The sequence below is a fragment of the Streptomyces sp. NBC_00178 genome (assembly GCF_036206005.1).
Classification (GTDB): domain Bacteria; phylum Actinomycetota; class Actinomycetes; order Streptomycetales; family Streptomycetaceae; genus Streptomyces.
Window position 1 is genome coordinate 3,161,547 of the sequence record NZ_CP108143.1, and the last position, 56,963, is coordinate 3,218,509.

The 56,963-nt window shown below is 71.1% G+C and carries 50 protein-coding genes, 2 tRNA genes and 2 pseudogenes (2 of these 54 cut by a window edge); 20 read left to right on the top strand and 34 right to left on the bottom strand.

The window, feature by feature from the left end:
- The 3 genes in view from OHT61_RS13540 to OHT61_RS13550 are tightly spaced (each overlapping or abutting the next) and all read right to left on the bottom strand, a layout consistent with a single transcriptional unit that may run on beyond the window.
- Window positions 1–632, bottom strand: the 5' portion of a protein-coding gene (locus OHT61_RS13540) for an SDR family oxidoreductase (protein WP_329038194.1). It extends 250 nt beyond the left edge of the window; 632 of the gene's 882 nt are visible here — the first part of the coding sequence; its start codon is at window positions 630–632; its stop codon lies off the left edge, out of view.
- A complete protein-coding gene (locus tag OHT61_RS13545; RefSeq protein WP_329038197.1) occupies window positions 629–1,603 on the bottom strand; it encodes an alpha/beta fold hydrolase in 975 nt (324 codons plus the stop codon). Before OHT61_RS13545 ends, OHT61_RS13540 begins: the two co-directional genes overlap by 4 nt.
- Window positions 1,600–3,120 (bottom strand): flavin-containing monooxygenase, encoded by a 1,521-nt coding sequence (locus tag OHT61_RS13550; RefSeq protein ID WP_329038200.1) that lies wholly within the window; start codon window positions 3,118–3,120, stop codon window positions 1,600–1,602. The genes OHT61_RS13545 and OHT61_RS13550 overlap by 4 nt, the downstream gene beginning before the upstream one ends.
- Window positions 3,121–3,289: 169 nt before the next feature.
- Between OHT61_RS13550 and OHT61_RS13555 the strand changes: the two genes are divergently transcribed.
- Complete coding sequence (locus tag OHT61_RS13555; RefSeq protein ID WP_329043242.1) at window positions 3,290–3,910, top strand: MerR family transcriptional regulator; 621 nt, start codon at window positions 3,290–3,292, stop codon at window positions 3,908–3,910.
- Between the two features lie 33 nt (window positions 3,911–3,943).
- Here OHT61_RS13555 and OHT61_RS13560 read toward each other — a convergent pair whose 3' ends face one another.
- A complete protein-coding gene (locus OHT61_RS13560; protein WP_329038202.1) occupies window positions 3,944–4,759 on the bottom strand; it encodes an exodeoxyribonuclease III in 816 nt (271 codons plus the stop codon).
- A 49-nt stretch (window positions 4,760–4,808) separates the two neighbouring features.
- Here OHT61_RS13560 and OHT61_RS13565 point away from each other — a divergent pair, with 49 nt between their 5' ends.
- Window positions 4,809–5,306: a GNAT family N-acetyltransferase gene (locus OHT61_RS13565; protein ID WP_329038204.1), complete on the top strand. Its 498-nt coding sequence runs from the start codon at window positions 4,809–4,811 to the stop codon at window positions 5,304–5,306.
- On the opposite strand, the gene OHT61_RS13570 is transcribed toward OHT61_RS13565, so the two are convergent.
- The 9 genes from OHT61_RS13570 to galU all read right to left on the bottom strand — a co-directional run bounded on the left by OHT61_RS13570 (window position 5,294) and on the right by galU (window position 12,753).
- On the bottom strand, window positions 5,294–6,088 hold the full coding sequence (locus OHT61_RS13570) for an SAM-dependent methyltransferase (RefSeq protein ID WP_329038206.1): 795 nt from the start codon (window positions 6,086–6,088) through the stop codon (window positions 5,294–5,296). The genes OHT61_RS13565 and OHT61_RS13570 overlap by 13 nt on opposite strands.
- A gap of 155 nt (window positions 6,089–6,243) precedes the next feature.
- Window positions 6,244–7,161 (bottom strand): DUF6891 domain-containing protein, encoded by a 918-nt coding sequence (locus OHT61_RS13575; protein ID WP_329038209.1) that lies wholly within the window; start codon window positions 7,159–7,161, stop codon window positions 6,244–6,246.
- 165 nt (window positions 7,162–7,326) lie between these two features.
- Window positions 7,327–7,400: transfer RNA gene (locus OHT61_RS13580), tRNA-Ala, on the bottom strand.
- A gap of 85 nt (window positions 7,401–7,485) precedes the next feature.
- Window positions 7,486–8,571, bottom strand: coding sequence for a divisome protein SepX/GlpR (sepX, locus tag OHT61_RS13585; protein WP_329038211.1), 1,086 nt, complete (start codon window positions 8,569–8,571; stop codon window positions 7,486–7,488).
- Window positions 8,572–8,738: 167 nt separating this feature from the next.
- Window positions 8,739–9,371, bottom strand: coding sequence for a GNAT family N-acetyltransferase (locus OHT61_RS13590; RefSeq protein ID WP_329038212.1), 633 nt, complete (start codon window positions 9,369–9,371; stop codon window positions 8,739–8,741).
- A gap of 17 nt (window positions 9,372–9,388) precedes the next feature.
- The gene (locus OHT61_RS13595; RefSeq protein WP_329038214.1) at window positions 9,389–9,913 is read right to left on the bottom strand and encodes a MogA/MoaB family molybdenum cofactor biosynthesis protein; all 525 of its coding nucleotides are present in this window, start codon (window positions 9,911–9,913) and stop codon (window positions 9,389–9,391) included.
- Window positions 9,910–10,410, bottom strand: coding sequence for a cyclic pyranopterin monophosphate synthase MoaC (gene moaC, locus OHT61_RS13600; RefSeq protein ID WP_329038216.1), 501 nt, complete (start codon window positions 10,408–10,410; stop codon window positions 9,910–9,912). Before moaC ends, OHT61_RS13595 begins: the two co-directional genes overlap by 4 nt.
- 125 nt (window positions 10,411–10,535) lie before the next feature.
- Entirely contained in the window at window positions 10,536–11,846 is a 1,311-nt protein-coding gene (gene glp, locus OHT61_RS13605; RefSeq protein WP_329038218.1) for a molybdotransferase-like divisome protein Glp, read from the bottom strand.
- 4 nt (window positions 11,847–11,850) lie between these two features.
- Entirely contained in the window at window positions 11,851–12,753 is a 903-nt protein-coding gene (galU, locus tag OHT61_RS13610) for a UTP--glucose-1-phosphate uridylyltransferase GalU (protein WP_329038221.1), read from the bottom strand.
- A gap of 106 nt (window positions 12,754–12,859) precedes the next feature.
- Between galU and OHT61_RS13615 the strand changes: the two genes are divergently transcribed.
- A complete protein-coding gene (locus OHT61_RS13615) occupies window positions 12,860–13,441 on the top strand; it encodes a 5-formyltetrahydrofolate cyclo-ligase (protein WP_329038223.1) in 582 nt (193 codons plus the stop codon).
- Here the strand turns inward: OHT61_RS13615 and OHT61_RS13620 are convergent.
- Entirely contained in the window at window positions 13,438–16,191 is a 2,754-nt protein-coding gene (locus OHT61_RS13620; RefSeq protein ID WP_329038225.1) for a penicillin acylase family protein, read from the bottom strand. The genes OHT61_RS13615 and OHT61_RS13620 overlap by 4 nt on opposite strands.
- A gap of 243 nt (window positions 16,192–16,434) precedes the next feature.
- Between OHT61_RS13620 and OHT61_RS13625 the strand changes: the two genes are divergently transcribed.
- The 5 genes from OHT61_RS13625 to OHT61_RS13645 all read left to right on the top strand — a co-directional run bounded on the left by OHT61_RS13625 (window position 16,435) and on the right by OHT61_RS13645 (window position 22,193).
- Complete coding sequence (locus OHT61_RS13625) at window positions 16,435–18,021, top strand: potassium/proton antiporter (protein ID WP_443049613.1); 1,587 nt, start codon at window positions 16,435–16,437, stop codon at window positions 18,019–18,021.
- Between the two features lie 324 nt (window positions 18,022–18,345).
- Window positions 18,346–19,626 (top strand): MFS transporter, encoded by a 1,281-nt coding sequence (locus OHT61_RS13630; protein WP_329038230.1) that lies wholly within the window; start codon window positions 18,346–18,348, stop codon window positions 19,624–19,626.
- A gap of 66 nt (window positions 19,627–19,692) precedes the next feature.
- A complete protein-coding gene (locus tag OHT61_RS13635; protein WP_329038233.1) occupies window positions 19,693–20,049 on the top strand; it encodes an FmdB family zinc ribbon protein in 357 nt (118 codons plus the stop codon).
- Window positions 20,050–20,150: 101 nt separating this feature from the next.
- Window positions 20,151–20,999 (top strand): S-methyl-5'-thioadenosine phosphorylase, encoded by an 849-nt coding sequence (locus tag OHT61_RS13640; protein ID WP_329038235.1) that lies wholly within the window; start codon window positions 20,151–20,153, stop codon window positions 20,997–20,999.
- A gap of 630 nt (window positions 21,000–21,629) precedes the next feature.
- Window positions 21,630–22,193 carry an RcpC/CpaB family pilus assembly protein gene (locus tag OHT61_RS13645; RefSeq protein ID WP_329038237.1) on the top strand — a complete coding sequence of 188 codons (564 nt, stop codon included), beginning with the start codon at window positions 21,630–21,632 and terminating at the stop codon, window positions 22,191–22,193.
- Window positions 22,194–22,365: 172 nt separating this feature from the next.
- On the opposite strand, the gene OHT61_RS13650 is transcribed toward OHT61_RS13645, so the two are convergent.
- From OHT61_RS13650 to OHT61_RS13675, 6 genes are read right to left on the bottom strand one after another with little or no spacing between them, the layout of a single operon-like run.
- Window positions 22,366–22,593, bottom strand: a complete 228-nt coding sequence (locus OHT61_RS13650) for a hypothetical protein (protein WP_329038239.1) — start codon at window positions 22,591–22,593, stop codon at window positions 22,366–22,368.
- A gap of 22 nt (window positions 22,594–22,615) precedes the next feature.
- A complete protein-coding gene (locus tag OHT61_RS13655) occupies window positions 22,616–23,017 on the bottom strand; it encodes a hypothetical protein (RefSeq protein WP_329038241.1) in 402 nt (133 codons plus the stop codon).
- Window positions 23,014–23,703, bottom strand: a complete 690-nt coding sequence (locus tag OHT61_RS13660; protein WP_329038242.1) for a QcrA and Rieske domain-containing protein — start codon at window positions 23,701–23,703, stop codon at window positions 23,014–23,016. Before OHT61_RS13660 ends, OHT61_RS13655 begins: the two co-directional genes overlap by 4 nt.
- Window positions 23,700–24,302 (bottom strand): 4Fe-4S dicluster domain-containing protein, encoded by a 603-nt coding sequence (locus OHT61_RS13665; RefSeq protein WP_329038244.1) that lies wholly within the window; start codon window positions 24,300–24,302, stop codon window positions 23,700–23,702. Before OHT61_RS13665 ends, OHT61_RS13660 begins: the two co-directional genes overlap by 4 nt.
- A 7-nt stretch (window positions 24,303–24,309) precedes the next feature.
- Window positions 24,310–26,634, bottom strand: a complete 2,325-nt coding sequence (locus tag OHT61_RS13670) for a molybdopterin oxidoreductase family protein (protein ID WP_329038246.1) — start codon at window positions 26,632–26,634, stop codon at window positions 24,310–24,312.
- Entirely contained in the window at window positions 26,631–27,791 is a 1,161-nt protein-coding gene (locus tag OHT61_RS13675; protein ID WP_443049430.1) for an MFS transporter, read from the bottom strand. The genes OHT61_RS13670 and OHT61_RS13675 overlap by 4 nt, the downstream gene beginning before the upstream one ends.
- Window positions 27,792–28,087: 296 nt before the next feature.
- Here OHT61_RS13675 and OHT61_RS13680 point away from each other — a divergent pair, with 296 nt between their 5' ends.
- From OHT61_RS13680 to OHT61_RS13690, 3 genes are all read left to right on the top strand, one after another.
- The gene (locus tag OHT61_RS13680) at window positions 28,088–29,173 is read left to right on the top strand and encodes a P1 family peptidase (RefSeq protein WP_329038247.1); all 1,086 of its coding nucleotides are present in this window, start codon (window positions 28,088–28,090) and stop codon (window positions 29,171–29,173) included.
- 123 nt (window positions 29,174–29,296) lie between these two features.
- Window positions 29,297–30,049, top strand: coding sequence for a DUF6227 family protein (locus tag OHT61_RS13685; RefSeq protein WP_329038248.1), 753 nt, complete (start codon window positions 29,297–29,299; stop codon window positions 30,047–30,049).
- Between the two features lie 264 nt (window positions 30,050–30,313).
- Entirely contained in the window at window positions 30,314–31,321 is a 1,008-nt protein-coding gene (locus OHT61_RS13690) for a helix-turn-helix transcriptional regulator (protein WP_329038250.1), read from the top strand.
- A gap of 116 nt (window positions 31,322–31,437) precedes the next feature.
- Here the strand turns inward: OHT61_RS13690 and OHT61_RS13695 are convergent, their stop codons facing one another.
- Window positions 31,438–32,439 carry a sigma-70 family RNA polymerase sigma factor gene (locus OHT61_RS13695; protein WP_329038252.1) on the bottom strand — a complete coding sequence of 334 codons (1,002 nt, stop codon included), beginning with the start codon at window positions 32,437–32,439 and terminating at the stop codon, window positions 31,438–31,440.
- Between the two features lie 147 nt (window positions 32,440–32,586).
- On the opposite strand from OHT61_RS13695, the gene OHT61_RS13700 reads away from it, so the two are divergent.
- Entirely contained in the window at window positions 32,587–33,168 is a 582-nt protein-coding gene (locus OHT61_RS13700; RefSeq protein WP_329038254.1) for a GNAT family N-acetyltransferase, read from the top strand.
- Here the strand turns inward: OHT61_RS13700 and OHT61_RS13705 are convergent.
- A complete protein-coding gene (locus OHT61_RS13705; RefSeq protein ID WP_329038257.1) occupies window positions 33,116–33,898 on the bottom strand; it encodes a dioxygenase family protein in 783 nt (260 codons plus the stop codon). The two genes, OHT61_RS13700 and OHT61_RS13705, sit on opposite strands and share 53 nt — an antisense overlap.
- A gap of 181 nt (window positions 33,899–34,079) precedes the next feature.
- Between OHT61_RS13705 and OHT61_RS13710 the strand changes: the two genes are divergently transcribed.
- The gene (locus OHT61_RS13710) at window positions 34,080–34,592 is read left to right on the top strand and encodes a MarR family winged helix-turn-helix transcriptional regulator (protein ID WP_329038259.1); all 513 of its coding nucleotides are present in this window, start codon (window positions 34,080–34,082) and stop codon (window positions 34,590–34,592) included.
- A gap of 69 nt (window positions 34,593–34,661) precedes the next feature.
- On the opposite strand, the gene OHT61_RS13715 is transcribed toward OHT61_RS13710, so the two are convergent.
- Together OHT61_RS13715 and OHT61_RS13720 are read right to left on the bottom strand one after the other, a co-directional pair.
- On the bottom strand, window positions 34,662–36,191 hold the full coding sequence (locus OHT61_RS13715; protein WP_329038260.1) for an MFS transporter: 1,530 nt from the start codon (window positions 36,189–36,191) through the stop codon (window positions 34,662–34,664).
- A gap of 233 nt (window positions 36,192–36,424) precedes the next feature.
- The gene (locus OHT61_RS13720) at window positions 36,425–37,087 is read right to left on the bottom strand and encodes a TetR/AcrR family transcriptional regulator (RefSeq protein WP_329038262.1); all 663 of its coding nucleotides are present in this window, start codon (window positions 37,085–37,087) and stop codon (window positions 36,425–36,427) included.
- A 273-nt stretch (window positions 37,088–37,360) separates the two neighbouring features.
- On the opposite strand from OHT61_RS13720, the gene OHT61_RS13725 reads away from it, so the two are divergent.
- A complete protein-coding gene (locus OHT61_RS13725) occupies window positions 37,361–38,638 on the top strand; it encodes a M6 family metalloprotease domain-containing protein (RefSeq protein ID WP_329038264.1) in 1,278 nt (425 codons plus the stop codon).
- A gap of 141 nt (window positions 38,639–38,779) precedes the next feature.
- Here OHT61_RS13725 and OHT61_RS13730 read toward each other — a convergent pair whose 3' ends face one another.
- A complete protein-coding gene (locus OHT61_RS13730) occupies window positions 38,780–40,540 on the bottom strand; it encodes a class I adenylate-forming enzyme family protein (protein WP_443049431.1) in 1,761 nt (586 codons plus the stop codon).
- A gap of 227 nt (window positions 40,541–40,767) precedes the next feature.
- On the opposite strand from OHT61_RS13730, the gene OHT61_RS13735 reads away from it, so the two are divergent.
- A tRNA-Arg gene (locus OHT61_RS13735) sits at window positions 40,768–40,840 on the top strand.
- A 56-nt stretch (window positions 40,841–40,896) separates the two neighbouring features.
- On the opposite strand, the gene OHT61_RS13740 is transcribed toward OHT61_RS13735, so the two are convergent.
- Together OHT61_RS13740 and OHT61_RS13745 are read right to left on the bottom strand one after the other, a co-directional pair.
- Entirely contained in the window at window positions 40,897–41,358 is a 462-nt protein-coding gene (locus tag OHT61_RS13740; RefSeq protein WP_329038265.1) for a tyrosine-type recombinase/integrase, read from the bottom strand.
- A gap of 2 nt (window positions 41,359–41,360) precedes the next feature.
- A pseudogene (locus OHT61_RS13745) lies at window positions 41,361–41,504 on the bottom strand (replication initiator); the annotation flags it as partial.
- Between OHT61_RS13745 and OHT61_RS13750 the strand changes: the two are divergent.
- The 3 genes and pseudogenes from OHT61_RS13750 to OHT61_RS13760 form a co-directional block, all read left to right on the top strand.
- Window positions 41,504–41,824, top strand: a pseudogene (locus OHT61_RS13750) (UTRA domain-containing protein); the annotation flags it as partial. The pseudogenes OHT61_RS13745 and OHT61_RS13750 overlap by 1 nt on opposite strands.
- A 325-nt stretch (window positions 41,825–42,149) precedes the next feature.
- On the top strand, window positions 42,150–42,605 hold the full coding sequence (locus OHT61_RS13755) for a cytidine deaminase (RefSeq protein ID WP_329038268.1): 456 nt from the start codon (window positions 42,150–42,152) through the stop codon (window positions 42,603–42,605).
- Window positions 42,606–43,156: 551 nt separating this feature from the next.
- On the top strand, window positions 43,157–43,888 hold the full coding sequence (locus OHT61_RS13760; protein ID WP_443049614.1) for a thioredoxin domain-containing protein: 732 nt from the start codon (window positions 43,157–43,159) through the stop codon (window positions 43,886–43,888).
- A gap of 422 nt (window positions 43,889–44,310) precedes the next feature.
- Here the strand turns inward: OHT61_RS13760 and OHT61_RS13765 are convergent, their stop codons facing one another.
- A complete protein-coding gene (locus OHT61_RS13765; RefSeq protein WP_329038272.1) occupies window positions 44,311–45,075 on the bottom strand; it encodes a hypothetical protein in 765 nt (254 codons plus the stop codon).
- Window positions 45,072–45,983: a hypothetical protein gene (locus OHT61_RS13770; protein WP_329038273.1), complete on the bottom strand. Its 912-nt coding sequence runs from the start codon at window positions 45,981–45,983 to the stop codon at window positions 45,072–45,074. Before OHT61_RS13770 ends, OHT61_RS13765 begins: the two co-directional genes overlap by 4 nt.
- A gap of 451 nt (window positions 45,984–46,434) precedes the next feature.
- On the opposite strand from OHT61_RS13770, the gene OHT61_RS13775 reads away from it, so the two are divergent.
- Window positions 46,435–46,857, top strand: a complete 423-nt coding sequence (locus OHT61_RS13775) for a hypothetical protein (protein ID WP_329038274.1) — start codon at window positions 46,435–46,437, stop codon at window positions 46,855–46,857.
- 187 nt (window positions 46,858–47,044) lie between these two features.
- Here the strand turns inward: OHT61_RS13775 and OHT61_RS13780 are convergent, their stop codons facing one another.
- The 5 genes from OHT61_RS13780 to OHT61_RS13800 form a co-directional block, all read right to left on the bottom strand.
- The gene (locus tag OHT61_RS13780; protein WP_329038276.1) at window positions 47,045–48,973 is read right to left on the bottom strand and encodes a YncE family protein; all 1,929 of its coding nucleotides are present in this window, start codon (window positions 48,971–48,973) and stop codon (window positions 47,045–47,047) included.
- A gap of 237 nt (window positions 48,974–49,210) precedes the next feature.
- Window positions 49,211–50,140 carry an aminoglycoside phosphotransferase family protein gene (locus OHT61_RS13785; protein ID WP_329038279.1) on the bottom strand — a complete coding sequence of 310 codons (930 nt, stop codon included), beginning with the start codon at window positions 50,138–50,140 and terminating at the stop codon, window positions 49,211–49,213.
- A gap of 49 nt (window positions 50,141–50,189) precedes the next feature.
- The gene (locus OHT61_RS13790; RefSeq protein WP_329038282.1) at window positions 50,190–51,119 is read right to left on the bottom strand and encodes an adhesin; all 930 of its coding nucleotides are present in this window, start codon (window positions 51,117–51,119) and stop codon (window positions 50,190–50,192) included.
- Between the two features lie 71 nt (window positions 51,120–51,190).
- Window positions 51,191–53,011 (bottom strand): MFS transporter, encoded by a 1,821-nt coding sequence (locus OHT61_RS13795; protein WP_329038284.1) that lies wholly within the window; start codon window positions 53,009–53,011, stop codon window positions 51,191–51,193.
- Window positions 53,012–53,203: 192 nt separating this feature from the next.
- Window positions 53,204–56,131, bottom strand: a complete 2,928-nt coding sequence (locus tag OHT61_RS13800) for a serine hydrolase (RefSeq protein ID WP_329038286.1) — start codon at window positions 56,129–56,131, stop codon at window positions 53,204–53,206.
- Between the two features lie 196 nt (window positions 56,132–56,327).
- Here OHT61_RS13800 and OHT61_RS13805 point away from each other — a divergent pair, with 196 nt between their 5' ends.
- Window positions 56,328–56,963 carry the 5' portion of a GOLPH3/VPS74 family protein gene (locus OHT61_RS13805; protein WP_329038288.1) on the top strand. It continues 84 nt past the right edge of the window, so 636 of the gene's 720 nt are visible here — the first part of the coding sequence; it begins with the start codon at window positions 56,328–56,330; its stop codon lies off the right edge, out of view.

Consider the following 56,963-nt stretch of genomic DNA (forward strand, 5'->3'; position numbering starts at 1 on the left):
GGCCACGGCAGCCGCTGCCTCAACTCCCGCATGACGTCGTCCTCGTCGGCACCGCGCACCATGTCCGTGTCGGTCCAGGAGAGGTAGCCGACGCCGACCCGCACGCCCCGGTGACCGACCTCGCCGCGCAGGCAGTGCGCGAACGCCTCCGCACCCGACTTGGACGCGCAGTACGCGCTCATCATCGGCGCCGGGGTGATCGCGGCCAGAGACGCTATCTGCAGGAAGTACCCGCGGCTCTCCATGAGCAGGGGCAGGAACGCCCGCGCGGTCACCGCACCTCCTATGAGGTTGACCTCCACCACCCGGCGCCACGCCTCCGGGTCCGAGTCGACGAGCGGCCCGCCGGTGGCGACGCCCGCGTTGGCGACGACGATGTCGACCTTGCCGAAGCGTTCCCCGACCTCGGCGGCGACCCGGCTCATCGCCACGTGGTCGGTGACGTCCGCGAACCAGTGCCCGCTCTCGGAGTGCAGCCGCTCCGAGACCTTCTTCAGCTCGTCCGGCTCCAGGCCGACCAGCGCCAGCGTGGCACCCCGCGCCGAGAGTTTGCGGGCCAGCAGCTCGCCCACCCCCCGCGCCGCGCCCGTGACGACGACGACCTGTCCTTCGAGACTCCGCCTGCCGCTCATGCGACCTCCTCCTCGCTCACGGCTGCCGCCGTGCTGCCCGCACCTTCCACAGTGACGTACGCGGCCACCAGCTCGCGGAGCTTCGCCGTGACCGCTTCGGGCGCCTCCATCGGCGTCATGTGGCCCATGCCCGTCAGCACCGTGAGCCCGAGACTGTGCGGCAGCGCCACCTCGATGGCCCGCGCGTGCACGGGCGGCGTCAGCCGGTCGTCGGCGCCCGCGATCACCGCGGTCGGCAGCAGCAACTCACGTACCCCGGCTTCGAGGTCGAGCTCCGCGAGCACGTGCCCCCAGGCGACCCGCACCGCGCGCGGACACGCGTGCACGATCCTGGCACAGGCATCCACACGTTCCGGGGCCGAACCGCGCCCCATGGTGGCGTACTTGAGAATCACCTTCGAGACGGCGGTGACCGGTCCGAGCGGGGCGCGCGCGCCGAGGACCGCCGCGGTGATCCGGGTGCGGAGCGCACCGGCCCGTATCGGCAGCACCAGCGACTCGGCGGTCAGCCGAGAGCTCCCGGTGCTGCACAGCAGGACGGCCGCCCCGTGCTCGCGGACGGCCGGCCGGCCGCCGGCCGCCATCAGCGTCATCCCGCCCATGGAGTGCCCGCCGAGCACCGCCTTCTGCCCGGGGTCGAGCGTGGCCGTCAGCACCGCCTCCAGGTCGTCGGCCAGCGCGTGCGTGCTGTAGCCGCCGTCCCCGGGCTCGGGCGTACGGCCGTGACCGCGCTGGTCGTAGACGACGACGCGGTGGTCCACCGCCAGGTCGCGCACCTGTGCGTCCCAGAAGCGGGTGTTGCAGGTCCAGCCGTGCGCCAGGACCACGGCGGGGGCGCCGTCGGGGCCGTGCACCTCGACGTTGATCCGCGCGCCGTCGGCCGAGACGACGGTCAGCTCGCGCACGGGCACGGGCGGGGCCTCCGCCCGTCCCTTCGCACTCGTCCTCGTACGTGTCCTCGTCCGGTTCATCGTGCTGCCTCCTCGGTCACGGCACGCGCCGTGGAGTGGGTGAGCGGGGCGCGGACGACCTCGTACTCGCCGAGGTCCACCGAGCGCGTGGCCCGGCGGAACTCGGCCGTGGTGCCCGGCCAGACCGTGGTGTTGCGGCCGGCGGAGTCCAGGTACCAACTGGTGCAGCCGCCGGTGTTCCAGACGGTGCGCCTCATCCGGTCCTGGACCCGGCGGTTCCACGCGCCGACGGCGGAGGGACGCGCGTCGAGGGCCGCGCGCCCGCCCAGGACGTCGAGCTGGCGCAGGTAGTCGGCCATGTAGTTCAGCTGCGACTCGATCATGAGGATCATGGAGGAGTTCCCGAGGCCCGTGTTGGGGCCGATGATCGTCATCCAGTTGGGGAATCCGGCGGCGGTCGCGCCGCGCAGCGCCTGCATGCCGTCCTTCCATGCCTCGGTGAGCGTGATGCCGTCGGCGCCGACGACGCGCTCCGCGATCGGCATGTCCGTCACGTGGAACCCGGTACCGAGGATGATCACGTCGGCCTCGGTCTCCGTACCGTCCGCGGCGACCACGGTGGAGCCCCGCACCTCGGTGAGTCCGGAGGCGACGACGTCGACGTTGGGCTGCGCGAGCGCCGGGTAGTAGGCGCTGGAGAGCAGGATGCGCTTGCAGCCGATGCGGTACGACGGGGTCAGCCTGGCCCGCAGGGCCGGGTCCTTGATCGCACGCGCCATGTTGGCCTTGGCTATCGACTCGACGAGGCCCAGCTGGTTCGGGTGCTTCGTGAAGGCGCCCACCTGCAGTTCCCTGATGCCCCAGAGCAGGCCGCGCCGGGCGGTGCCCGTGAAGGGGAGCGCGCGGTGAAGCCACTTCTCGGGACCGCTGATGGCGCGGTCCATGCGCGGCATGACCCAGGGCGGGGTCCGCTGGAAGAGGGTGAGCCGGCCCACCTGCGGCTGGATCTCCGGGACGATCTGGATGGCCGAGGCGCCGGTGCCGATGACGGCGACCCGCTTGCCGCTCAGGTCGTGGTCGTGGTCCCACTGCGCCGAGTGGAAGACCTTGCCCGGGAAGTCCGCGAGCCCGGGGATGTCCGGCAGCTTCGGGTCGGAGAGCGGGCCGGTGGCCGAGACGACGACGTCGGCGGTGACGGTGGAGCCGTCGGCGCTCTCGATCGTCCAGTGCAGTTCGTCGTTGTCCCAGCGCATGACGGTGACTTCACGGTTGAGCCTGATGTGCGGGCGCAGCCCGAAGGTGTCGGCCACGTGCTCCAGGTAGGCGCGGATGTGCTCCTGCCCGGAGAAGGTGCGCGGCCAGTCGGGGTTGGGCGCGAAGGAGAAGGAGTACAGGTGGGACGGTACGTCGCAGGCACAGCCCGGGTAGCTGTTGTCGCGCCAGGTACCGCCGACCGAGCCGGCCCGCTCGAGGACCAGGAAGTCGGTGATGCCCTCGCGGCGGAGCCGGACCGCGGCCCCGAGGCCCCCGAATCCGGATCCGATCACCGCCACTCGTACGTGCTCGTGCTGGGCCATGCTGCCGCCTCCCCGCGGTACGTGACACGACTCTGCCAGCAATCACTGGCACTGTTGGGAGGGTAGAGCAGCCTCGTACTGATGGGTAGGGGGCGGGGCAAGGAAAGTTACCGGCGGTACAACATAGGGTGCGGGTGTGGCTGAAGGACGCGAGCACCGCGAGTACCGCATGGAGGAGCTGGCCCGGGAGGCCGGCATCACCGTGCGCACCCTGCGCTTCTACCGGGAGCGCGGCCTGATCCAGCCGCCCCGGCGCGAGGGCCGCATCGCCTGGTACGACGACCACCACCTGGCCCGGCTGCGCACGATCACCGGCCTGCTGGAGCGCGGCCACACCCTCAACGGCATCGCCGACCTGGCCGCCACCTTCGACAGCGGCCGGGACGTCGCCGAGGTGCTGGGCCTGGGCGAACCGACCGAGGAGACCCCGGTCCGGCTCACCCCCGAGCAGCTCGCCGACTACTTCCTCGACCAGGCGACGGCGGAGAACCTCGCCGGGGCCCTGGAGCTGGGCTACCTGGCCACCGACGGCGACGAGATCGTGCACATCAGCCGCCGCCTGCTGGAGGCGTCCGCGGAACTCGTCCGCGCGGGAGTCCCGCTCTCCGCCGTGCTCTCCTCGGGCCGCCAGGTCCGCGAGCACGCCGACGCCCTGGCCGACCTGTTCGTCCGCGTACTGCGCACCCACACCGCGCACTCCGAGCCGGACCAGCTGCGCACCCTGGCCCAGGCCGTGGTGGACGCCGAGCTCTCGATGGCCCTGGACCGCCGCCTGCGCGACGACGGCTGAGGGGCGCGGGCGGGCACCGGCACCGGCGGGTTCCTACCGCTCGTACGTGGCGGTCACGGGGGCGTGGTCGCTCCACCGCTCACCGTGCGTCGCCGCGCGTTCGACCCAGCCCTTGACCGCGCGGCCCGCGAGACCCGGGGACGCCACCTGGTAGTCGATCCGCCAGCCCGCGTCGTTGTCGAAGGCCCGCCCGCGGTAGGACCACCACGAGTAGGGCCCCTCCTCGTCCGGGTGCAGGGCGCGGACCACGTCCACGTACCCCGCCTCGTCGAACACCCGGGTCAGCCACTCCCGCTCCTCCGGGAGGAAGCCGGAGGACTTCCTGTTCGCCTTCCAGTTCTTGAGGTCGGCCTCCTGGTGGGCGATGTTCCAGTCGCCGCACACGACCACCTCGCGGCCCTCGGCCGCCGCGCGCGCCCGGAGCCCCTGCAGGTAGGGCAGGAAGGCTGCCATGAAGCGCTCCTTCTCCTCCTGCTTCTCCGTGCCGACCTCGCCGGACGGCAGGTACAGGCTCGCCACCGTCACACCCGGGACGTCCACCTCGACGTAGCGTCCGCTCGCGTCGAACTCCTCCGCGCCGGGGACACCGAATCCGCCGAAGCCGGTCTGCACGCGCTCGGGCGCGTGCCGCGTCAGCACCGAGACGCCCGCACGGCCCTTGGCGGCGGCCGGAGCGTGCACGACGTGCCAGCCCTCGGGCTCACGCACCTCTTCGGGCAGCTGCTGCGCCTCCGCCCGGACTTCCTGGAGGCAGACCACATCGGCCTCGGTCTGCGCCAGCCACTCGACGAAGCCCTTCTTGGCGGCGGCACGGAGCCCGTTGACATTCACGGAGGTAACAGTCAGCATCCGGATACAGTACCTACATCCCCTAGCGCATAGCTCTACTATGACTCGCATGCTTATCCAGCCCCGGCCGTACGACCACCCGGACGCCGTCAAACTCAACGACCAGGTGCAGCTCGAGTACGCCGCCCGCTACGGCGACGGCGGAGACGCCACACCGCTCGACGCCACCATGTTCGACCCGCCCCAGGGGCTGTACCTGCTCGCCTACGACGAGCAGAGCCGCCCCGTGGCCACCGGCGGCTGGCGCACCCAGGACCGGAACGCCGAGGGCTACTCCGACGGCGATGCCGAGATCAAGCGCCTGTTCGTGGTCCCGGAGGGCCGGGGCCGGGGACTGGCCCGCCGCATCCTCGCCGCACTGGAGGCCGACGCGCGGGCCGCCGGCCGCACGCGCATGGTCCTGGAGACGGGCGACCAGCAGCCCGAGGCGATCGCGCTGTACGCGTCGAGCGGCTACACGCCCTGCGCGAAGTTCGGCCACTACCGCCTGTACGACACCAGTATCTGCATGGCCAAGCCCCTCACCGGCCCCGCTCAGACCGCCTGAGGCACCTGCGCCACACCCACGTAGAACCCGCTCCGCTCGTACTCCGGCGCGAGCCCCTCCCGGTACCACTCGGGCGCCGTGACGAGTCCCGGCTCCACGAGGTCCAGCCCCTCGAAGAACGGCTCGACCTCCTCACGCGTACGCATCCTGAGCGCGATGGCGCCCTTCCTGTACGCGGACTCGGTCTCCCGCCTCAGCTCCGGGTGCTGATCGGCGGTGCCGTGCGAGAGGACCAGGAAACTCCCCGGCGCCAGCGCACCGGTCAGCGTGCGCGTGATGCCGTACGGATCGTGGTCGTCGGGCAGGAAGTGCATCAGCGCGATCAGGGACAACGCGACCGGCCGCCCGAAGTCCAGGAATTTCGCGGCGCGTTCGAGGATGGCCTCGGGCTCGCGCACATCCGCGTGGATGTAGTCCGTCGCACCCTCGGGAGTGCTCACCAGGAGCGCCTCCGCGTGGCGCAGCACGATGGGGTCGTTGTCGGCGTAGACCACACGCGACCTCGGAGTGACGGCCTGGACGATCTGGTGGAGGTTCGGCGCGGTGGGGATGCCGGTGCCGATGTCCAGGAACTGGTCGACACCCCGGCCCGCCAGCCAGGCGGACGCCCGGTGCATGAAGGCCCGGTTCCGCCCCGCGTTGGCCCGCGCCTCGGCCGGCAGCCTCTCCCCGACCTCCTGATCGACCGGGTAGTTGTCCTTGCCGCCCAGCAACCAGTCGTAGACACGCGCCGGATGAGGCTTGCTGGTGTCGATGCGGGAGCTGGGTATACCGGCTGTCACAGGACGCTCCTCCGTACGGAACCACGAACAGGCAACCCCGCACCCGGCCTGTGCGACCCCCAACAGCGGTCACCACAAGGGCGGATGAGCGAGGATGCCCCAGGCTACCGGTTGGCCTCCCGACCGGAAGCCGCACCTCCGCGCGGGCGTCGGCCCTAACCGACCAGGCGGCGGCGCCAGTCCAGCGGGGTCACGGTGACGGCCCGGCCTGGGTCGTGGTCCCACTCGGTGCCGAGGCCGGCTGCTCCGAGGGCCGCCACGACCTCGTGGCCGATGGCCCGGGTGGTCTCGGACGAACCGTCGAAGCCGCCGTACAGGAGCATCAACCCCTGGCCCGCCGCGGCGGAATCCGTGCACTGGGTGTGGAAGTAGACGAAGCCGCGGGCATCGGGACCGGCCTCCTCGCCGATCTCGGACTCGCCGCAGGTGCGGCAGCAGGTGAAGTTCTCGCGGGCGGTGACACCGGCGCTCCGGAGAGCGGCGAACGCGCGGGCGAGCCGCTCGGGATCGGTCTCGCCCTGCCATGCGGCCTGCTCCGCCACGCGCTCCAGCCACATCCGGTCCGCCAGCGCCGCCGCCTGCTCGCGCGAAACCGGCCGACGGTCCTTGGTGACCAGGTACTCCTCGGCGATCTCGGCCAGCTCCGCACGGGAGGCGTACCCGCCGAGCAGCACCTCGCGTACGCGCTCCTCCAACACCCGGCGGTCGTCCGCGCCGAGGTCGAGGGGCGGCACCTCGCGGGTGGGGCCCATGTCCAGCAGGGACCAGGCCGGACCGGCGTCCCAGCCGTCCTCCTGGCGGGCCCACCCGGTGAGCGCCGCGCTCACGGCCTCCGGACTGTCCACCATCGCCTGGAAGTGCCGGTCGGCGGACCCGTCGCGGTGTTCCAGCGTGTAGTCGCCTCCGGCCTTGTGCCAGACCTGGGCGAAGACGTCCGGCAGATCGGGTATCCGCTGGAGCACCAGGAAGAGGTCCCCGTCACCGCCCAGCCGGCGGACCAGCCCGGCAAGCTCCCCTTCGGACGCGCGGACGTGCCGCTCCCCGTTCTCCGTCTTCACCACGATCTCGAGCATGCGCCGAACTCTGGCACACGCCTACGACAGCGGCCCTCAGAAATCCGTGACGCGGCGGCCCCCGGCAACCCGGACACGCAGGACCACGGCAGTTGCCCGACCCCGCTTCCCTGCGACGCCAAAGAGCCCCTACCGGATTTCCCCGGTAGGGGCTCTGAGCTGCGGTGGACCTGTGGGGATTTGAACCCCAGACCCCCTCGATGCGAACGAGGTGCGCTACCAGACTGCGCCACAGGCCCTTGCAACGAGTGAAACTCTAGCACCCCGAAAGGGGTGCTCGGAAATCCGTATCCCGGCAGGTCACCGAGTCGGATCCCCGAGCCGTCACTCGTTGGCCGCGCGGGGCCGGTCGCCGTCGTCGTACTGGTCGAAGAGCGGCGTACGGCCCCGCTCCCGCGTGCGCCGGGGCTGGCCGGGCCGGCGGCGCGGGCGCGCCTCGGCGTCGGGCTCCGCGGCGTCCGGACGGCTGGGTTCGGCCGGGCTGGAGCGGGCGGCGCTCCAGGTCTCCGGGTCGCCGACCTCCACCCCGCCCGTGGCGCGCGGGGCGACGGGGGCCGTGACGTAGGTGGGCAGCGGAACCGGTACGGGCTCCCAGCTGTCACCCTGGGCCGGACCGCGCTCGCGCTGCTGGTCGACCCACTCGGCGTGGTCCGTCTGCTCGACGAGGGCGCGGCGGCCCGCCTCCTGCGGAGAGACGGTGGGAGCGGGAGCCGACGCTTCGGGCTCCTCGTCCGGCTCGGCGGGAGCCGACGCCGCGGGCTGGTGCCTGCGGGGGCGGTTCTCGCGGAGCCGTTGTGCGGCGTCCTCGGCACGGCGCCGGTCCATGGTGAAGACGAACCGCCGGCGCTCCTGGGCCCGCAGATGCACGATGTACGTGCTCAGCAGCACGGCCGGCACGGCGGGCGCCCACAGGAAGCGGAGTCCGCCCACGGCGGCGACGACCGCGCCGAGCGTGAAGGCCATGAAGAGCATCGTGGTCGTGCGCCGCCTGCGCGCCAGGACCTGCGAGCGCTGACGCCGCTCGCGCTCCGACTCGGCGCCGGAGGGGCGCCGTCGCCGGACCTGCGCCGGCGGCCGGTCCTGCTCGGTGCGTTCGGGCGCCGGGTCGCGCAACCGGGCTTCCGTATGGGCCGGGGGCGCGGAAAAGGCCCGGACGTCGACGGACTCCATACGGTCCGTGACGGCATCCGGGTCCACGTCGCCAGGCGCCTCCTCGGCCCCGCGTTCCCGCAGCTCCTTGGCGTAACGGCGCTCCATGGCCGCGCGTCCGGACAGCAGCCGGATGGCGGTGCTGAAGCGCTCCGTGGGACGCGCTTCGTTGAGCTCGTCCTGCCTGCGGAGCCACATCGGTACCAAGTAGGCGGCCCATGCCCCGACGATGACTGCGTAGATGAGGCCGCTGCTGCTCACGTCTCACACCGTAGAGGGGTTTGCACGGCAGCATCCGCCAATTGGCCCGGTGTGTCGCACGATCAGGCTCATATGACGGACTTTTTTTACGATTCTTCGGACCGGCAGTCGACGGAAGTCGGATGGTTTACCGTCAAGTAACGATCAAATTCGAACACCTATTTTATTTACCCGGGTGCGTGCGGTGAGTCCCCGGGCGGTTGCGGCGCCCCCGCCCGCACCCTGCGCCAACGCCGCAGCAGCCCGTCGGGCACCTCCTCGGCGGTGAGGGCGAAGATCAGGTGGTCCCGCCACGCACCGTCGATGTGGAGATAGCGCGGCCGCAGTCCTTCCGAGCGGAATCCGAGTTTCTCCACGACGCGTCTGCTGGGCGCGTTCTCGGGCCGGATGCACACCTCGATGCGGTGGAGTCCGACCGTGCGGAAACAGTGGTCGACGGCGAGCGCCACCGCGGTGGGCATGACCCCGCGTCCCGCGACACTCCGGTCCACCCAGTAGCCGACATGGCCCGAGCACATCGAGCCCCACGTGATGCCCGCCACCGTCAACTGCCCCACGAGGCGGCCCTCGTACTCGATCGCGAAGGGCAGCATCCGGCCGGCGTTCGCCTCGGCGCGCAGGTGGCGGATCATCTGACGGTAGGTGGGGCGCTGGGCCACCGGGCCGCCGGGGGCGGGCGGTGGGACGGTCGCCTCCCAGGGGCGCAGCCAGTCGCGGTTGCGCCGGTTCACCTCGCGCCAGATGCTCTGGTCGCGCAGCTTTATCGGGCGGAGGGTGACGGCGCCGTCGGTCAGGATCACCGGCCAGGTCCGGACGTTCAGTTCGGGCTCCCTGGTCGGGGGTGATCGCCGCCGCGCACCTGGTCGACGGCGTGCACCAGAAGCCTGCCCAGGACGGCGAGTCCGTCGCGGACGCCGCCGGTCGAGCCGGGGAGGTTCACGATCAGGGTGCCGTCCGCGATGCCCGCGAGACCCCGGGACAGCGCGGCGGTCGGCACCTTGTCCCGGCCCTCGGCGCGGATGGCCTCGGCGATGCCGGGGACCTCCCGGCCGATGACCGCGCGGGTGGCCTCGGGGGTGCGGTCCGTGGGCGAGATGCCGGTCCCGCCGGTGGTCACGATCACGTCGTAGCCCGCGGCCACGCCCGCGCGGAGGGCCGCCTCGACCGGATCCCCGTCGGGGACGACCTGCGGGCCGTCGACGGCGAATCCCAGACCGGTGAGCCCCTCGGCGACGAGAGGGCCGCCCTTGTCGGCGTAGACGCCGGCCGACGCACGGTTGGAGGCGGTCACGACGAGGGCGCGGTACGCGGGCGCGTCCACCGCGCTGTCGGGCGCGGTCATGCGTCCGTACCCTCCGGTGCGGGGCGCCGGTAGTCCCCGGACTTGCCGCCCGACTTCGCCTCGACCCGCACGTCCGTGATCACCGCGCTCTTGTCGACCGCCTTGATCATGTCGATCACGGTGAGCGCGGCGACCGACACGGCGGTCAGGGCCTCCATCTCGACGCCCGTACGGTCCGTCGTCTTCACGGTCGCCGTGATCTCCACCGCGTCGTCGGCGACGGCGAGATCGACCTTGACGCCGGAGACCGCGAGCGGGTGACACAGCGGGATCAGGTCAGGGGTGCGCTTCGCGCCCATGATCCCGGCGATCCGCGCGGTGGCGAGCGCGTCGCCCTTGGGGACGCCCTCACCCCTGAGGAGTTCGACGACACGGGGGGACACGAGGACCCGGCCGCTCGCGCGGGCGACGCGTGCGGTCACGTCCTTCTCCGACACGTCGACCATGCGGGCCGCGCCCGCCTCGTCGATGTGGGTCAGGCTGTTCTGCGTACTCAACTCACTCCGCCTAGCGGTAGGGCGCCGGTTGCCCGCCCGTCCCGCGTGAGGACACGGGGCGGGCGTCCGGGGGGCCTTCCCCGGTAAGGCACAGCGCCAGATACCGTACCGCCACCGCGACGATGTCAGCGGAGGAGGATCACCTCGGTCTCCGCGCCGGGTTCGGCGGAGGTGACGTCCTCGGGCAGCACGATCAGCGCGTCCGCCTGCGCCAGGGCGGCGATCAGATGCGATCCGGCACCTCCGACCGGAGTGACCGTGCCCGCCTCCGCGTCGTAGGTCCCGCGCAGGAACTGCCGCTTGCCGGCGGGCGAGGAGAGAGGCCCGTCGGCGCTGAGGACGGCACGGACCTTCGGCCGGTGCACGTCCTTGAGACCCATGAGCGTCAGGATCGCCGGGCGCACGAACAGCTCGAAGGAGACGTACGAGGAGACCGGGTTCCCCGGGAGCGCCAGCAGCGGCGTGTGGTCGGGGCCGATCGAACCGAACCCCTGGGGCTTGCCCGGCTGCATGGCGAGCTTGCGGAAGTCGATGCCGCCGCCGGCCCCGTCCTCGTCCCCCACCGAGGACAGTGCCTCCTTGACCACGTCGTACGCGCCGACGCTCACGCCACCCGTGGTGACGACGATGTCCGCGCGGATCAGCTGGTCCTCGATCGTGGCCCGCAGCGTCTCCGCGTCGTCGGCGACCGCGGGGACGCGATAGGCGATGGCGCCCGCGTCCCGGGCCGCCGCCGTCAGGGCGAAGCTGTTGGAGTCGTAGATGCGGCCGCCGGTCAGTTCCTCGCCCGGCTGTGCCAGCTCGCTGCCGGTGGAGAGCACGACGACCCTCGGACGGGGCCGCACCCGCACCGTCGAGCGGCCGATCGCGGCGAGCAGCCCGATCTGCGGCGGCCCGATGACCGAACCCGCGCGCAGCGCCATGTCCCCGGGCCGCACGTCGCTGCCCTTGGCGCGGACGTGGTCCCGCGGCTTGGCGGGCCGGTGGATCCGGACCTCGCCGCTCGCGCCCTCGGGTGCGTCGGTGTGGGCGCGCATGGCCTCGGCCGGGCCGCCGCCGGTGCCGCCGTCGGTCCACTCCACCGGGACGACCGCCTCGGCGCCGGCGGGCAGCGGGGCGCCCGTCATGATGCGGGCGGCCTCGCCGGGACCGACGGAGCGGCCGTCGGCCAGGCCTCCGTCGCCCGCGGCGACGTCACCGACGACGGTGAGGACGGCCGGGAACTCCTCGCTGGCCCCCTCGACGTCGGAGATCCGGACGGCGTACCCGTCCATCGAGCTGTTGTCGAAGGGCGGCAGCGCCACCTCGACCACGACGTCCTCGACCAGGACGCAGCCCTGGGCCTCGGGCAGTTGCAGCTCGATGGGTTCGAGCGGCCTCACCGCGGCGAGGATGTCGTCCAGGTGATCGTCCACCGACCAGATCGTGCTGCTCAAGCTGTTACAACTCCTCGGTGACGTAACTGCGCAGCCAGGACCGGAAGTCCGGGCCCAGGTCCTCACGTTCGCACGCGAGTCTGACAATGGCACGCAGATAGTCGCCCCGGTCGCCGGTGTCATAGCGGCGGCCCTTGAAGACGACGCCGTGCACGGGGCCGCCGACCTTCTCGTCCTCGGCCAGCAGCTGGAGCGCGTCGGTGAGCTGGATCTCGCCGCCGCGGCCGGGCTCCGTGTGACGCAGTATGCCGAAGATCGCGGGGTCAAGGACGTAGCGGCCGATGACGGCGAGGTTGCTGGGCGCCTCGGCGGGGTCCGGCTTCTCGACCAGGCCCGTGACGCGTACGACGTCGCCGTCGGTGGTGCCCTCGGTGGCCGCGCAGCCGTACATGTGGATCTGGGAAGGTTCGACCTCCATGAGCGCCACGACGCTGCCGCCCTCGCGCTCCTGGACCTCGACCATCCGCGCGAGCAGCGGGTCGCGCGGGTCGATGAGGTCGTCACCGAGGAGGACGGCGAACGGCTGGTCACCGACGTGCGGCGCGGCGCAGAGTACGGCGTGGCCGAGTCCTCGGGGGTCGCCCTGGCGGACGTAGTGCATGGTGGCGAGGTCGCTGGACTCCTGGACCCGGGAGAGCCGTTCGGCGTCCCCCTTGCGGGTCAGCGCGGACTCCAGTTCGTAGTTCCGGTCGAAGTGGTCCTCGAGGGGACGCTTGTTGCGGCCGGTGATCATCAGCACGTCGGAGAGGCCTGCGGCGACGGCTTCCTCGACGACATACTGGATGGCGGGCTTGTCGACGACAGGCAGCATCTCTTTGGGAGTGGCCTTGGTGGCCGGCAGGAACCGGGTGCCGAGACCTGCAGCTGGAATGACAGCTTTGCTGATCCTGGGGTGCGACTGATTCATGCGGAGCACTTTAACCGGTGCCTATGGGCGGAAGATGAGCATCCCGTTAACTTCGCCCTCATACATACATATTAACGAGCTATGTGAGTATCCGTTGAACCATGACATGTCCCAAAAGGCCCTTCTGCGGCGTGAACTGCTCGCCGCACGCAGGCTTCTCACTACTGAAGACGTGACGAACACCGCTTCGGTTCTCGCTTCGACCGCCGCGGCGCTTCCCGAACTCGCCGGAGCCCGGACCGTGGCGGCCTACGTGTCCGTCGGACGGGAGCCGGGGACGCACGTGCTCCTGGACACTCTGCGCGCCCGCGGGGTGCGCGTCCTCCTGCCGGTCCTGATGGCGGACAACGACCTCGACTGGGGCCTCTTCGAGGGGGCGGACCGCCTCGTCCCCGCGGGCCGGGGGCTGCTGGAGCCGGACGGCCCACGCCTCGGCCCCGGGGCGGTTCTCGACGCCGACGCGGTCCTGCTGCCCGGACTCGCCGTCGACGGGCGCGGAATGCGGCTGGGACGCGGCGGGGGCAGCTACGACCGGGTGCTGGCCCGGCTGGCGGCCGACGGGGCCCATCCCGCCCTGGTGGTGCTCCTCTACGACGACGAGGTGGTCGCGCGGGTCCCGGAGGAACCGCATGACCACCCCGTGCACGCCGTGGTCACGCCGGCCGGAGCGCGGCGCTTTCGGCCCTAGGGTTTCCTGAGCGTCAGCGTGTCGACGGTCGAGCCGTCCACGCCGCCCTTCGTGTAGGACCAGTCGAGCAGCTCCCCGTCGGCCCACTTGTCCGTCTGGTCGGTGTAGTGGGAGCTGAACGCGTGGCCGGACGCGCCGGTCAGGTTGATCCAGCGGGACTTGTCCCAGTCCCCCACGTTGACGACCATCCGCATCGACGGCACCCAGATGACGCCGTAGCCGCCCGCCGCGTTCCAGCCGGAGGCGTTGACGGCTGCCTCGCCGCCACCGAGGTCCCAGGGACCGCGGTTGAGGGCCCGCTGCAGAAGGCCGGGGCCCTCCTTGCCGAGGGTCTGGTTGCGCAGCGTCAGCTGGTGCAGCCGGCCCCAGCTCCAGGTGCTGACGTCCTTGCCGAGCTTGGCGGTGAGCTCCCAGCGTGCGTCCTTCATGGCGCGGGCGAAGAGCTCGTCACGGTTGTCGATCGCCTGCTCGCGGCCCTTGGCAGGGACCTTCCACCAGTCGTTGTCCTGGTCGTCCAGAATGTTCTCGACGACCTCGTACCAGCGGTCGCCACCGTCCGGCTGCGCGGCGTCCGGGGCCCGCTGGCCGCATTCCCGTACGAGCTTGCCCTCGTCGTCGACCGGACCGGAACCGGCGACCGGCTCGACGTAGATGCAGTCGCCCTTGGCCCGCATCTCCTTGGGCAGCTTGTTGCCGAAGGCCAGCTTGAGGATGTTGCGCCAGACGCCGTTGAAGTACGCGGCCGCCGCGGAGTCGGACTCCTGGGTGTAGTCCCAGCCCTCCAGCAGCTTCTGCGTCTCACGGACGCTCTCGTCGGAGATCCCGATCTTCAGCAGCTTCGGCACGAGCTCGGCGGCGATGGCACTGTGGTTGTCCATCTGCAGCTGCTGCATGTCGTCGGTGGAGATCTTCTCGCCGGTCTTGATCTTGTCGGCGATCAGGTCGTTGATCCGCTGGCTGCGCGCGCCGTAGCCCCAGTCCTTGGTGAGCAGGTGGGGGTACGTGTCCTCGTCGATGACGGCCTGGTTGGCGGTGACGATGTAGCCGCGCTTCGGGTTGTACTCGTAGGGCAGCTCGTCGAAGGGGATGGGGTCCTTCTCCCAGCCGTAGTCCGACGTCCAGCCGGGCCTGGGGCGCGTGCCGTCGTCGCCCTTGAGGCGGACCGGGATCCTGCCCGGCGCCTGGTAGCCGATGTTGCCCTTGGTGTCCGCGTAGAGGAGGTTCTGCGAGGGCACCTCGAAGTGGGCGGCCGCCTTGCGGAAGCTCGTGAAGTCCTTGGCCCGGTTGATCTCGAAGACCGCGTCCATGGAGTGACCGGCCTTCAGCGCCGTCCACTTCAGTGCGACCGCGTACCCGTCAGCGCGGTCGGGCGCGGAGTTGTCGACGGGGGCCTTCTTGCCGACCTTCTTCAGCTCGTTGCTGCGGTCGGAGAGGAGGGGGCCGTTGTTGGTCTCGCGGACGGTGATCTTCCTGCTCTTGCCGCCGGCGACCTTGATGGTCTCCTCGCGGCTCTCGAAGGGCACGGTCTTGCCGTCGTACTGGTAGCCGTCGGCGGAGACCTTCTCCAGGAAGAGGTCGGTGACGTCGGCACCGAGGTTCGTGAAGCCCCAGGCGATGTCCTGGTTGTGGCCGATGATCACACCGGGCATCCCGGAGAACGTGTAGCCCGCCGTGTCGTACTGGCAGGTCTCCGAGACCTGCCGGCAGTGCAGCCCCATCTGGTACCAGAGCGAGGGCAGCTGCGGTGCCAGGTGCGGGTCGTTGGCCAGCAGCGGCTTCCCGGTCGTCGTGTACTTGCCGGACACCACCCAGGAGTTCGACCCGATGCCGTTGCCGTTCGGTCCGAGCAGCGCCGGGATCTCGTCGAGGGTGTCGGAGAGCGCGGAGAGCTGTGTGGTCACACCCTCGGTCGCGCCCTGCGCGGTCTGGGACCCGATGCCGTCCGACGGCTCGGCCTTCGGGTCGAACTTCCCCGTGACCGGGTCGATGGCGCCCTCGTCGACGATCGGCTTGTTCTTCTTGTACGGGTAGTCCGGGTAGAGGTCCTTGATCTCCTTGTCGCTGAGCCTGCTGGTCATCAGCGAGCGGTCGATCTCGTCCTGCATGTTGCCGCGCAGGTCCCAGGCCATCGCCTTCAGCCACGCGACGGAGTCGACCGGGGTCCACTCGGTGGGCTTGTAGTCGTTGGTCAGCCCGAGCGCGGCGTACTCGACGGAGAGGTCCTTGCCGTCCTTGCCCGCCAGGTAGGCGTTCACGCCGTCCGCGTAGGCCTGGAGGTTCTTCTTCGTGTCCTCGCCCAGCTTTGTGTCGTACTCCTCCTGCGCGACCTTGCGCCAGCCCAGCGTGCGCAGGAAGGAGTCGGTCTCGACCTGCCCGGCGCCGAACATCTCGGAGAGCCGCCCCGACGTCATGTGACGGCGTACGTCCATCTCCCAGAAGCGGTCCTGGGCCTGGACGAAGCCCTGGGCGCGGAAGAGGTCGCTGTCGGTGTCCGCGTAGATCTGCGGGATCCCGTAGTCGTCGCGTTTGACGTCGACGTCACCGGACAGGCCCTTGAGATCGATCGACCCGGTGGTCTGCGGGTAGGAGGCACGGACCGTGGAGACGGACCAGAACGCGCCGTAGCCGACACCCGCGACGAGCGCCAGCACCAGGACGATCACGAGCAGGCGGGCGCGTCGCCCCTTCTTCTTCCCACCGGCCGGCTTCGTATCGACAGGCTGGGGAGGCGCGGTTGTGTTGGCGGGCATCGCTGTCCTTCGAGGGGCAGGGTGGTCCTGGGCGTGCTGGAGCAACCATAGGCGCCCCGCAGAAGCCACTCGGACGCGGTATGGGGATGCATCCGTTTGCGCATCGCTCGCACGGACACTCGAAGGCGTCAAGAAAGCGTTAAAGATTAGGTAAGGTAACGAAGTAGTGGCCGCCGGAGGCCGATCCGGAAGGCGCACGCAGGGAAGGAACGGACCCTGACTGTCCACGCGCTCAACGAACTTCTGCTCGTCTGCTCGGTCGTGCTGCTGGTCGCCGTCGCGGCCGTACGCATCTCGTCCCGCAGCGGGCTCCCCAGCCTGCTCCTGTACCTCGGCATCGGTATCGCCATAGGTCAGGACGGCTTCTTCGACGTCAAGTTCGACAACGCCGAGCTGACCCAGGTGATCGGCTACGCCGCCCTGGTCGTCATCCTGGCCGAGGGCGGTCTGGGCACGAAGTGGAAAGAAGTGAAACCCGCGCTGCCGGCCGCCGCCGTGCTGTCGACGGTCGGCGTGGGCATCAGCGTGGGCGTCACCGCGAGCGCGGCGCACTACCTCGTCGGCCTCGACTGGCGGCAGGCGCTGATCATCGGTGCCGTCGTCTCCTCCACCGACGCGGCGGCCGTCTTCTCCGTGCTGCGCAGGGTCCCGCTCCCGTCACGGATCACCGGTGTCCTGGAAGCCGAATCCGGCTTCAACGACGCCCCCGTGGTCATCCTGGTGGTGGCTTTCTCGACCGCCGGCCCGGTGGAGCACTGGTACGTACTCGTCGGCGAGATAGCCCTGGAGCTGGCGATCGGCGCGGCCATCGGCCTCGCGGTCGGCTGGCTCGGCTCCTTCGGGCTGCGCCACGTGGCGCTCCCCGCCTCCGGCCTCTACCCGATCGCCGTGATGGCGATCGCGGTGACGGCGTACGCGGCCGGTGCCATGGCCCACGGCAGCGGGTTCCTGGCCGTCTACCTGGCCGCGATGGTCCTCGGCAACTCCAAGCTCCCGCACTGGCCTGCCACCCGCGGCTTCGCGGACGGGCTCGGCTGGCTCGCGCAGATCGGCATGTTCGTCCTGCTCGGCCTGCTGGTCACCCCGCACGACCTCGTCGACGACTTCTGGCCCGCCGTGGTCGTGGGACTGGTCCTGACGGCGGTCGCCAGACCGCTGTCCGTCTTCATCAGCCTGGCGCCCTTCCGGCTGCCACGGCGCGAGAAGGCGCTGATGTCCTGGGCCGGGCTGCGCGGAGCCGTCCCCATCATCCTGGCGACCATCCCCATGGTGTCCGGTATCGAGGGCAGCACCCGGGTCTTCAACATCGTCTTCGTGCTGGTCATCGTCTACACGCTCATCCAGGGCCCGACCCTGCCGTGGCTGGCGAAGGCCCTGAAGATCGCCGAGGACCCCTCGGAGACCGCGGACCTCGGCATCGAGTCCGCCCCCCTGGAACGGCTGCGCGGCCATCTGCTTTCGGTCGCGGTGCCCGGCAAGTCCAAGATGCACGGCGTGGAGGTCGCGGAGCTCCGGCTGCCGGCGGGAGCCGCCGTCACCCTCGTCGTACGGGACGAGAAGAGCTTCGTCCCCGCGCCCTCGACCGTGCTGCGCCGGGGGGACGAACTGCTCGTGGTCGCCACCGACCCGGTGCGCGACGCCACGGAGGCACGGCTGCGCGCGGTCGGCGAGGGCGGCAAGCTGGCCGGCTGGCTCGGGACGGACGGCGTCGACCGCCGGAACAGCGGCTCCGGGGAGGTGCCGCACCTCGCCAAACTCGCCAAGAGGCTCGGCATGAGCGATGACGACCGGCGGGGTGAGCGTGCGGGCGGGCGACGGCCCCACCGCTGATCGGAGGCCGACTCGGCGCATCCGCGGGCATTCACAGGTCCACCGGTGCGGAAACCTGTAAGATGAAGGACTGGATCTCATGATCCACATGATTCGAACGTGATCGACCTACTCTGATCCAACTCTGATCGACCAACTCTGCCTGATGCAGAGCTGGCGCGACCGTATGGCGGTCGTGGCGCCTTCGCCTCTGGAGCGAGCGCCCGGCATCTACCGCAGCCCGCGCGAAGAGGACAGCTCTCGGCAGCCCCCGTGAGCCCCCGCACCCAGGTGCGGGGGCCGTATCCGGGAGCACGGCCACCAGGCGGCAGAAAGGCATGGACCGTGGCGTCCACGGTCTCCGACCGCCCCGGTTACGGGCAGTTGCTGCGCACCCCGCGTGCGTGGACCTTCCTCCTTCCGGGCTTCGCCGCCCGGCAGCCCTTCGCGATGCTGACCATCGGCATCGTCCTCCTGGTCCAGCACACCACCGGCTCGTTCGGCAGTGCGGGCACGGTGGCCGCCGTCTCCGGCGTCTCGATGGCCCTGTTCGCCCCCCAGAGCGGCCGGCTGGCCGACCGCTTCGGCCAGCGCGTCGTGCTCCTGCCCGGCGTCGTCGTGCACGCGGCCTCCGTCGGCGCGCTCACCGCACTCGCCCTGGCGGACGCTCCGCTGTGGGCGCTGGCCCTCGCGGCCGTGCCCACCGGGGCGTCCGTCCCGCAGGTGGGTCCCATGGTGCGGGCCCGCTGGGCCGCTCTGCTGGGCGCCGCCCCGGGGCGTCCCGCCTCGCCGCTGATGGCGACGGCCGCCGCCTTCGAGTCGGTGACGGACGAGTTCACCTTCGTCGTCGGCCCCGTGCTCGCGACGGCGCTGTGCACCGGCGTGCACCCGGCGGCCGGACTGGTCGCGGAGGCGGCTCTGACGCTGTTCGGCGGCATCCTGTTCGCCGCCCAGCGATCCACCCAGCCCGTGCCGCAGGACACCGCGACGGCGGCGGAACCGCACCGCTCGGCGCTCTCCGTGCCCGGCGTGCGCGTCCTCGCGGCCGCTTTCCTCGGCATCGGCGCGGTCTTCGGCGGCATGCAGGTCTCCCTGACGGCGTTCTCCGAGGAGATCGGCCGTCCGGGCGTGAACGGCCTCCTGTACGGCGTCTTCGCGGCCGGCAACATGCTGGCCGGCATCGCCTGCGGGGCGATCGCCTGGAAGAGCAGCCCGCGCCGCCGGCTGATCGTCGGATACGTGGCACTGACGCTGACCGCGTCCGGGCTCTGGGCCGTGCACTCGGCCCCCCTGCTGGCGGGGCTCGGGCTGCTCGTCGGACTGTGCATCGCACCGGCCCTGATCAGCGGCTACACGCTGGTCGAGGCACTGGTCCCGGCCTCGGCCAGGACCGAGGCCTTCACCTGGCTCACCGGCGCCGTGGCGCTCGGCCAGGCGGCCGCCGTCACCGTGGCCGGGCGGCTCGCCGACGCCCACGGCGCGAGCACGGGTTTCCTGGTCCCCCTGGCCGGTACGGCACTGGCCCTGGTGACCCTGCTGGCCCTGCGGACACGGCTGACACCGCGGTCCCCGGGACGCACGGTGGCGCGTGGGATCGGTCACCGCGAGCCGGTCACGGTGGACTGATCGCTCGGAATACGTCAGTATGGAACGTCGTTAGCACTCACTGAGTGAGAGTGCCAGGAGGAGCAAGTGCCGACCTATCAGTACCAGTGCACCGAATGCGGCGAAGGCCTCGAGGCGGTGCAGAAGTTCACCGATGATGCCCTGACCGTGTGCCCGAACTGCGAAGGACGCCTCAAGAAGGTGTTCTCGGCGGTCGGCATCGTCTTCAAGGGTTCCGGTTTCTACCGGAACGACAGCCGCGGCTCCTCGTCGAGCAGCACGCCGTCCACGTCCACGGCCAAGGCGTCCGGGTCGACCGGGACGTCGAGTGGATCGTCCTCGGCGACGTCCGGCTCGGAATCGAAGCCGGCTGCTGCGGCGTCGTCCTCGGCGTCCTCCTCGGCTTCGGCGTCCTCGTCGTCGAGCGGTACGTCGGCGGCCTGATCCGACGGCGCCCGCGCCACGCGCACACCACACGTTTCACAGGGACCCCGCCGACCGGCTCGGCGGGGTCCCTGTCGTGCGTACCCCGTTAGTGTGACCGCATGGTCAACGCAGACACGGCTACAGCGGACATCGGCGTCATCGGCGGCTCGGGGCTCTACTCCTTCCTGGAGAACGTGACCGAGGTCCGGGTGGACACCCCGTACGGAGCGCCGAGCGACTCCCTTTTCCTGGGCGAGATCGCGGGCCGCCGGGTGGCGTTCCTCCCCCGCCACGGCCGCGGCCACCACCTGCCTCCGCACCGCATCAACTACCGCGCCAACCTCTGGGCCCTGCGCTCCGTGGGGGTACGCCAGGTGCTCGGCCCCTGCGCCGTCGGCGGACTGGTCCCGGAGTACGGACCGGGCACCCTGCTCGTGCCGGACCAGCTGGTCGACCGCACCAAGAACCGCACCCAGACCTTCTACGACGGCGAGGTTCGGGCGGACGGGGCCCGGCCGAACGTCGTGCACCTCGGTTTCGCCGACCCGTACTGCCCGCAGGGACGCAAGGCCGCCCTCGCCGCGGCACGCGGGCGCGACTGGGAACCCGTCGACGGCGGCACACTCGTCGTGGTCGAGGGGCCCCGCTTCTCGACCCGCGCCGAGTCGCGCTGGCACGCGGCGATGGGCTGGTCCGTCGTCGGCATGACGGGGCATCCGGAAGCGGTGCTCGCCCGCGAACTGGGCCTCTGCTACACGACGACGACGCTGGTCACGGACCTCGACGCGGGCGCCGAGGCCGGTGAGGGCGTGAGCCACGCGGAGGTCCTGAAGGTGTTCGCGGCCAACGTGGACCGGCTGCGCACGGTGCTCTTCGACGCGGTGGCGGCCCTCCCCGCGACCGAGGACCGCGCCTGCGTCTGCGTGCACGCGCTGGACGGGCTCGACACGGGCATCGAGCTGCCTTAGCAGGGGGTTGCTGCCTTAGCAGGGGGTTGGGCGGGTCGCGGCTCGGCCGGGGGTGCCGGTCCCGCGCCTCCGCGGGCCGGCACCTCCGCGGGCCGGCACCTCCGCGGGCCGGCGCCTCCGCGGGTCCGCTCGACCGCGGGTCCGTGCCTCCGAGGGTCCACGCCTCTGCAGGAGCGCCTCCGCAGGTCGGCGCTTCCGCGGGCCGACACCTCCGCGGGTCCGCTCGACCGCGCGGTGCGGTCCTGGGCCTCCGCAGGCCGGCTCGCCGCAGCCGCACGGTTCCACGTGGCCATGACCCGCGACCGCCCCGCGTCCGGGGCGGCAAGCGTGCAACGGGGTCGGTCCTGGCCGCAACGATGCAGGTGGGCAGCCCGGCAACCGTTCGGGCGGGTCCTGGCCGCAACGGTTCAGGTGGGCTAGGCCGGCAACCTGACGCCTCGGCGCCAACTCCTGTGGGTGGCCGCGATTTCCACATCGCTCGGGTTGTCCACAGGGCCGAGCGGGAAATCCACCGGCGGTGGATCGTGAGGGAAGTCGGGCGGGCACTCCGCCGGGCTCCCCTCACGGTCGTCCGCGTGGGCTCCCTCGCGGGCGTCGCGCGGACTTCCCACACGTCAGGTGGTGTTGGCCATGTTCCCGTCGGTCCCCGATACGCGTCCCGCGCTCCCCGCCCCCTGCGGCATTCCGCCCTTCGCACCCCTGCGCGTGCGCGGCGGCGGCAGGAGACGCATCCGGCGGGCGTTGCGCGCGAGGCGCAGGGCGTTCGCGGTGGGGTTCGCGCTGGCTTCGGCCGTCCTCGCCGCGTCGCAACTGGGCGGGGACAGGGGAGCCGCGGCGACCGCCGGAGCGGCTCAGCCGGAGCCGGAGCGGCGACGGGCCGTCCGGCTCGTGTCCGCACCGGTGCGGATCGCCGACGCGGCGACGGTCGCCCTGCTGCGCCCCGGGGACCGCGTCGACGTCATCGCGGCGCGCGGCGGGGACGCCGAGGCCGAGGTGGTGGCCCGCGATGTGCGCGTGGCGCAGGTGCCGCACGGAGCAGGCGCGGGGCGGCCGTCGGACCGGGGCGTGGACGACGTGCCGGGCGGGGACGGGGGCGCCCTGGTGGTCCTGTCCGTCGGACGGGATACCGCGAAGGCCCTGGCCGGGGCCGGGGCCGTGGGCCGGCTCGCGGTGGCGGTGACCCATGCCCGGTAGGCACGGAATCGCAGGACCTCACGCGACGGGCGTACCCGGCTGGGGACCCCCGGCGAGCGGCGCGGGTCCCTCCCACCGCGTCATGCCCGGGGGAAGCGACACCTGGTCCGGTCCGGCCGTGGCCCGCGAGCCCGGTGCGGCGGCTTCATCCCGGCGGTGCGGCGAGCCGTGCTCAGATGTGGTGGGGCGGCTTCTCGTCGAGGAAGCGCGCGAGGTCGGCGGCGCTGTCACCGGCGGGAGCCCGCTCGCCCCACCCCCGGTCCGTGTCGTCCGAGGACTGCCGGTCCAGCGGATCGTCGAAGATCAGAGCCGGCGGCTTGGGCCGGGGCTCCCGCGGCGGCTGTTCCTGCGACTGCCGCGGCTTCGCTTCTCGCGGTCCGGAGGTGGGGGCGGTACTCATACGTCCAGGGTACGGCGGACGCTCAGCGGTCCTTCGGGTCGAGCAGCCACAGGCCCAGGACGACGAGGAACGACAGGCACAGGAATCCCGCGCCCCACCAGGCCGTACCGGTGTCGCCCTCCATCCACACGTTCACGACCTCGGTCAGCGCCCACAGCTGACCCACGACGACGCTCAGGGCCAGCACCAGCCGGGCCGTCAGCTTCGCCGAGCGCTCGGGTTCCTGCTCCGTACCCGCCCCGGGTCCCGGGCCCGTGTGGCGTACCCGGGGATCGGCGTAACCGCTGGTGGGGCGGATCTGGGCGTACCGCTCGTGCAGGGGACGGTTCAGCTCGGCGCGCGCGCTGCCCGGATGGTAATCGGGGGGTGTCGCGGGACGGGCCTGCAGCCGCGGTGGCTCGACCGGGTCCAGGGGCTCCGTCATGCCCGCCCCCCGGGTGCCCCGGCGGCGGAGGGCGAGGTCTTCGGCGGAGCCTCGGCGCCCCCGGCGCCCGGGCAGCCGATGCGGGCGGCGAGTTCCGGGCTGCCGTCGCCGAGCTGGCGGCACAGCCCCTCCTCGATGGTCTCCCCGGACCGGGTGGTGCCGACGGCCCAGATGCTGCCGTCGTCCAGCTCGGTCAGGGCGACCTTGGGCAGTCCGCGGGGCGGCGGACCGGCCGTGACCTCACCGGTCCGCGCGTCGAACACCCCTTCGTGGCACGGGCAGTAGAGCTCGCCCTCCGAACCCCGTTCCTTGCGCCAGAGCACGGCGCAGGCCAGGTGGGTGCAGACGGCGGAGTAGCCCACCAGGGTGCCGTCGTCCATCCGCACGGCGACCGCCCGGTCCTCGTCACCGGGATACCGGAACGCGAGCGACTGGCCGGGCAGGAGCCGCGTCGCGATCTGCTTCGGAGCCGGCGCCTTGCCGTCCTCCGTCTCCCCGTGCCGGTGGAGGATGCCACCCGCCACCCCGAGTCCGCCGACGGCGAGGCCGCCGGAGACCGTGGCGACGATCCGGAGATAGTCGCGGCGGGTGGTGAGCGAGTCCGCGGCGATCCTGTCGTGCAGCGCCCCGTGGGGGTCGCCGCCCGAATGGTCGCGCCCCGGCTGCTCCTGCTCGGTGACGCTCATGGGCGGACGTCCTTCCCGTTGATCTCGACGACGGGCAGTCCACCCGGCACCGGCCACCGGACCCGCTCGGCGGGCACGACCATGGCCACACCCGTGCGGACCTCGCTCTCGCCGAACACGAACGTGTCGGCGACCTGCACCCCGGGGCGCTCCGCCTGGAGCTCTTCGACGGTGCCGTAGAACAGGGCGCCCGTCGGGCAGACGGTGGCGCACATCGGCGCGAGGCCGTAGGCGGTGCGGTCGTAGCAGAGGTTGCACTTCATCTGCAGCTTCGCCTGGAGGTCGATCTTCGGGACACCGAAGGGGCAGGCGTTGACGCAGTTGGCACATCCGATGCAGCGGGTGGTGTCCGCCTGCTGCACGACCCCGTCGGCGGTGACCAGGATCGCGTCGGCCGGGCAGACCTCGGCGCAGGGGGCCACGGGGTCCTCGCAGTGCATGCAGACCGTGGGAAGGGAGGCGACGGAGGAGCCCTCGTCGGTGTAGTCGAGGTGGATCATCGACTTGCCGCGGTGGGAGTCGCATTCCCGGCAGGCGGAGACACAGGCCTGGCAGCCGATGCAGCGGCCCGGATCGATGAAGATCGTTCTGCCCATCATCGGGGCATCAGCTCCTCTCCGAGGTCCCGCGGCCCTGGGGGGCCGTCGGCGGCAACGGGTCGGTTCGGGAGACCTGGGTCTCGGGATAGGCGACGTGGCCGGGCGCGACCGGAGGCGCCGGTACCTCGTCGATCGCCGCCGCGTGCTCGATGCGGCAGGCGCAGACCTTGTACTCGGGGATCTTGGAGCGGGGGTCGAGGGCGTCGATGGTGAGCACGTTGGCCGAAGTGGGGGCGGGCCAGTGGTACGGGATGAAGACGGTGTCGGGGCGGATCGCCTCGGTGACCAGGGCGGGGAAGACCTCGCTGCCGCGGCGGGTGACGACACGGACGGGTTCGCCGTTGCGGAAGCCGTGGGAGGGGTGCACCTCGGCCCACGGCCGCGGGGTCTGCTCGACGAGGGCTCCCAGCCGGCGGGTCTGGTTGCCGGAGAGGAAGTGGGCGACGGTGCGTCCGGTGGTCAGCGACATGGGGTGCTCGTCGTCGTACGGGTCGGCCGGTGGATGCCATTCGACGACCTGCATGTGGATCTTGCCGTCCGCGTGATAGGTCGTGCCGTCCTCGAACAGCCGAGGCGTGCCCGGATGGTCGGTCGACGGACACGGCCAGGCGATCCCGCCGGTCTCCTCCAGACGCTCGTAGGTGATGCCGGAGTAGTCGATGACGGTGCCGGCCGACGCCCTGCGCAGTTCGTCGAAGACGTCCCGCGAACCGCCGAAGGCGAACTTGTCCCCTGCGCCGAGCCGCCGGGCGAGTTCGCACATCACCCAGGTGTCGGTCCGCACGCCGGAGGGCGGTTCCTGCGCCTTGTTGTGCTTGACCACCCGCGCCTCCGCGTTCGCCATCACCCCTTCGTCCTCCGCCCACACGGTGACGGGGAAGACGACGTGCGCGTTGGCCGCGGTCTCGGACAGGAAGAAGTCGAACTGGGCGTGGAACTCGGTGGCGTCGTAACCATCCTTCACCACGGCGTAGTTGGGCAACGAGACGAACGGGTTGTTGCAGATGCCGATCAGGCCGCGGATCTCGCGGCGCTGCATCTGCCAGACCATCTCCATCATCGAGGTGCCCGCCGCCGGGAGTTCGGACTCCTCGATCCCCCAGATCTCGCAGATCTGCCGGCGGTGCTCCTCGTTCAGGATCGAGCGGCCGCCGGGGAGGAGGTCGGACTTCTGGCCGTGCTCGCGGCCCCCCTGCCCGTTCCCCTGACCGGTCAGGGTGCCGTACCCGGCACCGGGCTTGCCGAGGTGGCCGGTAGCGGCGCAGAGGTTGATCACGGTGAGGCAGTTCTCGACACCTTGCGTGTGGTGTTCGATGCCCCGGGCGTGGAAGGCCATCGCCTTGGGTGCGCGGGCGAAGGCGCGGGCGACCTGGACGACCTGCTCCGCAGGGACGCCGCAGATCTCGGCGGCGCGGGACGGCGGGTACTGGGCGGCGTTGGCCTTGACCTCATCCCAGCCGTCGGCGTGGGCGGCGAGAAACGCCTCGTCGGTCAGGCCCTCCTCGATCACGACGTTCAGCACGGCGTTGAAGAAGGCGGAGTCGGTGCCCGGCTTGAGGGCGACATGGATGTCGGCCGTGCGCGCGACGGCGGTCTCGCGCGGGTCGACGACGATCAGGGCGGCGCCCCGGTCGCGGGCCCCCCAGACGTACTGCGTGAGCACCGGGAAGCACTCCCCGACGTTGGCTCCGGCGAGCAGCAGGCAGTCGGTGAGCAGGATGTCGGAGAACGGGTTGCCGGCCCGGTCGATGTTGAAGGCGAGCTTGTTGGCGCCCGCGGCGCTGACCATGCAGAGGCGGCCGTTGTAGTCGACGTGCCGGGTCCTGAGCGCGACCCGGGCGAACTTCCCGACCAGGTACGTCTTCTCGGAGAACAGGCTGGCGCCGCCGAGGACTCCGAAGGCGTCGTTGCCGTGTTCACGCTGGATGCGCCTGATCTCGGAGACGGTGAAGTCCAGCGCCTCGTCCCAGGAGACCTCGCGCAGTTCCTCGTCCCGGGAGCGCCGCATGAGCGGGGCGGTCAGCCGGTCGGGGTGGTTGACCTGCTGATAGGCGTTGATGCCCTTGGGGCAGAGCCGCATGCGGTTGATGTCGTGATTGCGGGGCTCCACGCCGAAGACCTTGCCCCCGTGGTCGACGCGGAGGTACATCCCGCACTGGACGCCGCAGAAGCAGCAGTGCGTCGGGACGAGCGTCTCGCCGTTCTGGTCGGCGTGCCACCGGTCGGCCGGGATGCCGCCCGCGTCCCGGAAACCGCGCGTGCCGGGCGGGGCGAGGGCGGGGTCGAGGGGGACGGCCGTGGAGGGGCCTGCAGCGCGGGGGTCCGCTGTCACTTGAAGCCTTTCTTGACCTGGGTGAGATAGGCGTTGCCACGCAGGACCCGCTTGCAGCGCGGGCAGTACTCGGCCCATGCGTCGAAGCCGAGATCGAGGTCGCGCATGGTGCCGCGCAGGTTCTCGACGTACGGGCCGGTGTCGATCGGCTCCTCGCAGCGGCGGCAGGCGAACACCTCGTCGTGCTGACGCCCCGTGTACTTGAAGAGCTGCATTCCGACCGCCGCCGGACGCTGGACGATGTGGAAGAACTTCCCGAAGGGGATGTAGATGAGGGTGAAGACCACCGAGACCATGTGCAGGACGGCGAGGAACTGGTAGCCGCCGCCGTGCAGGAAGATCGAGGAGAAGGTCAGCAACAGGCCGGTTACCGAGATGATGATCAGGGCGAGCAGCGGGACCATGTCGTAGGCGAAACGCTGGCCGGTGATCGCGCCGCGGTCCTTCATCCTCCGCCACAGGAAGTAGGAGGCGCCGGGGATGACGAGTACGGCGGCGAGATCCAGACCGTGGAACAGCACCCAGCCGACGAAGTCCAGCGAGTCGAAGCCGAGGATCTTGAAGCCCCAGACGCGCATCTCGTAACCGGGACCCGAGCCGCTGCCGGAGGTGAAGGTGAACCAGCCCCAGGTCAGCGGGAAGGTGATCAGCGCGGCCAGGATGCAGCCCCAGAAGATCAGTTGGTGGGCCGCCCAGCGGGCGTGGGAGCGCGCGCCGAGGAACTTCTGGAAACCGAGGTAGGTCGCGGCCATCGTCGGCAGGGCGGTGGGTGCCCTGCGGAAGTTCTCGGCCGAGAACAGGCTGCCCCAGCCCTTCTCGAAAAGCCGCCGGGCGCCCGGGGCGGAGATCCAGACCGTGTAGCGGTAGGCGACCCCGAAGGCGAGGAAGACCGTGGCCACGGCGTAGGGCAGCAGGGCCGAGTCGAAGTCGTGCAGCAGGCGGCTGCCGAGCACGATGGCGATGATCAGCAGTCCGGAGACCAGCGCCCCGACCAGGGTGGCGCGGCCGGACACGGAGCGCGGGAGGGCGTCGGCCGCCCGGGTCAGGAGGGACGGGTTCCGGCCGGACAGCCCCGCGGCCGCCCCGCCGGGAGAGCCGGCACGCGCACCGGGATCGTGCCGGTCGGGTTCGGAGGGGGCTTCTGGTGGCTCGGTCACCCGGCCACCGTAGGGCCGCTATGGGCGTTAAGCCCCCATATGGACCTCCAGGGGACGGGTACGTCGCCCGGGTGGCCCGCGCTCGCACCCCGGTCCGGACGGCACAGCGCGCCCCCTTCCACGCCGCACGCCCTTCCACGCCGCGCCCCCTTCCACGCCGCACGCCCTTCCACGCCGCACGCCCTTCCACGCCGCGCCCCCTTCCACGCCGCACGCCCTCCGCCCGGCCGGCCACCGCCTGTACGTTCGCCGATGGACGGACCGGCAAGCACCGCCGCACCCCACGAGGAGTTCCGATGACCGACGACCTGCCCGCCCCCGGCCCGCTGGACGCCCTGACGGACGTGGCCGGGATCCGTGTCGGCCACGCGCGGGTGCCGGGCGAGCGTGCGCTGAGCGGAACCACCGTCGTCCTGGCCCCGCGGGGCGGGGCGGTGGCCGCCGTGGACGTGCGGGGCGGCGGACCCGGCACCCGGGAGACGGACGCCCTCGACCCGCGCAACCTCGTGCAGCGCGTCGACGCGATCGTGCTCACGGGAGGCAGCGCCTACGGACTCGACGCGGCGTCCGGCGTGATGGCCTGGCTGGAGGAGCAGGGCCGCGGCGTCCGCGTCGGAGCCGACCCCGCGCAGGTGGTGCCGGTGGTGCCCGCCGCCTGTCTCTTCGATCTCGGCCGGGGCGGGGACTGGCGGGCCCGTCCCAACGCCTCGACCGGACGGGCCGCGGTGGAGGCTGCGGCCTCCACCGATCCGGGCGCACGGGTGCCCGAGGGTTCGGTGGGTGCGGGGACGGGCGCGGTCGCCGGGCGGCTGAAGGGCGGCGTGGGCACGGCGAGCCTGCGCCTCGCCTCCGGCGCCACGGTCGCCGCGCTGGCCGTGGTCAACGCGGCGGGCTCCGTGCTCGATCCGCGGACCGGCGTGCTCTACGGCGAGTACGGCGCCGACGAGCCCCCGGTGCGCCCGGACCCGGCGGTGCACGCGGCAGCGGGACGCCGGCTGGCGGAGATCGAGGAGGCGCGGCGCGACGGCGCGGAGGGAGACAGCACGGAGGGGAGCCTTCCGTTCAACACCACGATCGCCGTCGTCGCCACCGACGCCGCCCTCACCCGGGCCCAGGCACAGAAGCTGGCGGGGGTGGCGCACGACGGTCTCGCGCGCGCCGTCCGGCCCGTCCACCTGCTCACCGACGGGGACACCGTCTTCACCCTGGCCACCGGACTGGTGCCGCTGCCACCGGAGTCCGTCGCCGTCCTCAACGAGCTGCTGGCGGCGGCCGCGGACGTCCTGGCCCGCGCCATCGTCAAGGCCGTCCGGGCGGCCCGGGGCGCCGACGGCCCCGGGGGCACCTTCCCTTCGTACGGCGAGCTCTATGGATCGTCCTGAGGAGTGTGGGGAACTTTCCGCGTGCGCGGTACGTTTTTTGCGAACCCCGGTCACGATGTCAGACCCAGGGACTACGTTATGCACGCATCGGGTAACACGCGGCGACGGCCTGGAGAGAGCACCTTGAGCGATCCGTACGAGACAACCGAGCAGCACCTCGAGCGACTCCTGCGATGCGCCCTCAACTCCTTCGATCTGTCCGACACCACGGTCGACCGGCTCGGCACGGCCCTGGCGCACAGCAGTTCCCTCTACTCCTCCCATCACAGCGCCGCCCTGCACCGCGAGACCTACCGGCACACCTATCTCCTCTCCGACGGCACCGCACTCACCCTGTGGGAGCTGGTGCACGGCGGCGGGAGGGACAACCCCGGGACCGCGGTCCGCCACGAGCTGTACGACGACGAGGGCGATGCCCGCGTGGCCGCCGCGCGACTGGCGGGCAGCTTCTGGGATTCCGCCTCGGCACTGGGCGACGACAGCCTGCGGGAGGATCTCGAAGTCCTCACCCTGCTGATGAGCGTCCCCCCGGCCCCCGTCCCCCGGATGTACGCCCAGGACGACTCGGCCGACCACGCCCGTCGCGTCCTTCGCCGCGCGGAGAACGCCGACCGGCCGGGCCCCGCGACCGCCGGGCGGCTGCGGGCGGCCTTCGCCCACCACATCACCCAGATCTTCGGCCGCCAGTTCCACGTCGACGGACGGGACGCGGGCTTCACCCTCTACGAGCACGCCTTCCTGCTCCTGGACGGCACCGAGACGAGCCTGTGGGAGGTCGAGCACACGGCCACACCCGACGGCCGCCACATGTGCGAGGTCTACGACGACGAGCAGTCCGCGCGCCGGGCCATGGAGAACCGCACCCGGATCTGCTGACGCCGCCCCGCCCGGGGCACCGCAGGCGAGCCCGGGGCACCGTCGGCAAGCGCGGGGCGCGGCCGCTCCACCGCCCGACGGTGCGCGCCGCCCGACGGTGCGCACGCAGCGCCGTCCGGTGGGCCTGCGTCACGCAAGGTGCCGGGTGGGCGTCCGGCCGCCCCGTCCCGCAAGAAGTCGACGGGCGTCCGGCACTCACGGAAGGCATCCCTCCGGTTGTTCGACAGCCCCGTAGGCGGCCTTGAGGCGCGGCATCCTGGTCGCATGACGGACACCCCGGCACGCCTGCTGACCTTGCTGTCCCTCCTCCAGACGCCGAGGGAGTGGCCGGGCAGTGAGCTGGCCGAGCGGCTGGAGGTCAGTGCGCGCACCATCCGCCGCGACATCGAACGGCTTCGCGGCCTGGGCTATCCCGTCGAGGCCTCACGCGGATCGATCGGCGGCTACCGCCTGGTGGCCGGTACGGCCATGCCTCCGCTGCTGCTCGACGACGAGGAGGCGGTCGCCATCGCGGTGGGGCTGCGGGCCGGGGCCGGGCATGCGATCGAGGGCGTCGAGGAGGCTTCCGTGCGGGCGCTGGCCAAGCTGGAACAGGTCCTGCCGTCACGGCTGCGCCACCGGGTCTCCTCCCTCCAGCACGCCACGGTGCCGCTCACCCGTGGCGACGGTGCGACGGTCGACCCGCGCACGCTCACGACGATCGCGTCCGCGGTCACCGGGCAGGAGAGGCTGCGCTTCGCCTACCGGGCGGGGGACTCCGCGGAGTCCAGGCGGCAGGTCGAGCCGTACAGGCTGGTGAGCACGGACCGGCGCTGGTATCTCGTCGCGTACGACATCGGCCGTGAGGACTGGCGTACGTTCCGGGTGGACCGGGTGAGCGAGCCGTTCGCCACCGGAGCCCGCTTCCCCGCGCGGGAACTGCCCCGTGGGAGCGAGGACGCCGCGGAGTTCCTCACCCGCTCGATGTCCCGGACGCAGCCGGAGCTGCACCTGGACGTGACGTTCCGGGCCTCCGCCGAGTTCGTGCGGGCGCGGCTGCCCGCGGGACTCGGCGTGCCGGAATCCTCGGACGGGCATGAGTGCCGCCTGCGCACGGTCTGCTCGGACTCCCTGGAGTGGGTGGCGCTGCGGCTCGCCCTGCTGGAGTGCGAGTTCGAGGTGCACGGGCCGCCGGAACTCGCGGAGCACCTCGGCGCCCTGGGAGCCCGCTTGGCCCGCGCGGCCTCCCCTCGCCCGGCCGTTGCGGAGAAGGCGGTCGTGGAGCGGACATGAATGAGCCCCGGCGCCGGGGGGGGGTGGGCGCCGGGACTCAGCTCATGGGACCGGAAGGGAGACCGGTCGTCGGGCCGGTGCGAACCGGCTTGATGGGGAGATTACGGGTTATCGGCTCACGCCGCAGCGTCAAAGCCCGTGTCGTGAGCCATTCGCTTCAATTCGAGTAGTGCGTGCTTCTCGATCTGGCGGATCCGCTCTCGTGTCAGGCCGTGCTGCTTGCCCACCTCGGTGAGCGTCCGCTCCCGTCCGTCCTCGATTCCGTAACGCATCCGGATGATCGAAGCGGTCCGGTTGTCGAGCTTGCCGATCAGGTCCTCGAGCTCCTCGCTGCGCAGCAGCGTCATCACGGACTGCTCGGGGGAGACGGCGGAGGTGTCCTCCAGCAGGTCGCCGAACTGGGTGTCCCCGTCGTCGTCCACGGACATGTTCAGGCTGACCGGGTCGCGCGCCCAGTCCAGGACGTTGCTGACGCGCTCGGCCTTGGTGTCGAGCTCGGCCGCGATCTCCGCGTGGTCCGGGTCGCGACCGTGCTCACGGTTGAACTCGCGCTGCACGCGCCGGATCCGGCCGAGCTCCTCCACGAGGTGCACGGGGAGCCGGATGGTGCGGGACTGATCGGCGATGGACCGGGTGATGGCCTGCCGGATCCACCAGGTGGCGTACGTGGAGAACTTGAAGCCCTTGGCGTAGTCGAACTTCTCGACCGCGCGCACCAGGCCCGCGTTCCCTTCCTGGATCAGGTCGAGGAGGGGCAGGCCCGCCCTCGGGTAGCGTCGGGCCACGGCAACGACGAGCCGGAGGTTGGACCGGATGAATATGTCCTTGGCGCGCTCGCTCTCGGCGACCAGCGCCTCCAGCTCCTCACGCGTCGCTCCGCCGGCATCGCTCTCCACCTCGCCGTCGAGGATCTGCTGGGCGAAGACGCCCGCCTCGATCGTCTGGGAGAGCTCGACCTCCTTGGCGGCGTCGAGCAGAGGTGTGCGTGCGATCTCGTCCAGATACATGCCGACCAGGTCGCGATCGGCGATCTCCCCGCCCACGGCGCGAACACTGCTTGCCCGGTCGGTCCCGCCGGTGCTGGCGGACGAACGACGAGCGACGGCACGGGTTGCCATGCGAGCTCCCTTACTGAGTAGGTCGCGACACCTTTTCGGGTGCCCTGCATCCGATGGAAACAACGACTGGAATCCGGACAGAATTCCCACCGGGACCATTCACTTTTGAGATCATGCAGTACCCTGTCCGCCCCCACGGGAGGACACATGGTGCGGATACCCGCAGAAGTGCTGGTCAGACCTGGCGTCGAGGCCGACCTGGCGCCCCTTACGGACATCTACAACCATTACGTCCGTGAGACGGCGCTCACCTTCGACACGACGCCTTTCGCCCCCGAGGAACGCCTGCCCTGGCTGCGCTCCCACCCGGAAGACGGCCCCCACCGGCTCCTGGTTGCCCAGGACCCCCGTACCGGTGACAACGCCGGCCGGGTCCTCGGTTATGCCACCAGCAGTCCGTACCGGCCCAAGGCCGCCTACGGCACCTCCGTGGAGGTGAGCGTCTACTGCGCACCCGGCGCGACCGGCCGCGGCATCGGCACCCTGCTCTACAAGGCCCTGTTCGAGGCCCTGGCGGACGAGGACCTGAACCGCGCCTACGCCGCGGTCGCGCAGCCCAACGAGGCGTCGGTCAGGCTGCACGACGCCTTCGGCTTCCGCCATGTCGGCACGTACACCGAGGTGGGCCGGAAGTTCGGGCGGTACTGGGACGTCTCCTGGTACGAGAAGCCGCTGCTCAGCCGAACTGCACCGAACGTTTCGCGAGACCCATCCAGAAGCCGTCGATGACGCTGCGCCCCTGGTCGAGATCACCCTCGGCGGCCCCGAGCGTGACGAACAGCGGAGCGAAGTGCTCGGTGCGCGGATGGGCCAGCTTTCCGGCCGGGGACTTGTGCTCGAAGTCGAGCAGGGCGTCCACGTCCTGCGCCCGGAGCGCCCGGTCGCCCCAGTCGTCGAACTCCGCCGACCAGCCGGGGGTGCCGCCGCCCTGGTGCCGCAGGGCGGCCAGGTTGTGCGTGAAGAAGCCGCTGCCGACGATGAGCACCCCTTCGTCACGCAGCGGGGCGAGCTTCCTGCCGATGTCCATCAGCTTCCGCGGGTCGAGCGTCGGCAGGGAGATCTGGAGCACCGGGATGCCGGCGTCCGGATACATCTCGACCAGAGGGACGTACGCGCCGTGATCGAGTCCGCGGTCCGGGATGTCCTGGACGGGCGTTCCCGCGGTCCGCAGCAGCTTGCGGACGTCCTCCGCGAGCCCGGGGGCGCCCGGCGCGGCGTACCGCACCCGGTAGTAGTGCTCGGGGAACCCCCAGAAGTCGTAGACGAGCGGCACGGCTTCGGTGGCGCCGATGGCGAGCGGGACCTCCTCCCAGTGCGCGGACACCATGAGGACGGCCTTGGGGCGGGGCAGCCCGGCCGACCAGGCCGCGAGCTCGCCGGGCCACACGGGGTCGTCGGCGAGCGGCGGGGCTCCGTGCGAGAGGTAGAGGGCGGGCATCCGGTCCGCGGCGACAGTCATGGCACTCCCGTTCCCCTGCCGGCCGGGGTATGTGTGTTCTCTACAACCACCGGGGACAGGTACCTGCGGCCGGCGCCGGGGAATCGGCAGACCGACTCGTCGAATAGGCATCTTGAATCTTCAAGTTCCTACCTCCAGACCTTAGCCCTATCTAGTTAAACTTTCAAGAAAAGGTCGTACAGTGGAGTCCATGACCACGGCACCCACCGGCGAGCCCCACTGGCTCACCGACGAAGAACAGGGCGTGTGGCGCGCCTACCTCCATGCCACCACGCTCATGGAGGACCACCTCGACCGCCAGCTGCAGCGGGACGCCGGGATGCCGCACATCTACTACGGGCTGCTCGTACAGCTCTCCCAGGCACCCCGGCGGCGCATGCGCATGACCGAGCTGGCCAAGGACGCCAAGATCACCCGCTCCCGCCTCTCGCACGCCGTCGCGCGGCTGGAGAAGAACGGCTGGGTCCGCCGCGAGGAGTGTCCCTCGGACAAGCGCGGCCAGAACGCCGTGCTCACCGACGAGGGCCACGCCATGCTGGCGCGTTCGGCTCCGGGGCACGTCGACGCCGTACGCCAGGCGATGTTCGACCGCCTCACCCCGGAGCAGGTGACGAGCCTGGGCGAGATCATGCAGATCATCGCCACCGGCCTGCAGCCCGAGGGCACGGACGCGGATCTGCCCTGGCTCCGCTGAGCGGAACCAGGGCAGATCAGGGGCCGTGGACGGCCGCGGGGCGTCACGCCCCGCGGCCCTGAGACGGGGTCAGTGCGCGACGACCGGGATCATGAGCTCGTCGTCGACGCCGTCCGCCTTCTCGCCGGAGCCGCCGGACGCGCCGGCCGTCCCCGTACCCGGACGCCCGGTGTTGATCAGCACCACCGCGATCGCCGAGGCGACGACGAGGATGCCCACCGCCCACCAGATCGCGCTCGCGAAACCGGCGACCGTGGCCTGCAGCTGCAGCAGCTTCGGGTCCGTGGCACCGGCGACGTGATCGGCGACGTAGGCGGTGGTGGCTCCGGCGGCGATCGTGTTCAGCAGCGCCGTGCCGATGGCACCGCCGACCTGCTGCGAGGTGTTCACCATCGCGGAGGCCACACCTGCGTCACGCGGCTCGATGCCGTGCGTGGCCAGCGACATGGCCGGCATGAAGGCCGACCCCATGCCCAGGCCGAGCAGCAGCTCCGCCGGCAGGATGACGCCCGCGTACGAGGTGTTGATGTCCAGCTGGGTCAGCAGCAGCATGCCGATGGCGGCCACCAGGAACCCGGGGCCCATCAGCAGCCTCGGCGGCACCTTCGTCATCAGGCGGGCGCCGATCTGCGTGGACCCGGTGATCATGCCCGCGATCATCGGCAGGAAGGCGAAGCCGGTCTTGACCGGGGTGTAGCCCTTGACCAGCTGCAGGTAGTAGGTGAGGAAGAGGAACAGCCCGAACATCGCGATGATGGCGAGACCCAGCGAGAGGTAGACACCACCGCGGTTACGGTCCATCACGACGCGCAGGGGCAGCAGCGGCGACTTCACGCGCGCCTCGGTGAGCACGAAGGCGGACAGCAGCACCGCGGCCGCGACGAACATGCCGATGGTCACCGAGTCCGACCAGCCGGCCGACTCGGCGCGGGTGAAGCCGTACACCAGCGAGACGAGGCCCAGCGTAGACAGGACCACACCGGGGATGTCGAGCGCCGAACGGTTGCGGCTGCCGGCGGGCTCACGGATGACCATGTAGGCACCCGCGGCGGCGGCGATCGCGAAGGGGACGTTGACGAAGAAGGTCCAGCGCCAGTTGAGGTACTCGGTCAGGAAACCGCCGAGGATCAGGCCGACCGCGCCACCGCCACCGGCGATGGCTCCGTAGATGCCGAAGGCCTTGGCCCGCTCCTTGGCGTCGCTGAACATCACCGCGAGCAGGGAGAGGGCGGACGGTGCGAGGAGCGCGCCGAACAGACCCTGAAGGGCACGCGAACCGAACAGCATGCCCTCACCCTGGGCGACACCGCCCAGCGCGGAGGCCGCGGCGAAGCCGAGCAGGCCCACCACGAAGGTGCGCTTACGGCCCCAGAGGTCGGCTATACGGCCGCCGAAGAGCAGGAGACCACCGAACGCGAGCGCGTAGGCGGTGATGACCCACTGCTTGTTTCCGTCGGAGATGCCCAGGTCCGCCTGGGCGGACGGCAGTGCGATGTTCACGATGGTCGAGTCGAGCACGACCATCAGCTGGGCGAGGGCGATGAAGGCCAGCGCCTTCCAGCGATTGGGATCGGGCAGGGTGTCGAGTGTTTTCGACATGGATGTGGCCGCCTAAGGACGCGAAGGGTCGTGAAGTCGTGAGTCGTGGGGCGCCGGCGACGGGACCGCTGACGGGCCGCTTGCGTAGCCGGAAGAAGGCGAGGGGAGCCGACGGCCCGGCCTGACGGCCGGGGCGCGGCTCGCTTCATAGGGGTGATGGCGGCCTCTGGGGGCGCGCGGTGGTGGCGGCCTCGGTGGGCCGTGTCGTCTGTGCGTTGTCCGGTGCGCGGGCGTCAGCGCCCGCTGCGCAGGTCCTCCAAGGTGGCCGCCGATCCTGGCAGCTCGGACCGGGCCGGGAGCTCCAGCCCGTCCAGGAAGATCTGCAGATGGCGGTGGGTGAACCGGTCGATGCCCGGGCAGGCGATGCCGGGCAGTGGCCGGGTGAGCTGGGAGAGGGCGACGAGCACGTCACCGACGGCGATGTCGGTGCGCAGCCTCCCTGCGGTCATGGCACGCTCCACGAGCCCTTCGACGGCCTTCTCCAGGCGACGGCGCTCGGCGAGCAGATCGGGGTGTTCATGGTCGAAGGCGCCCGTCAGCATCGGGCAGAGGGCGCCGATCCGCTCGTCCGCCGCGTCGTGCACGAAACGGCTGAGCGCTGCGAACGGGTCGGACTCGGCCGCGGCGGCCTCCTCCGCACGATCGGTCGTGCGGGAGGTGACGGCGAGTACGACCTCGTGGATCAGGGCGACGCGGTCGGGGAAGTTGCGGTAGAGCGTGGCGTTTCCGACACCCGCACGCCGCGCGACGTCGTCGAGCGGCACATGCGGCCCGAACTCGACGAACATCTCACGGGCAGCCGCGACGATCCGCTCCCTGTTGCGCAGCGCGTCGGCCCGCGGGCGGGACGTACGACGGCCCACGGCGAAGGCAGCGGGTTCGACAGCGGTCTTCACGACGGCAGCCCTTCTTGCGGTATGTGGCGATCCCCGGAGCACAACCGGGGAACGATCCCCCGCTTAGCGGGGACACAGGTGCAAACGGGGAATGGGTCCCCGGTTATTTCCCGCCCCTTTGTGACCTGCGCCACATCACCTGGAGAGGTTGAGTCCGCGACGAAAACCCCTCCATCGGCGCACCCAGCGAGCGGTACCCCACGACCAGGAAGAGGCTGAGCGCCAGAGCGCAGCCAGGGCCGGCCGGCTGCCGCGGACCCGAAGGCGAAGCCCATGCAGCAGCCCCGCCACCGGATACGCACCTGGCGTCGGCCCCTCGCGCTCGCCGGAGCGACGGCCCTGGTCATCGCCACGATGGCATCGGCCAGCTCGACCCTCCCCATCGCCAGCCGCGCCTCCGCGGGACCGGTGGCCGCACCTCGGGGTCCCGGCCTGGCACCGTGCCGAATATCCGCGACCATGGGCGTACAGATGTCGGAGGGCATACCGACCCCCCCGGGCTACGCGCGCTCCACGGGCCGGATCAAGGCCCTGAACCTGATGATCGACTTCCCCGACGCCGAGGCGACCGAACCCGCCGCGGACCGGCTGGCGGAGTTCTTCCCGCAGACCAGCGACTGGTTCAGCACCAGTTCCTACGGCCGTCTGACCTACGCCCCGGAAGCACCCGTGGACGACTGGCTGCGGATGCCGCTGCCGTTCGCCGAATACGGCATCGAGCGGGGATCACCCTTTGAGCCGGGATACCACGACCTGGTGAAGGACCTAGTGAGCGTCGCCGACCCGAAGGTCGACTTCTCGGCGTACGACCTGGTCAACGTCCTGGTCACCCCGAACGCCGGCCCTTCGGCCCTGGACACCGTCCTGTCCGTGACCTTCTCCGGCAACGACGACGCGCCCTTCGCCGACGGAGTACCGCTCGCCAACACGTCCTTCGTGTACAGCCGCCAGGACGACGGTTCGGGGTCGTACCCGGAGACCGGTTACCGGGTCCTGCCCCACGAGAACGGCCACGTCTTCGGACTGCCCGACCTCTACACCATGGAGGGCGGGGGCTCCGTGGGGCACTGGGACATCATGTCCGAGGACTGGGGCGCCAACAACGACCTCCTGGGCTGGCACAAGTGGAAGCTCGGCTGGCTGGACGACGACCAGGTCAGCTGCGCCGCGATGTCGGGAACCAGTGAGCACACGCTCGGACCCCTGGCCACGACGGGCGGCGCCAAACTTGCCTTCGTACCGCTGACCTCGCAGTCCGGCTGGGCGGTGGAGGTCCGGACCCCCGAAGGCAACGACGAGGCGGTCTGCCGGCCCGGTGTACTCATCTACAAGGTGAGTTCGGACGTGGACACGGGCCAGGGCCCCGTGTCGGTCGCCGACAGCACCGAGTACAGCGGCGGCTGCACCAGACGCCCCAACGTGCACGCGGAACTCTCCGACGCCCCGTTCGAACCGGGCGAGACGTTCACCGACCGGGCCAACAACGTACGGATCTCCGTGATCGCGAAGGACGGGGACGGGAACTACCGGATACGGATCACCCGGCCCTGAACAGGCGCGGGCTGCTCAGCCGCTCGGGGGGGTGTGCGCGAGCTGTGCGGGGTCTGCGCAACGGCCTGCTCACGGCCTGCTCGTGTACGGGGCTCACGGACCGGGCCCGGGACGGGGCTTTCCTCGCTCACCTCGCGTTCCTCATGCCTGCTCCTCGTCCGCTCCGCGCAGGCCACGTAGCTCACCGAGGTCACGCAGTTCACGCAGTTCACGCTTGAGGATCTTGCCCGTGGCGTTCCGGGGCAGCGGCTCCCGCGACACCAGCACGTGGCGGGGGACCTTGAACGCCGCCAGGCTCCGGCCGACGTGCGCCCGCAGCGCGTCCGCCGTGACCGAGGCTCCGGGCCGCAGCCGGACGACCGCCGCCACCTCCTCCCCCAGCACCGGATGCGGGACGCCGAGCACCGCCGCGTCCTCGACGTCGGGGTGGGCGTGCAGGACGGCCTCGACCTCGACGCAGTGGACGTTCTCGCCGCCCCTGACGACCACGTCCTTGATGCGGTCGACGACGGCCACCAGCCCGTCGCGTACGACGGCGAGATCACCGGTACGCAACCAGCCACCCGGGAACGCTCCGGCCGTCGCCGCCTCGTCGCGCCAGTATCCGCGGACGACCGACTGGCCCCGCAGCCACAGCTCCCCGGCTTCACCGTCCGCGACGGGCTCGCCCGCAGGGTCCACGATCCGCACCTCGGTGACCGGAGTGGGCGTGCCCACGCAGTCGGGGTGCGCACGGTAGAGGGCGCCGAAGTTGGCCAGCACACCGCCGCTGGTCTCGGTCAGGCCGTACCCGTTGCGCGGCTCGATCCGCTCGCCGTACCGCGCCGTCAGCCGGGCGACCAGATCGGGTGGTGCCGCGGCTCCGCCGGTGTTCAGCCCCTTCAGGCTCTCCAGGCCGTCCCCCGCGGCCTCGGCCGCCGTGAGCAACTGGAGCGCGGTGGCCGGGACCCCCGCGAAGTGCGTGATCGCGTGCCGCCGGATCAGACGCAGGGCCTCACCGGCGTCCCACTTCGGCATCAGGACGAGCGTGCCTCCCGCCGCCATCGCCGAATAGAGGCTGGTGAACGCTGCGACGTGGAAGAAGGGAAAGGTCATCAGCGTCACCGGCGCGGGTCCCTGGCCCGGGAGGACGCCTCGGGCGAGGGCGGATACCGCCGCCTGGTACCGCGGGTTGAGAGCGGCGCCGGCCTGGGCGAGGTGGGTGGCCACGGCGCCCTTGGGGCGGCCGGTGGTACCGGAGGTGTAGATGATCGTGGCATCGTCCTCCGGCCGGATCTCCACCTCGGGGGGCGCCTCCATCGGATCCGGCTCAGGCAGATCCGCGTACCGCTCGGCCCCCTCGGGCAGGGCACCGTCCATGCCGCCGTCATGGAAGACGACGACACGCGCCCCGGCCCGCATGGCCCAGGAGGCCACCTTGGGCAACTGCTCACCATCGACGAGCAGGACACGCGGCTCGCAGTCGCCGAGAGCGTAGGCGTACTCGGCCTCGGTCCACCACGCGTTGAGCGGTACGGCGACGAGACCCGCCAACTGCGCCGCCCAGAAGGCCACCTGCCACTCGGGGTGATTACGCATGGCCACCACGGCCCGGTCCCCGGGTCGCAACCCGTACGCGTCGGTGAACCGCCGCGCCAGCGCGGAGGCTGCCGCGAAGAACTCCCCGTACGACCAGGCCCGTTCACCGGACAGCAGGAACGGCTGATCGCCGAACGCCCAGGTGGCCTCCACGAACTCCCGCAGCGTGCGGGGCCCGTTGACGTACACGAGAGGCCCGTGGTCGGCACGGACCACGGCGAACGGAGCCCCGGGAGCGGTCAGGGCCCCCTCGACGCGGGCACGGGCCGCGAGATCGGCGACGGGAGCGGAAGGAAGGGGGCGGCTCGGATCGGCGTGCGGCACGTACGGCCCCTCCACGGCAGGCTCAGCGATCCGGCGACGCTATGACCCGCGCCTGGCGGGCGTCAACCGCGACCCACGCCGAGCGCGCCCCGGGCCCACTCCGCACGTCATCCCACCTCCGGGTTTCCAGCTCGTGGCGCGCGGGAGGGGAACCCCAGGTGAGGACCTCACCTCACCCGCTACACTGACGGCGGTGGCCCAGTCCTCGCGGACCGGGATCATCGAACGCCTTCGTAGCTCAGGGGATAGAGCACCGCTCTCCTAAAGCGGGTGTCGCAGGTTCGAATCCTGCCGGGGGCACAACACCAAGGGCCAGTTCGGAGGCTTGATCCTCTCGAACTGGCCCTTGGTCATGATTACGGCCGTGCCACACACGTGTCAGAAGCCCACTCGGAATCCACGTCGCCGCGCTCCTTGCGGATCATCGAACGGAGCCGATCGGCGATCTCACGGTCACGACCGTTGACCATGTGCTGATAGATCAGCGCAGCCCGCGGGGTGCTGTGGCCCATCCTGGTCATCAACTCCCGGAGGCTCGCCCCGGACGCTGCGAGGGTGTTGCCCGTGTGCCGAAGATCGTGAAAGTGAGCGTTCACCGTGATGCCCGCCTTCTCCCTCGCATTGATCCAGTCGTCCCGGAAGTTGCTCCGGCGGAGCTGACCGCTCTGGGGGCCGAGGAAGACGTGTCCATCGCGGCCGGTCCGGCGTAGGCGTCGATGTGGAGCTTCACATCGGGCAGCAGCTCGGTCGGGAAAGCGACCGGCCGGACTCCGGCGTCCGACTTCGGTGCCTTGTCGAAGAGCGCCCCCGTCTGCCACACGATGCGGAGTCGGCCGCCGGGCTCGGTGTCGGTCGAGTAGGAGAACAGGGCCTGCCCGGTCGCACGGTCGCGGGTGACGGTCGAGCCCTGGAGGTGGATCGGGTCGGAGCAGCCATCCGTGCGCTTGATCTGCTCTTGGACGCGAGAACCGCGAGACGGGTCTCACGCCGTTCCGGCGGGAGTGCGCCCGGCAGGGCAGGGTCCCGAGGATCGACGGCCCGTCCATCGCCCGTGAACGGCCACGGACGGCCGTTGCCGAGCGCCTGAAGGTTTCCGCGGACGAGGAGAGCGTGGTCCACCGCGAGAACCACTACTTCGCGCACGACGAGCCGGTACAGATCATCCCGACGTACCTTCGCTGGGATGAGGCTCAGGGAACACTTCTGATGCAGGCCAAGACCGGCAAGGACGGCATCTACGGACGGCTCCAAGACCTCGGGCACGTCATGACCCGCGTACGCGACGGCCCACTGTGGATAGGCCTGGAGGACATGAGGCGAGCACCCGACGACTTCGGCTCGCGGTCACAGACGATGCCTCCGGCGGGGGATCGGCCGGCACCGGGGTGGGGGGCGCCGTTCGAGGCCGCGGGCACATCGAGGTGGGCGTGGTGGGCCTCCATCCCCTCCACCGTCGACCCAGGCAGAGCCGAGCAGACGCGGCCCATGGCGTCCAGGTCGTTCGTACAGTGGTGGGCTGAGACAGGACTCCTCGTGTGGTCATGCCTTTGAGAGGGGACGGCGCGCAATGGCCCCTGCCGCGTACAGGGCTCGTGACAAACTCCGGCGCATGAAACTCGATCAAGTGCTTGTGAATGCGGCCGTGGAACTCATGAACCGACGCTGGCCCGAGGGCGAACCCGGCGGAGCAGCTGCTGTGCGGCTCGCCGACGGTGGCATCCTGACCAGCGTCGGCCTTGACAACATGCACGGCTCGGTTGCGCTCTGCCAGGAGACTGGGGCCTTCATCCAGGCTTACACCCAGGACCGAAACGTCACTGCCTCTGTCTGTGTCTGTCGTGACATGGAGCGCCGCAGAATATTGATCTTGCCGCCTTGTGGCATCTGCCAGGAAAGGCTTGCGCTCTGGGGACCGTCCGTTGAAGTCGCCGTCCCACGGGAAGACGACCCAACTCGCTGGGAGGCGCGCTCGCTCGCGGAAGTGAACCCCTACTACTGGGGGCAGCATTTCGCCGACGGTTCCACCGACGGACAGTGGCCTTCCCAAGGCCAGCACTCCGAGTGACCACACTGCATCGCGGCACAAAAGCGGAGTACAGCAACAAGCCCTGTCCGAAAAGAGCTACGGATCAGATGTTCCCCGTGCCACAACCGTGTCAGAACGAGCGGGAAACCATGGAGAACGGCAGGCACCAGCACGGCTGGTACCCCACGTCCGCCGGAGTTCTTTCCCCCCAGGTCAGCCACCAAGTCCCCCAGGCTCGCTCCTAAGGCGGGTGTCGCAGGTTCGGATCCTGCCGGGGGCACAGCACCAAGGGCCAGTTCGAAGGCTTGATCCTCTCGAACTGGCCCCTTCGCATGATCGCGGCCATCATCGCCCCGGACTACGCCACGCAGACGCCGGTCCACGAGTACCTGGATCACCTGACAGCTCTCACACGCCAGCTGGGATCCGCCTTCGAGCTGAGGACGGCACTCGCCGTGCCGCCTGGACCGGCAAGCGCCCACACTCGGAGACCGTTCTCGTGACCTGCGGTGATCAATACATGTGCACTTCCCGTGCACATGTTCTAGGGTCGCGCTGTTCCAGGGGAGGGATGACGCAAGATGCGTGCGATGCGGTGGGCTGCGGTGTGTGCCGTAGGGATCCTTGCGTTGACGGGCTGCGGCTCGCGGGCTGCCCAGACAGGGGCAGAGGACAAGAGTCCATATCTGTCTACGGAGGAGTTGCCGGAGAAGCTCGGCGCGGACGGCACAACGGTCACGGTGGGGGATCCGGACGCGGAAGTCACAGTGCACCTGTATGAAGATCCACGGTGCCCGGTATGCGAGGAGTTCGAGACCACTGGCGGCGGACCGGGGCTGCGCGAGGCAACGGTGCGGCGGACAGCGAAGTCCGAGTACACCCTGGCCTCGTTCCTGGACGACCGGATGGGCGGCAGCGGTTCGAAGAAGGCAGTGAACGCGCTGCGCGCTGCTCTGGAGGAGGGCAAGTTCGCGGAGTACCACGAAGTGCTGTACGCCAACCAGCCCGAAGAGGCCGTCGACGGCTACACCGACGCCTTCCTGCTGAAACTCGCCGGCCAGGTGGAGGGCCTGCGCGGCCCGGAGTTCGATGCGGCCGTCAAGACCATGAAGTACCGCACCTTCGTCACTACTTCCCAGAAGGCATACGAGCGGGCCGGCGGCAAGGAAGATCCCAGGGGCCCCGGAACACCCACCGCAGTCATCAACGACAAGCGGATCCCCGCTGAATACAACGGGATCCTTTTCGACCGCTCGGCCTTCACCCACATCCTCAAGACGATCCACGCCAAACCCAATCAATGGGCCCGCACGCACCTGTAAGAACCCACGGACGAACACAACCCCCGGCACACGGTCAGAAGCCAGGCGACCATCGGGCCCACGTGAGGTGCCGCCGAGTCGCCCGTGGGGCCTGTTACAGGTTTCTCCACCTCATCAAGGCCCACGAGCTGCGGGATGTTGTCGGACGCCGTGGGAGAACGGGTGAAGCTGCCTGCGCACGCATTCTGGAGTTTGTCGGCCTCTCGGTCGGGCCTCTCCGCATGCAGTTCTGGCTGTCGTCCGACACGGACGTGGTGTGCATGGTCCGGTACGCGGCGCCGTACACCCAGGTTCTCCCCTTCGTGCTCGTCGCGCTGCTCGTCGATACGGGCGGCGAGACGGCGGACGAGGACGATGACCCGCTGGTCCTGTACGGCCGACTGCCGCGACCCGGATCGCCACCTCCACAGCTCCGGCCGTTTCTACGCCAGCAGACCGACGAGCCGTTCACGGACGTCGTCCTCACCCGCCTCTGGGTCCGGTACAAGCCTCGCCCGGTCGCCGAGGTCGCGGACGAGGAAGTGCAGCCGTCCACCACTGCGGGCCAGCACCAGATCCCTGCTGCTGCCCGCGGTCTCGGCCGATCCCTGCGCCGTGTAGTCGGTGACGGTGACCAGCGCCGAGCGCTCGGCGGCGGCGAGTACGGCCTCGGTGTCCGCCTGGTCTCCGGAATCGGCCGCCGGGCCCCGCGGCAGCCACTCGGTGAGGGCGTCCAGGGCCTCGTCGGCCTTGTACAGCCCCAGCTGGTGCACGCCGAGCGCGTCGATGCGGACCATGAGACAGATCCGCTCGGGTTGCGGAAGCAGCAGGATCCTCCACGGCTCACCCGGACCCGACCCGGTCGTACGGGCGTCGAGCACCTTGCGGGCCCTCTGCTGGAACGCCACGGCGATCCCCAGGTCCCCCTGCACCCGGACCTGCTCGCCCGTGTCACCCGCCAGCAGCAGCTGCCGGGCGGCCAGTGAGCGGACGGCCTCGGCGATCACCTCGTCCGACGGCCTGGACTCCAGGAAGTCCACGATCGCGTCCACGGCGGTCAGCTCCGCGACGGTGTACGCGCCGAGCAGCACCGGTCCCGTGTCGACCAGGTTCACCACCGCCGACACCAGCCCCGCAGGGGCGGACGCCGCACCGGCGTCCGGCTGCGCCGCGGGGGCAGCGGCATCGCGCTGATCGTCGTCGCTCATGACGGTCCTCCGGGCTGCAACAGGTCCACCGCAGGTGCCACGCGACTCCCACGGAACACCGCAGCGCAGCTCGGTGAGAGGGTCTCGGTCACCCAGACCTCCGAATTGCCGAAAAGCCCACGGCCCGCCCTGTCCGGCAGCGACTGCCCCAGCTCGCCGGCCAGGTCCTCCCGGTCCGGAGGCGGGAAACGGGCCGCCAGGTCCTCGGAGACGGCGGTGGCGTCGTCGGCCTCCTCGATCCGGCGCAGTGCCTGGGTCAGCATCCGTGCGACGGGAGGAGTCAGGGCCGTCGGCACGGCGAGGACGGGCGCCAGGTACAGCGGGCGCCGTTCGGTCATCCGGGACAGTCCCCAGGGGCCGACGTTGCTGCGGGTGACGCGGTAGACGACGTAGTCCACGAGGTGGCGGAGGTCGCTGGGACTCGGCAGCTTCCGCCCGCCGAAAGCGGCCGGTGTCTTCTCCAACTGCACCCAGGTGCCCTGGGTGGTGCGCCCGTGCAGCTTCTCCCGCACCACGTCCCCGCGCATCCCGATGTCGGGATACACCGCTTTGTCGATGTCACGGTGGTGGCTGGACAGGCGCTCGTGACTCACCTCGGCGAACCGCCAGTCCTCGTACAGCCGTGGTTCGTCCACCAGCACGTGGCCGCCGCACAGGACGTCGTGCAACTGGGGCACCTGCAGTCCGTGGCTCTCCAGGTCGGAGAGGATCGTCGCTTCCTCGGGGCTGAGGCGGCGCGTGGCCGCGACCAGGCCCTTGCGGTAGACCCCTGCCCGCGCGGTGATCTCGATCATGAGCCGGACCCGGGTGCGCACCTGCTCCGCTCGCCGGTCACTCGCGCTGTCCGGAACAGCCCTGCCGCGCCGTCTCGGGTGGGTGATCGATGCCAGTGCGTGCTTTCGCTCCACCTCGTCAGTACAGCACGGCAGGCCTGGGCCCGCACCAGACCGGAATCCCCGTCGAGGCGCCGGGTGCCCGCAAGCTCAGATGGTCCTCAAGGTTTTCGGTTCGGGCTTCCACCTGCGGAGATGGGGTGCCATGGTCATCCCCACCGGGAGCGCGGTCCCGCACCGCGGGCGAGCCGCTGCCCTACAGCCGAGGAGAGACACATGATTGGGACCATGGGCACCGCCATGATGATCGCCGTTGCCGTCACCTTCGTCGTCGTCGCCGGTCTCGCCGTGGCCGCCGTCAGGTGGATCGGTGCGCGCCTGGGCTAGGCCGCCGATGCGTCGGGCCCGGTGCCGTGCGTCGTGCCGTGCCTGCCTTGCTGAACACGGCTCACGTCCGGTGGCCGTACGCTGACCTGGGGATACGTGTAGATCTGCGCTGAGAACCGCAGCTCGGGGAGGGTGGGCCTTGAACAGGAAGCAGAAGTGGGTCCTGGCGGGGGTGGCGGCGTTGATCGCCGCCGTGCCCGCCACGTGGGTGGTCCGGGAACAGGTCGAGGCAGCACAACGGTCGTCGCTTGAGCGAGCCGCTCAGAGGATCTTCCAGCACGACGCCGGCCTGCCCACCGCGACCTGGCGGAGCGGAACCCCGCCTGTGGGCAAGGTGTGGGACAAGGCCGTCTCCGAGGCCGTCGTCACCGGGGTCGAGAGGCGGGACGGCGGCCGGGCCGAGGTCTGGGTCAACGAGACCACGACGCCCTACGCCGTTGACCGGTCGGGCGGGAACCGCGAGTGGACCGTTCCCCAGGTCGCCTCCCACCTCTTCCTCTTCGCACCCTCGGGTGACGGCTGGCGGCTCGCCGAGGACCTGACCGACTCCGCATCCGGGTGACTGTGGCGCGCCCCGGCCGGCGCACGCCTGTCGCGGGTGCGTGAGCGGGGGGCGTCCGGGGTCTGCCGGAACGCACCGGAAGCCCCCGCACCGTGACAGGTCCGGGGGCTTCCTCCTCACTCGGCCGTGACCCCACCGGTGCGGCCCGGTCGCGGCAGCGACCACGCCGATCGGCCCGGGCCGGGCATCAGTTGGTGAAGGTGATGTACTTCCAGGCGCCGTGCGTCGTGGAGTTGACCGTGTCGCCGGAGGAGCCGTTGATGTACGACGAGCGCAACCGGGCGCGGATGCCCGCCTTGCCCGGGGCCTCCAGGCGCACCGCCGACGTGCCGTTCCTGGCCAGGGCGAAGTACTCGGAGCCCGTGTCGTACCAGGTTCCCTGGGAGTACACCTGGACCTGGAGGCGCTGCTTGCGGCCGGAGTAGTAGTTCATCGTCGTCGTGAACACCGGGTCGGTGTTCTTCCGGAAGTAGTAGTACGTGGCGGAGCCGATCCGGCCCGTCTTGTAGTGCTTGGAGACGCTGGTGGAGATCTTCGCCTGGGCGTACGCCGTGGACTGCACGGTCTTGGAGGCGGAGCGGGCGTCGCCCGTGAAGACCGCGGTGACCGTGGTGTCGCGGGTCATGTCGACGGTCGCCGAGACGTTGCCGGACGAGTTGACCTTGGCCGTCTTCAGGAGCTTCTTCGGCTTGTCCGTGCCGAACGGGTCCGCGTAGAGCGCCACCGTGCGGTTCTTGTACGTCTTGCCGAGGTGCGCGGTGAAGACGACGTCCTTGCCGTACGCGTACAGCTTGCCGTTGTTGCCCAGCGTCAGCGTGGTGGCGGCGCGGGAGACCTCCACCGCGTCGGAGCCCGCGGCGGGCGCGTGCGTGGCGTCGCCGGCGTAGGAGACCTTGTACGTGACCTTGCCGCCGGCGGGCGGGGTGTCCGCGAAGGAGAAGCTGCCGTCCGCCTTGGTCCTGACGGTGGCCAGGGTCTTGCCCGCCGGTGACTCGAGGTCCGTACGGGTCACCTTCAGGGCGGTCCCCGCGGCGAGCGGCGTCTTCGACGTCAGCTTGCCGGTGACGCCGAGCTTCTTGGCCCGGTCCGACTTGGTGGGGGCCGCCACCTTGAGGGTGGGCAGTTCCTTGGTGGGATCGGTCAGCGCGCGGAGGGTGCGCGTGCCGTAGGTGTTCACGGAGACCGCGAAGACCCGGCCGGCGTCCGGCGCCCAGGCGAGCGCCCCTGGGACGAGGGTGTCGGCGCCGCTGCTGTTGCCGGTGTTGGGGAAGTCGTACTCCCGTGTCGGCACCGGGTCGCCGGGCCGGTGGATGTGCACGTCGGGGTCGTACCAGGAGAAGCTGCCGCCGGCGACGCTGCCGTCGGGTGCGACCCGCACGGCGTTCGGGTACGCGTCGATGGGGTACCCGGTCTGCTCGGACAGGTCGGCGGTGGAGTAGGCGCCGATGCCGTATCCGTAGTCCGGGTCGCCCCACGAGGTGAGTACCTGGCTGCCGTCGGGCGTCAGGTCGATCTGCGTCACCGAGGTGTCCATGCTGCCCTTGACCCGCATGGCGGCACCGTCGGCCGAGACGTCGTACACGGCGAGATCGCCGCCGTTGCCCACTGCCAGCACGCCGGGTACGGACGGGTCCGACGCCAGGAACATGCCGAAGGCGCCGGAGAAGTCGACATCGCCCCGCTGGCGGAGGTGGACGACGGGGTCGGCGCCGGAGACGTCGAGCGAGCCGATGTCGGTGCCGTGGGCGAACCAGACGCGGCCGTCCACCACTTCCAGGTCGCCGGGAGCCGCACCGACCGGGTAGCTGGCGGACTGGGTGTAGGTCGCCGTGTCCACCGAGACGATCCGGTTGTCGTTCTTCACGGCCGCGTACACCTGGCCGGAGTCGGCGGACAGCGCGAGGCCGGTCACGCCGGAGAGCCCGGTCAGCGTCGCCTTCACGGTGCCCGCGTAGTCGGTGACGACGATCTTGCCGCCGGACGGGTCGGAGACGTAGACCCGTTGGTGGGTGCCGTCCACGACCATGTCGCCGAACGAGGCCACCGGAAGCGTTTTCGTGGAGTCCGCTGTCGCCGGACCCGCGACGCCCGTTATCAGGGCTGCGGAACTGAACATGACCGCGAGTGCCGTCGCGGTCGAAATGCTGCGCCTGCGCACAGTGATGTGACCCCCACATGAGAAGCCCGGTACCCCGATGGGACCGAAGCAGATCAAGCCGCGCGTCCCCCCTCGCACCGCAGTGGGTGCGTGAACGCCGGCGAAGGTGCAGCGTAGGGCATGGAGGTGACACTTGAGGAGTGAAATATGTAGCGGCGGCATCCCGGTCACCGCCGCCCGTGGCGGGTCCGCCGGTCACTGCCCGCCCCCACCGTCCCCTCCCCCGTCCGCCAGGATCTCGCCGATCACGTGCCGGGCCGTGGCCGCCATCACCCGGTTCGACGTCCGGTAGTACGAGAGCTCCATGAGCGCGACCGACAGCGCCCAGCCCCGGCCCCGCGCCCACACCTCGGCCTCCGCCTCCGCCGCGCCCGCCTCGCCGCCCGTCGCCGTCCCCCTCGCCACTTCCGCGCGGAAGACCGTTCGCGGTCCGGGCGGCAGCAGGTACCAGGCCGCGATCAGGTCCACCGCCGGGTCGGCCAGGCCCATGCAGCCGAAGTCGATGACGGCGGTGAGCCGGCCGCCGGCGACCAGGACGTTGCCGGGCTGGAGGTCGCCGTGGACCCACACCGCCGGACCCCGCGGTCCGGGCGCGCGCAGGGCCTGGGACCAGATGCCGGCGGCGGCGTCGGTGTCGATCACCCCGTGCAGTGCCCGCAGGGCGTCGCGGGTGGCCCCGTCCCGGGCGGCCAGTGGTTCGCAGCGGTAGGCCGGCGGGGCGTCCGTGGGATCGGCCACGCGCAGGGCCCGTACGAACTCAGCGAGGTCCCCGGCGAGTTCGGCGCCGCCGGAGCCCGGCGCCGGGTTCGCGCCGTCGAGCCAGCGGCACACCGACCAGGCCCACGGGTAGCCCTCGGCCGGCGCACCCAGTCCCAGGGGCGCGGGCACGGCGTACGGGAGGTGCGGGGCGAGGCGGGGCAGCCAGCGGTGCTCCGTCGCCGCGTCCTGCGATCCGCCCTCCACGCGCGGCAGCCGCACCGCCATGTCCGGGCCCAGCCGGTAGATCGCGTTGACCGTCCCGTGGGAGGCGACCGGCTCGACGGGCAGGTCCGCCCAGGCGGGGAACTGCGCTGCCAGCAGGCGCCGTACGAGCGCCGCGTCGGTCTTCGTCTCGTCGGCGTGCATCGTGCCGATGCAAGCCGCATCGGCACGGCGCGTCAAACGGGATTCGGCCTCAGCGGCAGGACGCCTTGATCTGCGCCGCCGCGTGGTGGGCCCCGACCAGTGACTCGTCGCCCCAGTCACGGCCCCGGTCGAGGAGCTGCACCGCGAAGGTGTCGCCCTTGACCGGGTAGCTCCGTACGTCGACGGCGCTGCCCCGGTGCTCCCGCTGACGCACGGCGAAGCCCGTGTAGGCCGAGTCCGCGTCGTGCGGGTCGGAGAGCACGCGGTACGCGGTGGGGTTGCCCGCCACGTCGCGGTCGCGGACGCTGCGCGGCACGAAGACGGTCAGCGCGCATTCGCGGAAGCCGTCGCCGAGGTGCCAGGCCCAGACCGCGCTGCTCCCCCGGTCCTCGGCCGGGCTCCCGGACATCGGGACGGCGCTGAACCGGCCGTCGCAGGTGGTTCCCTCGAAGCCGCCGGACTCGACGGTGTACCACCCCGCGTCGCCGTTCTCGAACCGCCCGCGTTCCGCGTAGTCGCCCGATGTGCAGCCGGGCCCGGCCCATTCGGAGAAGCGGTAGGCGCCCGGTTCGGGGGACGGCGCCGGGCTCCCTGCCGTCGGGTCGGCGGGCGGCCCGCCGTCCCCGGGATCCGGGGCGGGGGGAGCGCCGGTGTCGCCGGGTCCGATACGGGTGGGTGCCCCGCCGGCACCGATCGGTGCGGGTACGGCGCCGGCCCGGCCCGCCGCCTCGGTACGCCCGGGCCCGTCCCCCGAGGCGAGCAGCGACACGGCGGTGGCCAGGCTGCCCGCGGCCATCACGACTCCCGCCGCCAGCAAGGCCTTTCGGCGCCTGGTGAGCAGGGAGACCCGGCCCATCACGGTCTCCTGCGCGATCCAGGAACTGCTCTCACGGGGCGAGCGGGACACGGAGCCGCACTCGGGGCAGACCATGCCCGGCAGTGGACCGACGCGTTCGCCGCCGCAATGTTGGCACTTCATGGCAGCACACCTTGCCAGTGCGGCGCCGCCTGAGCGAGGGTTCCCGCATTATGTGCGGGCGCGGGCCTTCGTCAGCGCAGTTCCTCCGGGCAGGGTGTGCCCGGCTGCAGCTGGTAGGGCGCCGCCAGGCGGTAGACACCGGGGCGCGGGGCGAGCAGTTCGGTCCACTCGTCGCCGTCCCCGTCCTCGTCGACCTTGATCAGGCAGCCGTGGTCGTTGACGAAGTCCTTGGGCGCGTCCCCGTCGTCGGCCGACCGCTTCCTGGACGCCTCGGTCTCCTGCGGCCGCTCCACGCTCTTCCCCTTGTCGTCGACGACGGCGAGCCAGCGGGAGTACGGGATGCGGATCAGGACCCGGCCGGCGGACTGCACCCGGATCGTCAGCTCGTCGTCGCCGGCGTGCTCCACCGTCGCGGGCGGATCGGCGAGCGGTACCGGGTCCAGGACCCGGAACAACTTCCAGTTGGCGTCGCTCCAGACCGCCTTCAGGTACGGCTGGCCCTTCTCGACGAGCCCCGCCTCCTGCTCCGCCCCGCTGTCCGGGTCCCCCGTCGGCAGCACCACGTAGTGGACGGCCCAGCGGTCGAGCCACTCGCGGTAGTTCACGGCGTTGAGGGTGTCGTCGTAGAAGAGCGGGTTGCGCTTCATGTCGGCCTGCCGGTTCCAGCCCCGGGCCAGGTTGACGTACGGCGCGAGAGCGGAGGCCTCCCGGTGGCTGCTGGCGGGGACCACCTCGACCCGGCCCCGCTCGGCGCCGGCCCTCTGGAGCTGGTTGACCAGCGGCGCCAGTTCCCGGTTCCAGGAGGCGGTGGGGGCGGTGCGCAGGATGTCGTCGACGCCCTTGAAGCCGATCCAGAAGTTCAGCCCCAGGAAGACGATAAGCAGCGCGTACCAGTGCCTGCTGTGGCGGGTGGTGTACGGCAGGGCCGCGAGCAGGACGACCCCGGCGAACAGCATCGCCATGCGCGACACGTTCGAGCCGATCTGGGAGTCGACCACATAGGTCAGCAGGGTCCCGACGCCGTACACCGCGGCGGCCGTGCGCACGGTGTGCCAGTCCCGGGGCACCAGGAGGAACACCAGGACGGAGAAGACGAACGGCAGGGACAGGGTCCCGAGCGACATCGGCTGCGTACCCGAGAAGGGGAACAGCCACGCGGACAGGACGACGACGACCACGGGGGGCAGGCCGATCGCGTACGCCCCGGGGCGGCGTTTGTTCAGGAACAGCGCCGTGGCGACCACCCCGAGGAAGAGCCCGGCGACGGGGCTGCCCGCTGTGGCCAGTGCGGCGAGCGGGGCCGCCACGACGGCCTTCGCCCAGCGCCGGTAGCGCCACCGGTGGGGCCAGCAGAACACCGCGGCGACCGCCCCGAGCGCGAACATCATGCCGAGCCCGAACGTCACCCGCCCGGACAGGGCGTTGCACAGGTAGGCGAAGACCCCGGCGAGCGCGCAGGCGAGGGGATTGCGGACGGCGGGCACCCGCACCAGGATCAGCGCGGTGAGCGCCGACGACACCGTGCCGACGACCATCATCGTCGTACGGACGCCGAGCACCGACATCAGATAGGGCGACACCACGCTGTACGAGACGGGGTGCATGCCCCCGTACCAGGCGAGGTTGTACGCGGTTCCGGGGTGGCGGCCGACGAACTCGGCCCAGGCGTCCTGGGCGGCGATGTCCCCGCCGCTGTTCGCGAAGAAGAAGAACCAGAGCAGGTGCACCGCCGCGGCGACGACCGTCGTGGTCAGGACCGGGTGGCGGCGCAGGCGGCTCCGTACCGAGGTGTGCGGCCCGTCGCCGTCCCCGGCGGCCTGGGCCGGGATCCGGACGGCCAGACGTTCGACGGGCGGACTGTGGTCAGCCCTCGTCGGCTCAGCGGTGGTCACTGCGACTCTCCCCGTCCCTGCCCGGGCCTGCCGAACCGTCGATCGCTCCACGGGCCTCATCCGTACTCGGGGAGACGCGTCCCGACGCCACTCCGTTGCCCTCGGGACGCTAGCACGCGGCTTTTCGCCCGCGCTGCCCCCTCGTCGGACGGCCTCCGCCCCGCACTGCGGGGCGGAGGCCGTCCGGGCGGGTCAGGAGATGCGGGTGAGCTTGTCGCCGAAGCCCGGTTCCGTCATCCCGTCCTGCAGGGCGACGGGTGCCGTGACCTTGCCCGTGCCGGTTCCGATCGTCACCTGTCCTACGACCGTGCCGGCCTTCGCCGCCTGCTGGAGCGGCTCGCCGGTGGCGCTCAGGTCGAGCTTCACTTCGAGGCCGCCCCAGCCGACCGCCTTCAGGTCCTTGGTGGCGACCACGGGGGTCTGGACCCCGAAGCCGTTGTCGACGTAGCCGACGACCTGGCCCTTCTTGACGACGGTGGCGGAGTCGACGCCCTTCTGCGCGGTCCGGATCAGTTCGAGGCTGTTGTGTATGGCCCGCTGCAGCTTCGCGTCCAGGGTGCCGTCCAGGTTCGCGCCCATCACCGCGCCGATGATGCGGCGCGTCTTGCCGTCGACGACCGTCTCGGCGGTCCAGACGAGGTTGCCGCCCGCGGGGGTCGACGAGCCGGTCTTGATGCCGCTCACGCCCGGTTCCAGCAGGATGTTGTTGTTGTTGTAGATCGTCTTGCCGATGCCCGGGATGTCGGCCTGCGGCATGTTGACGATCTCGCGGAAGACGTCGTTCTGCGTGACCGCCCTGGCCAGCTTGAGCTGGTCGGCCGGGGTGGACCGGGTGGTGGGCTCGAGACCGCTCGGGTCGGTGTAGACCGAGTTCGTCATCCCGAGGTCCTTCGCCGCCGCGTTCATCTTCTCGACGAACGCCTTCTCACTGGTCGCGTCCCAGCGGGCCAGCAACCGCGCCACGTTGTTGCCGGAGGGGATCATCAGCAGCTGGAGCATCTGACGCTCCGTGTACTTCTGTCCCTCCTGGATCGGCGCGGTCGACTCGTCGGGCCGGTTGGCCTCCTCACCCGCCTTCGCGTCGACCACGATCTGCTCACCGTTCTGCTTACCGGTGATGGGGTGGCCCTGGAGGATCACGTACGCCGTCATGATCTTGGCGACGCTCGCGATCGGCGCGGACTCCTCCTTGCCGTACGAACCGATGGTGCCGACGCCCTCGACCTCGACGGCCCCCTGGCCCTCCTCCGGCCACGGCATGTCCAGCTTGTCGCCCCCGAAGGTGAACGTCGGGTCCGCGGACAGGGTCAGCACCGGGTCGGGAAGCGGGCGCACGGCCTGCGCGATCGCAAAGATGATCAGCGCGAGCAGGAGCAGCGGCGTCCAGATCTTGACCCGCCGCACCGCCGTGCGGACGGGGGTCTCCTCGGGCGGCGGGGTGTTCGTCAGCTCCGCCAGCAGGTCGAGCGGGGGCTTCGGCGGCATGGGCTGCTGCCTGGTCCGCTCGGCCTCGGTCAGCGCGGGCCGGGCGCCGGCGGGGGCGGCGGCACCCGCCGAGATGTCCGGCGTGACGGTGGGGCCGACCACGGTGGGCGCGGGGCGTACGTCGTCGGAGCGCAGCGGCACGAACCGGCTGGTCCGCTCCGCGGGGGTCTCGGGGGTCCTGGAGGGCTCGGATGCCCCGGGCGTCCGTGCACCGGAGCCGCCGGGGGCGGGCTCGCTTCCGGTCCGGCTCTTCTTCGACGGGAGCTTCAGCGCGGTCGTGGGCTGGTCGACCCGGTCGACGCGCGGCGCCTTGAAGACGGCGGTCGGATGATCGATTCCTCGCTCGTCATCTGCGGAATCGGCCGTGCCGGACTTCTTGGCCTTGTCGGCCGTGCCGGTCCTGCCGGCCGCTTCTGCCTTGTCGGCGGCGGCCGGCTTCTCGGCGGCGGCCGCCTTTTCGGCCGTGTCGGCGCCCGTCGCCTTGCCGGCCTTCTCGGTCTTCTCGGCCTCCTCGGCCTCCTCGGCCTCCTCGGCCTTCTCCGGCTTCTCGGCCTTCTCGCCCTTCTCGGCCTTCTCCGGCTTCTCGGCCGGGGAGGACTCTTCCCTGCTCTTCGGGACGCGAGGGGCGCTGCCGGAGGCGGCACCTGCGGCCGGGGCGTCGGCAGGCTCCGAGTCGGACTCTTCCGCCCCGGCTTCGACCTTGGTCTCGGCAGCGGCCTCGGCGTCATCGGCGCCGGAGTCCGCCGACGCCTTGTCGTCGCCCGCTGCGGACGCTTCGGCGTCCTCGGCGTCCGCGCCCTTCACGGTGCCCCCGGCCTCACTCACCGGCTCGGACCCGCTGTCCGGCTTCTTCGCACCCTCGGCGCCGCCGTCACCGCCGGTGGGGCGGTCCCCGCCTGCGGCTTCGTCGTCCTCACCACCGGAGACCCACGCCGCGACGGCGGCACGCAGCCGGGCATCGGTCGGCGCCGGATCGGCGGATCCGGATCCCGCTTCGGCCTCGGACTCGGAAGAGGCGGCCTCGGGCTTCGCTCCGCCTTCGTCGTCGGACCTACCGGAAGGCGTGCCCTCGGACGCACCGGAGGGCGTGCCGGAAGGCGCATCCGTCGTGGCGGACTCGTCCGTCGTGCGTGCCGTGGGCGGCTCGGCAGCCTCTTCGCCCCGCTCCTCCGCCTCGGCGGCCTTCCCGGCCTTCCTGGGGGCCGCAGGGGCCTCTCCCGAGCCTTCCGGGGCCTTCGGAGCCGCAGGCGTCTCCTCGGGCTCCGCGTCACCTCCGGCCGGAGAGCCTCCGGACACGGAGGCGTCCTTCGCCGCGCCGTCCGTCGCCACGTCATCCGTCGCCACGTCGTCCGCCGCGGAGGCGTCCGTCTCCACGGAGTCGTCCGGCCCGGAACCTATGGCCGGACCGTCCTCCGACGGATCGGCGTCCGCGGAGCGCGGCACGCGGAAGACCGCGGTCCTGCTGTCCGCCGTGCCGTCCGTCTCGCCGTCCGCCCCTGCGCCCGCCGCGCCGCCCCGGGTACCGCCGCCCGCCGCGGCGACCGGTTCACGGAACACGGCGAGGCGCGGATCGCGCTCCTCGGTCGTCCCCGACGACTTCCGCTGCTCCGACTTGTCGGGGGACTCGCCCGCCACCGGATTACCTCCTTGATGCGCCGCGGGGGCATGCCCGCAGTGTCCGAACCATCTACCAGTGTCCTGTGTGAACCTTTGGCCGAACCGCTAGACGAGAACGACATACCTAACGGTTCCCTCACAAAGCACCCAGGCACCCTCGACAGACCAATGTGAGAGGGGTCACCCTGTCACTCATCCACGCGGGGAGGCATGGATGGGCAGGAGCCGCAGAACAATTCCGGAGGAGCTTCTGCTGCTCGCTCTGGACCCGACCACGGGTACCACAGCGCAGCCGCAGTCGCTCGACCTCGGCCTGGCCGGGGCACAGCTAGTGGAGCTGGCTCTGGCAGGACGGATAGCCCCTGACGGGGATCGTATAGCCGTGGTGATGCCACGGCCGACAGGAGATCCGACTCTGGACTCCGCACTGGAGCTGCTGCGCCGTCGTGGCAGTCCGGTTCGGGCGGTCCACTGGATCGGCGGGCCCCGGCTGGGACTTCGCCAGATCTACCTCGCGCACCTGGAGCGGTGCGGCATGGTGCATGCCGTGGCGGGCCAGATGTGCGGAGTGCTGCCGACGACTCGCTACCAGGCGACGGACACGGCGATCAGCCGCGACATCAGAGCACGGCTGGACAGTGCGATCCGCACCGGCGTACCGCCGGACCCGCGGACCGCGGCGCTCGCCGCACTGGCCCACGCGGTCGGACTCGGCAAGCACCTCTACCCCGGGAACGAGGGGCGCTCGTCGCGCTCCCGGCTCCGGGACCTGATCAGGCACGACCCGATGGGCGGTCTCGTGGCGCATGCCGTGATGGACGTCCAGAACGGTGTGGCCGTCCAGCCGCGC

Coding starts and splice junctions, on each gene's coding strand:
- OHT61_RS13560 (WP_329038202.1), bottom strand. CDS start 4,759: ATGCTGACTGTTACCTCCGTGAATGTCAACGGGCTCCGTGCCGCCGCC.
- OHT61_RS13755 (WP_329038268.1), top strand. CDS start 42,150: ATGAAACTCGATCAAGTGCTTGTGAATGCGGCCGTGGAACTCATGAAC.
- OHT61_RS13785 (WP_329038279.1), bottom strand. CDS start 50,140: ATGCACGCCGACGAGACGAAGACCGACGCGGCGCTCGTACGGCGCCTG.
- OHT61_RS13665 (WP_329038244.1), bottom strand. CDS start 24,302: ATGATGGGCAGAACGATCTTCATCGATCCGGGCCGCTGCATCGGCTGC.
- OHT61_RS13715 (WP_329038260.1), bottom strand. CDS start 36,191: ATGTCGAAAACACTCGACACCCTGCCCGATCCCAATCGCTGGAAGGCG.
- OHT61_RS13650 (WP_329038239.1), bottom strand. CDS start 22,593: ATGAGTACCGCCCCCACCTCCGGACCGCGAGAAGCGAAGCCGCGGCAG.
- OHT61_RS13660 (WP_329038242.1), bottom strand. CDS start 23,703: ATGAGCGTCACCGAGCAGGAGCAGCCGGGGCGCGACCATTCGGGCGGC.
- OHT61_RS13725 (WP_329038264.1), top strand. CDS start 37,361: ATGCAGCAGCCCCGCCACCGGATACGCACCTGGCGTCGGCCCCTCGCG.
- OHT61_RS13545 (WP_329038197.1), bottom strand. CDS start 1,603: ATGAACCGGACGAGGACACGTACGAGGACGAGTGCGAAGGGACGGGCG.
- OHT61_RS13700 (WP_329038254.1), top strand. CDS start 32,587: ATGGTGCGGATACCCGCAGAAGTGCTGGTCAGACCTGGCGTCGAGGCC.
- OHT61_RS13680 (WP_329038247.1), top strand. CDS start 28,088: ATGACCGACGACCTGCCCGCCCCCGGCCCGCTGGACGCCCTGACGGAC.
- OHT61_RS13760 (WP_443049614.1), top strand. CDS start 43,157: ATGCGGTGGGCTGCGGTGTGTGCCGTAGGGATCCTTGCGTTGACGGGC.
- OHT61_RS13645 (WP_329038237.1), top strand. CDS start 21,630: ATGTTCCCGTCGGTCCCCGATACGCGTCCCGCGCTCCCCGCCCCCTGC.
- OHT61_RS13655 (WP_329038241.1), bottom strand. CDS start 23,017: ATGACGGAGCCCCTGGACCCGGTCGAGCCACCGCGGCTGCAGGCCCGT.
- OHT61_RS13565 (WP_329038204.1), top strand. CDS start 4,809: ATGCTTATCCAGCCCCGGCCGTACGACCACCCGGACGCCGTCAAACTC.
- OHT61_RS13705 (WP_329038257.1), bottom strand. CDS start 33,898: ATGACTGTCGCCGCGGACCGGATGCCCGCCCTCTACCTCTCGCACGGA.
- OHT61_RS13595 (WP_329038214.1), bottom strand. CDS start 9,913: ATGACCGCGCCCGACAGCGCGGTGGACGCGCCCGCGTACCGCGCCCTC.
- OHT61_RS13780 (WP_329038276.1), bottom strand. CDS start 48,973: ATGTTCAGTTCCGCAGCCCTGATAACGGGCGTCGCGGGTCCGGCGACA.
- OHT61_RS13620 (WP_329038225.1), bottom strand. CDS start 16,191: ATGCCCGCCAACACAACCGCGCCTCCCCAGCCTGTCGATACGAAGCCG.
- OHT61_RS13690 (WP_329038250.1), top strand. CDS start 30,314: ATGACGGACACCCCGGCACGCCTGCTGACCTTGCTGTCCCTCCTCCAG.
- galU (WP_329038221.1), bottom strand. CDS start 12,753: ATGAATCAGTCGCACCCCAGGATCAGCAAAGCTGTCATTCCAGCTGCA.
- OHT61_RS13550 (WP_329038200.1), bottom strand. CDS start 3,120: ATGGCCCAGCACGAGCACGTACGAGTGGCGGTGATCGGATCCGGATTC.
- OHT61_RS13615 (WP_329038223.1), top strand. CDS start 12,860: ATGTCCCAAAAGGCCCTTCTGCGGCGTGAACTGCTCGCCGCACGCAGG.
- OHT61_RS13640 (WP_329038235.1), top strand. CDS start 20,151: ATGGTCAACGCAGACACGGCTACAGCGGACATCGGCGTCATCGGCGGC.
- OHT61_RS13790 (WP_329038282.1), bottom strand. CDS start 51,119: ATGAAGTGCCAACATTGCGGCGGCGAACGCGTCGGTCCACTGCCGGGC.
- OHT61_RS13575 (WP_329038209.1), bottom strand. CDS start 7,161: ATGCTCGAGATCGTGGTGAAGACGGAGAACGGGGAGCGGCACGTCCGC.
- OHT61_RS13695 (WP_329038252.1), bottom strand. CDS start 32,439: ATGGCAACCCGTGCCGTCGCTCGTCGTTCGTCCGCCAGCACCGGCGGG.
- OHT61_RS13555 (WP_329043242.1), top strand. CDS start 3,290: ATGGAGGAGCTGGCCCGGGAGGCCGGCATCACCGTGCGCACCCTGCGC.
- OHT61_RS13765 (WP_329038272.1), bottom strand. CDS start 45,075: ATGAGCGACGACGATCAGCGCGATGCCGCTGCCCCCGCGGCGCAGCCG.